This window comes from Bradyrhizobium sp. B039, assembly GCF_038965675.1.
GTDB classification, from domain to species: Bacteria; Pseudomonadota; Alphaproteobacteria; order Rhizobiales; family Xanthobacteraceae; genus Bradyrhizobium; species Bradyrhizobium diazoefficiens.
In genome coordinates this window covers 6538377-6596047 of sequence record NZ_CP152416.1, presented here as the reverse complement: position 1 = coordinate 6596047, position 57671 = coordinate 6538377, and the positions used below count along the sequence as shown (strand labels likewise).

Below are 57671 nucleotides of genomic sequence, written 5' to 3'. Positions count from 1 at the left end.
GCTTGCGCTCCTGAATAACTGCACGGCCCCGCTATCCGCGCTGTGCGTCTGAGTGCTCGTGCCAAGCGATGAACCATCGACAAAGGCCTGCAACTGCGCCGTGGTATCATTCTGTTGAATGACCCAATGACCTACGGTCGAACCCCATAGGCTGGAGAATGATGCCGCTGTCGAAGTGTTGAGTGCAGCGGACAGGTTGGCAATCGCGGCGCCTGCACTGTTCGCTTGCAGCGCCATATAATGCTTTCCGCCAGTCGTCTGAAATGGCGAGATATTGTCGGTCGTACATTCGTTCAGCGTAAAGAATCCATACTCGGCGTCACCATCCTGCGCCTTGCTTGAGTTGACGTCGAACGTCGTGGAAAAATAGCCGGTCGAACCGTCGCTGGCCACGCAGGCATTGGCGCTGTAGGTCAGTTTGCCGTTGGCGGTCAGGCGTCCGCTCGTCATGTTGACCCAGTTGTAGGTGCAGGCGGTCGAGCTGGGCGCGGCCAAACAATAGAAGAGGTCCAGTGTCTGCCAGACCCCGGCAGTCTTCAGCGAGGAAATCAGGGTATCCGCGGCCGTCAGCCACGACGCGCTCGGGACCGGCGTCATGGTTGCCAGCGCATTGGTCTCATCATTGATGGGGGGCATCGACAGACCAGCGGTCGGAAGGGCGCTCGACGTTGTCGTGGCCAACAATCCGGTAAGAAGATCACGCCGTCGCATGTACCGCCCCCTCAAGGATCAAGCCTGTGTAACACGAAGGTAACCTAGCACTTTCTCAGCGCGAGCAGTAGAGTGACGGACCGCCCTTCCGGCTATTGGCGAAGGTGACGAGATGGGTGCCGCTCGCTGAGCGGCGGTGATCAGGCTGAGAGCGCGCATTGCATCGCCAGAAATGCTCCCGGATGCTGGGCTGCCGCCTGACGTAGATCGCTCCCCAATGCATGACAAGGGAGCGACGCGCAAGGAAGTCTGTTCTGGCCCGGCGCTACATGTCGAACCGCGTCGAAAAGGGCCGCATTTCTGGACGAGTTCGTAGCGATCGCGGGCTTCGGAAGCATCCAGCCCATTTTGATGTGCCAGTTATCTACGACACCCCGTCTCACGATTTAGGTAATCCTGATTGGTAAGCCCGCACCAGGGGTTTTGCTATTAATGTAGCGTTACGGTCAATTTTCGTCCCTCGGTATCTCGTGCCGACTTGTTGGAGGGAGAATTGATAGCGCGCGCTTTCTGCTGGCGCTTATCAAGCATGGCCTTGGTGGCTTTGCGGATGGATCGGCAGCTCGCGCGGCGTTGTACCAGTGCTGGAGTGAGATTGTGTCCAACGAGGTCCTTGTCGCATCGGGAGGGCGCAGAATTCAACTGCGCCGGCTCCAATCCGTCTTCGATGGATTGGATGTCGCCCACGTAACTGTTCGTTCGGCGTGGACGCCTGGACACGAATCATGACGCACGGCCGAAAAATAGCGGTGATTGGGCTCGGTTACGTGGGGTTGCCCGTGGCTGTGTCGTTCGCGCGTTCCGGAGTTCCGGTTGTTGGATTCGACGTGGATCGGCGACGTGTCGCAGAACTCAGAGAGGGAATGGACCGGACCCGTGAGGTTGATAGCAGTGCTTTGAGCCAGGAAACGCTACGTTTTACCGCGGACCCGGCCGGAATGGTGAAGGCCGATTTCTTCATCGTCACAGTGCCAACTCCGATCGACGAGGCTCGGAATCCGGACTTGCGCGCGATGATAGCGGCGTCGCGATCGGTCGCCGGGGTGCTCAAGAGGGGCGATATCGTCGTTTATGAATCAACCGTGTATCCGGGCGCCGTGGAGGACGACTGCGTGCCGGTTCTTGAGCAAAACTCTCACCTGAAGGCTGGAGTAGATTTTACCGTCGCCTATTCGCCCGAGCGGATCAATCCCGGCGACAAGCAGCACCGCTTCGAAACGATTACCAAGGTGGTCTCGGCACAAGATGCCAGAACGCTTGAGATCGTGGCGGATGTCTATGGATCTGTGGTCAGCGCCGGCATTCACCGTGCTCCCTCGATCCGCGTAGCAGAAGCTGCAAAAGTCATCGAGAATACACAGCGCGATCTGAATATCGCCTTCATGAACGAGCTGTCGTTGATCTTCCACGCGCTTAATATCGATACTGACGACGTCCTCGCTGCGGCGCGGACCAAATGGAATTTCATGCCGTTCCAGCCGGGACTTGTCGGCGGCCACTGTATCGGTGTCGATCCCTATTACCTAACCTATCGCGCCGAAAAGGCCGGCTATCATCCCGAGGTCATTCTTGCCGGGCGGCGCATCAACGATGGCATGGGTCAGCGCGTGGCGCGCGAATGTGTTCGTGGGCTATTACGCCGCAAGGCCCAGAATGGGATCGTGACCATCCTCGGGCTGACCTTCAAGGAAGACGTTCCTGACACGCGCAACTCCCGCGTCGTCGACATCGTTCGCGAGCTTCAGTCTTTCGGGCTCACGGTGCAGATCCATGATCCGCTGGCGAACGCTGCCGATGCCCGCCATGAGTATGGCGTGACATTGACCGAACTGCACGCGCTGAAACCGGCAGACGCCCTTGTTTTCGCCGTCGCCCATCAGTCCTATGTCGACGGTGGTTGGCCGTTCGTTCAGGGCCTGCTGCGCGACGGCTCGGGCCTCGTGCTCGACGTCAAGGCAAAGCTCGATCGTGCCGCAAAGCCCGCCGTTATCGACCTGTGGCGGCTCTGACCCGGAGATAAGATGCACAACGACAAAGTACTGGTGACCGGGGCTGCGGGCTTCATTGGCTTTCATGTTGCTCGACAGCTCTTGGCTGATGGTCGCGAGGTGGTCGGTGTTGACAGTGTCAATGCCTACTACGATCCCAAGCTGAAGGAAGCGCGGATCGAGCTTCTCAAGCGCCATCCGAAGTTCAGTTTCGTGAAGCATGATCTGGCCGATCGTGCGGCATCATCAGCACTTTTCGAACAGCATCGATTCCCAATCGTGATTCATCTCGCTGCTCAAGCCGGCGTCCGCTATTCACTGCAGAATCCGCACGCCTACGTCGATGCGAATCTCGATGGGTTCATCAACGTGCTGGAGGGCTGTCGTCACAATAGGTGCCGGCATCTCGTTTTCGCGTCCTCATCGTCAGTGTACGGCGCGAATACGAAGCTACCCTTTTCGGTACGGGACAATGTCGACCATCCGATTAGTCTCTATGCCGCCTCGAAGAAAGCCAACGAGCTGATGGCGCATGCCTACAGCCATCTCTATCGTATTCCAGCGACCGGCCTGCGGTTCTTCACTGTCTATGGTCCCTGGGGGCGCCCGGACATGGCAATGTTCATTTTTGCCAAGGCAATCCTTGCCGGCGAACCGATCAAGTTGTTTAATCATGGAAAAATGCGGCGCGACTTCACCTACGTCGATGACGTGAGCCAGGCCGTCATACGCCTGATTGACCGTCCGCCCCAGGGCGGGCCGGCCGCGCCTGCGGATCCCGCAAGCAGCAGCGCCCCCTGGAAAATCTACAACGTCGGCAACAACCGTCCCGAAGATCTGATGCATGTGGTCTCGCTGCTGGAGAAGGAGTTCGGCAGGGCGGCGATCAAGGAGATGCTTTCGATGCAGCCGGGGGATGTCGAAGCAACCTACGCGGATACTGCCGAGCTCGAACGCGACATCGGCTTTCGCCCGTCGACGTCAATCGACGAGGGTGTTGCACGGTTCGCGAAATGGTATCGTCAGTATCACAGGCTCTAACGTAGCGCGCGGTGAGCAAAAATCGTTCCACTGATCATGTCGGGCGCCGGCACGCGATTGTGGCTGTCTCGCCTTCATCGCGGCGGCCGGCAGGGAGCGGCTGTGGCGCAGGGCGTATCGTGACCTTTGGCGTAAAGCAGCGTGCCGCGAGATGTGTGGTCAGCGACGCGTCGCGATGAGCTGGACATCGAGGATATGGCGTAGGATCGGCAGGTTCGAAGCGCGCCATCCAAGGCTCCGCGGCAACCACCCGACGACGGTTTCGAGCGCGGTCACGACGCCGAGCGGCAGCCTCGTTTGGAACTCGCGGATGCGCACGAAAGCCTGCACGCGCGCGAAGCCCACTGAGCGCAATAGGCTCGCTAGTTCGCGGTTCGTGTACTCGCGCAGGTGAAAACCGCGCGCCACTTCATCGATGCCGCGCGAGACGTCGTGCGGACCGCTCATACGGTTCGGCGTGATACAGAAGTATTTGCCGCCGGGCTCCAGCGCGGCGAACACGTTCGCGAGCTGGTCGCGCGCGTCATCCGGATGGAGGTGCTCCATCAGCTGGTTCGAGAAGATCAACGTCGCCTTTAACGGAATGCTGACGCCGTCGGAGAGCACGACTTCGAGATTCGGCGCGTTTGCGCCGTGCGTCACCGTCGCGGAGACGTCGATCGCGTAGGCCTTCCGCACGTGCGGCGCAACGAGCATCGTGAGCGCGCAGTCGCCAGCTCCGATCTCCGCATATACTGTGTCGGGATTGAGGAATGGGCGGAGCGTCGCGAGCAGCCCCTGCAACTCGGCCCGATTCACAGACTCCTGGCTCTTAAACACAAGTTGCGGGTGGTACGGCACCTCGCGAAGCAACTCTTCGTACACCGCGCGGTAAACATGCTTTCGCTCAGCTCGGGAGGAATTACGCAACCGCTCTGCGAGCCCAACTTCTACCTTGTAGTGGTGTGCCCGCATCGGATCCATCTGAGAGACCATCATCATGGCATTCCTATTTTCGCTTGTTTCTTGCCACTAACGCTATCGGCGTATTTTCGATCTTTCCATTATTCCGTGTTTTTGGATCGTCCGTGATGCCATCCAGATGGCGCAGCCGCGCCAAGTTGATCATCATGGCAATGATCGGAAAAGCATACATGTTTTGAATTGTTGGTAGGATGTCGCTCTGAGTCGCCATGCTAATTCCACAACCAAATAGACAGACGAACAGGGCCCAATATAGGTCACTATTCAACCATCGCCCAACTCGCCAAGCGGTAGCTGCTCCAAGGAGGAGGAAAATTAGAAGCGCGCCGGTTAGAATCACCCCGCAGTCAAGAAAGAAGTTGATGATTGCGTTGTGCGCTTGGTTGGCCTGATACAGGGTTCCTGTGTCCCACAGTTGGCTCGTCCCGATTCCGTAGCGACCGGCGCCAAACAGGAGCAGGCCGATATTGCTGGTCCATTCATTCAGCAGCGGCGCCCAAACGTAATCAACGCGGCCCGTCAGCAAGCCATCGGCCGAGACGCCGGAGTCGCTATCAAGCCCGACCGAAAGAAGTGCTTGAACGGTTGGTCCGATCCACACGAGCGATGTGACGCCAGCCGCCGCGGCGCCAACCAATAAAATGGCAAACCTGCGCCGCAGGATCAGAAACAGGCACAACGAAGCTGCTACGGTGACAAGCGCGCCGCGAGACTCGAGGAGAAGAACCGCAAGGAGCGATAGACACAGGGGGGCGATCCAGAGAGCATTGCGCATAAGAGCTCGATAGAGCAACAAGGGCGCAGCGCAAATGTATATCGTTCCGATCGTATTGTAGTGGACCCCAAAATAGGTTTCGCAGAATTCGGTCATCTTGTCCCGGCTAGCCGGAACCAGCTCGGACACACCGCTAACGGATGGATTCGTCAGGACGAGCGTGACGAAAACGATTGATAGCAAGAACATCGAAAAGCAGATCACCGTCGTGATCTTTTCGAGCTCCTGAAAGGACCGCATACGCTTGAGGACAAACAGGAAGGATAGAGTATAAAAGATCGGCACAATGCAGTTCGATAGTACAAAGTCGAAATAGGAATCCGGAAATGAATCAGGGAAGCGACTATGCAGAAGGGGAGCGTTTGGAACTGAACGAATGAGGGCGATGGTAAGAATTACGAAGTACAGGAGAAATATTCTGATGGATGTTCGTTCGATCTTGTCGGTCGCGTGTAGCGGCGCAGTGTCGAAAACCAGATAAGCCAGGACTATGGCTGATAACAAGTTGAAGGGTTTGAGCCCTTGGACGCCGAACAAATTGTCTGTTAGAAATGGTACGCGCTGGAATGGCCATATGAAAACGAATGACAGAAAGAAAAAGGTGCCAGCTTGCGCGATTGAACCTGGCAGCGCGGGATGATAAGGCGCTCGGGCGCTATTGCTCAGAGATGTACTCATCTCGACCTATCGGAATTGTGCCCTACTCTAACCGTCCACTAGCAGCAGCAGTCTTGGGCGCGGGTGGCGGATACAGTCCTCGTAGCCGATGGGGGCGCGCCCCGGAGCGCAGAACGCCATGATAGTTTCACTTGAGCGGGACCAGTTCAACGTCGTTGCCCTGGGTATTTCGACTTATCTAAGAGGGGCTTCAAAGCCGCAATTAACTCGCGAGCTTTTGCCGTCGGCGAGTGATTGGCCTTAACATAGATCTGACATCGCATCGCGACGGCGTTGTATTCGTCTGCGGTCATGTCCCAGATTGCGCTCACGGATTTGGAAAGCGCCAACTCGTTTTCAGCCGATGCGCCAAGAGCATGGCGCAGAACGATCAGATCTGGGTCGACAGATCGCCGGGCGACAACAGGGGTGCCGGTAGCCAAAGCCTCCAGGAACGTGTTCGAAAAGCCCTCGACATCCGATGTGCTGAGAAGCATCGTCGCTTCTGCCAGAAAGTTTTGAACGTCTGCCCGCCGGACACAGCCAACCAGTTCCACGTTTGGCAGATGGCGCAGGCTATTCACGGCGTTTAGCGTCGATTGATCAGTATCTCTCTCCGGCATCCCTGCCACGCGGAATTTGACCTCTGGATGGTCCTGGGCGATTCGAAGCAGCAATGGCAGGTTCTTTCCATGACGGAAGACACCAAGCCAGGCGACATATCTGCGTTCCGTGCGCGGCAGAGGAGTGGCCGCGTCCTCCGCTACGGCAATTGCATTATGAATAACGTGAATGGGTTTGCCCGGAAAAAGCTCTGCCAATTTTTCGCGTTGATAGTCATTTTGACAGAGGAACGCGGCTGTTCGATGCCGAGCCCAAGAATAGGATAACCATTCATAGTGTCGAAGCCCGGTTTTGTATCGTTCATCGACGTCTCCGTCGCTGACAACGCGGTGAACGAACGGAACCCTTAGTTGGTCCGCGACGAAAGCCATGATGGCGGTGCCCGCCCCACGTGCGCCCTGGATGATGATATCGGGACGATACGCGCGGGCGGCTGCCAACACCTTGGGAATGTATGAGTAGAACCACTTCGCAACCCGCACTCCACGGGCGGGATCATAGGTTTCGATAAGTTTGATTTGCTGGCCCGAACCTACATGGGCCAAAGCACCTTTCCAGGTGAGGAGAGCGGCTTCGTGACCGGCGCTTTCAAGCGCGCGAAGCCATAGTGAAAGTTGGACTGCCCAGCCACCGATCGGATAGTCATCATCTTTCAATAGATAAGGAATGGAGAAATCTATCGAGAGAATTCGCACCTGACACCCCGAGGTTGATGGGACCGCAAGATGAATAGCAGTTCGGCGACTTTCGAGTAGATGTGCCCGTATGTCCTAGGATGTGCATTTGAGATTGTCAGGATACGCATCGGCGGTTCTCCACCAAAGGCACAGTGGCTCGACCAGACGTCGTCGTCTGGCCCGTGGTGACTCAGGCTTTGCGTCCTTGCGGATGTGCGCCTTTCCACGTCTTGCAGACTGCAACCACTACGCTCCCGAATACCAGAAATTACGAACATCCTTGGAAAGAGCTCCCTGTTGAGAGACGTCTACGCATGGGCGGCCAAGCTCACACGCTGGCAGCATAGTCTCTTGAACCGCTCCGCGGCTTGACCCTTTGGGATTACCTATTCTCGATCACGGGAGGGGACGAGACCAGCCGGTCGGGAAATGGTATAGACGCCCATAGCGTGATTTCATGCCCCAAATGCCACCGTGATTTCGTGCGCCACGAGCTGGCCTCTCATTTGAGGATAGATATTGTTCACTCTTGGAGCTCATCGTGCTCGCCGCGCTAGGCTCGTTTTGGAGGGCAGGGGATGCTCAAACACGGCATTTGCACGCTCGAAGAACTAGATCGCTCCGGACTAGGACGCGTGGCGCAGACGCGACGCTTTTTTCACCGGCTTTGCGACATTGCGCTTTACGAAGCATTGGCGCGCCGTGGCCGCTCGGGTGATGAGGCTCTGCAGGCGGCAGTGCTGAATTTGTTTCCTATTACCAATGGCGCTTACAAGCGCACGAGCCGCCAGCGTTTTGGGGCATTCGACCGCGAGGTGCTAAGCATATTGGAGCGGCGTTTCCCCTCAGATGCACGGCTCAGCGTCCACGATGTTGCCGTGTCCGATGGGCGGACGGCCTGTGATTTCTATCGGGTCCTGTCGGCGCATTTCGGCGGGCTTGATTTCCTGGCGAGCGATCTCTGCCTGCGTGTCACCAGACTATCGTTTCCGGAGGCGCGGCTAAGTGTCGTGGTCGACGAGAACGACGTCCCACTGCAGCTAGTGCGGCCGCCATTTGTGCTGAATTTGGCACGTACAGAAAGTTGGCTTTATCCTGTCAATCACTTGTTGCGTTCGTTTTGGCGGGCTCGGGCCATGTCTGTGCTCGATGCGGCGCGCGCAGGTGATGAGGCCTTGGTTCGGGACCATATCCTGCTCCTGTGCAGCGAGGCGCGAAAATATCTCGATAGCTGCGCCAACTTTCAGATCAAGAACTATGATATTTTTTCGCCGCCGGTCGACCGCTATCACGTGGTGCGGGCCATGAATGTTCTCAATCCAAGCTACTTCTCTCCGGCTCAGTTGACTCATGCAATAGCCAATTTGCGGGACGCGTTGCATGAAGGCGGCGTGCTGGTGCTCGGCTCCAACGGCGAAGCGGGCTCGACGGTGCATGGCGGCGCTTACCAACGGCGCGATAATCAGCTGGTGGAGATATGGAGCTGTGGCTGCGGTCCACCCTTCGCTGCGATGCTCTCTCGCGATCGGCGACCTAGCGCTGATCAAAGCCACCTTGCGGATATTATTGTTCGGTAACGGCGTCTTCGCGAACAGACGCCCCCCGCTGCCGTTTCGGCAAGAACGACAAAGGTGTCATCGCCATATCTTCAATCCAAAAGCGATGCTAGGCGTCGTGTTTCGGTGTCCGCCACCGAAGCATCGCCCCACCGACGATGCCACGCCTGAAACATCAGAATATTCCAAATGAGGAAATCTCGCTCAGTATCTCCGTTCAAGAATTCGGCCCAGAGCGAGCGGATGGCCTCGACGTGAAAAATCTCACCAGCGCTCAGGCAAGCTTCGTCCATCAGGTCCTCGGCCCAATTCCGTAACGGACCGCGCAACCAATCTGCGAGCGGGATCCCGAACCCCATTTTCGGGCGCTCGACCAAATGATCAGGCACGTGGCGGGCAAGAACACGCCGGAGCAAGTGCTTGGGGCGCCGGGCACGCGCGTTGTGAAATGACGGCAGCTTCCAGACCCATTCAACCAAACGATGGTCGAGGAACGGAACACGCACCTCAAGAGCGACGGCCATGGAGGCTCGATCAACCTTAGTCAGGATGTCATCAGGTAGATACGTGCACATGTCCAGGTAGCGCATACGGTCCACTGGCTCTGGCAAGAGGATCTCGAGGTTCCGACCCCAGCAGGCGGTCCGCACCTCTTGTGATCCCTTTACAAGATTGTCTTGGTTCTGCGAGAGAACTTGATAGTAGACGGAATTGATCGATGACATCGAGAGGATTTGCGCCAACCGATGGGCTTTTTGGCCAACACGTGGCACGCGTCGAAAGTGTGGTACATAGCGGGCTATGCTGTTGTAAGTGCTAGGCGGCACAGCGCAAATGCTTGAAGACACGAGGCGGCGGAGCGCAAGCGGAATCTTCGCGCGCGGTCGCCAAAAGTTCGCCGTCGATTGATACCGTCCGTACCCGGAAAACAATTCGTCTCCACCATCTCCTGACAGAGCCACCGTGACATGTTTTCGCGTCAATGCGGAAACAATATGGGTCGGAATCTGGGAGGAGTCGGCGAATGGCTCGTCATACATCTCGGCCAATTTCGGCACCACATCGAGAGCGTCAGCCCCACTAACGGGAAATGTCGTATGGTCGGTCCCAAGATGTCGCGCGACAGCCTCAGCGTGTTTCGACTCATCGAATGTCGGGTTCTCAAAGCTGATGGTAAACGTTTTGACCGGTCTCAGAGAAGCGTTCTGCATCAACGCAGCGACGGTCGATGAGTCATAGCCGCCCGACAAAAAAGCGCCAAGCGGAACATCCGCTATCATGCGGCGCGATACTGCATCATGCAGCAACGCCTCGAGTTCATCGACCAGTCCCTCTTCGTCGGCTTGAAGCGGATTGCTTTGCCCCTGCGAAACAACACCGGCCAAGTCCCAGTACGCGCCCACTTCGGGGCCGCCGGCGCTCGCAATTTTGACGAACCCGGCGGGCGGCAGTTTGTAGACATCTTCATAGATCGTGAATGGACTCGGCACGTAACTATGCTGAAGAAAGGCGGCGATCGCTCCACGATTGAGACTTGGTTTCCAACCGGGATGAGCGCGCAGCGCCTTCAATTCTGATCCAAACAAAACTAGTCCATCGAAAATCGTCCAATAGAGCGGCTTTTCGCCCATTCGATCACGAGCCAGGAATAGTTGACGTTCTCCGGCGTCCCACGCTGCAATTGCGAACATCCCATTCAGGCGGGCGATGGTCGATTTGACTCCCCATTGGGCGAATCCTTCGACAATAACTTCTGTGTCTGAATTCCCACGAAACCGAACTCCGCATCGCTCCAGTTCGGCCCGCAGTTCTCGAAAATTATATATTTCACCGTTGAACGTAATGGCATATTGGCCGCTGGCCGAGACCATTGGTTGATGTCCCATTGGGGACAAATCGATAATTGCCAGGCGACGCTGCCCGAAGGCAATGCTGGCTTGCTCGCTTAACCAAACGCCGCTGTCGTCCGGTCCGCGGTGGCTCAGGGTTTGCGTCATTGCAGACGCCCGCCTTTTCAGATCTTGCAGGCGGCAACCATTACGCTCCCAGATACCGGAAATTCCGCACATGCTTGAAAAGAGCTCCCTAATGAGGACGTCAACGCATGGCATTCAAACTCAGACCCTAGCAGCATAGTATTTTGGATCGGTCCGCGGCTCGACCTTTCGGGTTACCCATTCTCGATCACAGGAGAAGCTCAGACCAACAGATCGCTGAATCATTTGCGGCAAACTGCTGAAGGGTGACTTGTGTCACCGCCTTTGCGAGTCCAAGCTACATCGCGGCCCTCACCGGCCCTCCCGGAGGGTTACGGGAAGTCGGCCTACCGAAGATGATCCGGGTCGGCTAGGCGACTGAGTCCGTGTGCTGCGTTAGTATTGTCATGCGCTCCTGAAGGCGCTTCTTCACTCGCGCCGCGAACGAGAGCTATCACGGTGTGATGGACCTTCGTGAGCACGAACCCAAGCAGCACAGTCGTCATAAAAGCCGAAGACTTCGCCACAAGCCGCAGAAAAACGGATGTGTCTAGCTCGGAGGAGACGATGTGAGTGACCAGCACACCGACCGCAACCACAAAGGCGATTTTCAAAGTCTGATCCAACGGTATCAATTTAGCGATGCTGGTTCCGAGCGCCTTGGCGACCTTGATCAACGCCCACCACTCCCAAACAACGAGACCGGCGATGGTTCCTGCTACCGCACCGGCGAGGCCGAATAACTGGACACCAAGGATGCTCAAGGCAACTGAGAGCAAAAGCGATATCGCGCCGATCGTCGCGGCCAGTCGGCCGAATCCAAACGCCCAAAGCAGCCAGCTGGCTCCGAATACAGTTACGATCTGTCCCAACGAATAAATCTGCATGAGCGGCACTGCCCCGATATACTCGCGTGTATAGATTAGTTCCACAAGGTCGTCCGCGGTCGCTATCACCAACCCGAAGGCTGGCAGCACCATGCATCCCAGCAGCAGATTCGCTCTCAATATCAGCTTGCGGGCGCCGTCAAAGTTACCCTCGGCCACCAGGGAACTGATATTGGGCAGAAGCGCATAACACAGAGGCCCGCGGGTCAACGTACCGACCGCCATGACCACCGATGCAATCGAGATGAGTGCAAAGGCGGAGCTCGGAAAATTCGCTGCTACGACCCATTGACCGGCCTGCGCGCGCAAGGCGAAAAAGCCGCTGGCCATCGCAAAGGGCAGCGAATACTCCAATTGCATGCGGGCCAACTGGCGGTCGAATCCGAGACCCCGTTCCTGCGCAGCAAACAGGGCATACGACACGGCTAACCCGACTTTCAGCAAGGCCAGGCCGCACAACACCACCAGAAGCCACCCGACATCGCCAAATGCGACTGCCGCACCTCCCAATGCCGCTGTCCGGGCTAACGCAAACCCGATCGTTGCTAAGGCTCCCCACTCCGCCTTTCCGTCTGCCGTCGGCAGGTGATCAAGAATCGACGCCAATATCCAGGTGCCGACGCAAATCTGAACGAGGGGGGAGTGACGCTGGAGGCCTGCGATCGAACTCGGCAAGACCGGCATCAGCGCTAAGAGCAACAGAGTCGCGAGCCCCCCAAGAGCGAAGAGACTAGCGAACGTGTTGCCCACCAGCTTTGGGCGGGTTCCGGGAGCGGCGCGCGACAGGAAATAGAATAGAGACTGCGGCAGGAACAGGGGAAAGAGGATCAACCCTGTTTCGACGACGAGCCACGCCAGGCGGTAGTCGCCGAACTGCTGCGTGGTCAGGTGGCGGACCAGGATGATAGGCACCCCCAGCTGCAGAGCATAGTCGAACAGCCCCGCAGCCGCGAGAAATCCTGCCTTGCGGCGAATCCCCGATCTCATGCCGCGTGCGCGCCTCCTGAGTGCGGCGTGCTCCAGCAGGCTTTCGTACTTCCTGCGTAGTGGAGCAAAGGAAAAGTGCTCACGGAGGCGCTGACGATCGCATCTTCCGAGATCGTGCCTGATACCGCGGGATTCCCACATGGTTCGCCTGGCCTTGCTGACGTAATCGATCCGGTCGCTGTCGCCTAAGCAGAGGGCAATACGGACCTTCTGGAGATTTCATTTCCTCACGGCGATACGGTGATTGCGGCCGAGTCCTTCACGAGCGTGCGGACGAACTTGCCGATTCCCTCAGTAAAACGCGGGGCTCCACCGCTCGGAGCATGCCGATTGTCGGTGAAGGTCGCCTTCACCCCGAACCCGTGAGGCGCACTGACGTTGCCTTTACCGATGCTTCAAATTGATGATCTGGTCGAAGCTCGTCCGGAAGAGATCGCTCGATCCTGCCATCCTCTGCGCCCGGACGAGCTTTCTGCTCGCTGGTTCGAATGCGATCATACAGATCGCGCAGGAGTCCCATCGCGATTCCAAGAAGCAGCCCTCCAACGATCGCTATCACAACCACGCCTCTAGGTCTTGGCGAACTGGCCCTCAAAGGAGGCGATGCGCCGGTGACGAGACTCGCGTCAAAGCCCGGTGAGGATTGTTGTTGCGTGGCCTCCATCTTACGCACCATGTGGCGAAAATTATCATAGGCGTTTTTGGATGATTCTGCAGCGGCTGCCAATTTATCGATGGTGGCAGTGGAATCCGCTGGCTCTTTCCTATTCTTACTATCCTCCAATGCCTTTTGGGCAGCCAATGCTTGAGTGCTCAATTCGTTCGATCGCTTCTTAACCCATGTCTCGTCTAGGAAAGCGGCGTCCATTTGGCGGGAAATATACTTTTCAGCAACAGCGTTTAGGATCTGCGCCGCTCGATTAGGATCTCTGGAGTCGAAGGCGATCTCGATAAGAAACGTAGGGCCAAGACGCTTGGCCGAAAACTTGCGTTCGAACGATTCCAAGGCATAGCGCGCGCCACCAACTTTGGTCTCCCCTCTAGCCCAGCCGAGCAGCCGGGATACCATGCCTTGGCTGGTCGCAAATTCCGGGTCTTGAGCAAGGCCGAGCTTCTCGATGACGGCGTTAGCGATGCCCTCAGACTTGATGATTCCGATCTGAGTTTCCACGACCGTTGACACCGCCGCAGCGTCCACCCCTTTCGAGTTTACGATGAGTTGCGCCTTGGCGGTGAATGTCGGCACCACGATGACGAGGTAAAGTATAGCAACGCCAAGCGCCGCAGAACATGCCAGCAATGTGATCAATAGATGTCGTTGTATGAAGGCCAGCACGGCCAGCACTTCTGCCAGCGACACGACCGGACCTGGACGAAATTCAGGCGCCGGATTGTCGCGATTTATCCAATTGTCGGTGCTATTGGTCTGCAGCATTTTTGTACCAGCGCTGGTAGTTGAGGCTCCGCGACGGTGCTCAAATTGATGTGTGTCGCGATTTACTGATGAGAAGGTCGGTTGGCGGACGAGGCAGCAGACCGAGTCGCGCGTCGATAGGCATTGCAACTACCCCTTCTGGAATGAGGTGCTTGGCCGGAGCCGCGCAAAGCAGCATCAAGCCACAATGGACGATGGCTGCAAAAAAAGAAGCCGCCATGGGTAACTGACGAGCGGTAACTGGCGAGCCGACTAACCGGCCCCTAGCGACGATTGCTGCGGCCACCTTACCGCCGCCGACCAAATCTGCGGGAAGCTTGGTGGACGCCGGCAAGTCGGTGAAAAACGCGTAACCCATTGCACTCTACGACCCGCTCGCTCATCTCCGGCTGAATCAGTACGCTCCGGGTCACTGGATGGGAATTGGCAATAAATGGGTAGTGACGATGGTCATTAATTCGCCAGGACAGTCGATCGAGCGATCGGCATGATTTTGGGCCGTCGGAGTAACGCGGATTGCCCTCGGCGCCCGGCAGCGAGTCAAAATTGGCCGCATGGGTGTTCACCACCCGAGCGTAAGGCGCGAACTTCATGCGCACCCGTGATCCGGCTCGCCAGCGAGCGCGAGTCGGTGCGCGTGGCCGCAGATCGGTGGGGAATGCTGATCACCGTGCGCACCACCGCGTCGACCGTCGTCGAGATCTTGAGGAAAGGCGAGGCCGACCTGCCCGGTGCCTTTGCGCGCGCAAAAGAGATAGTCCACCTCACCAATTCAGGACCAACCGATTGGCACGGTCTTGGCAGCAAGATCGCGGGACGGCTGCGCTCCGCGGGGTGTCGCTGAAAGCGGCCGAGGTCAAGCTTGTCAAGCTCGGCCCCGGCTTGGCCGGTGACGGTCGAGATCAAGACCGGCGCGCGCCGCATCATCAGCTACCTTCTCTCGCCGCTGGCGAGATACAGGAAGGAATCGCTGCGGGAGCGATAAGAGCCGGCTCCCGCAGGCATATGCCTACGTGTCGTCCTCTCGAGGAGAGCGTCCACGCAATCTCGGGTGGACACTCATGCAAGGGCAGCAGAAAACGGGCTGCCGGTCGCCTGGAGGTCGCGGAGTCGACGAAAGCGTTGCAGCTATTACTCCGCGATCTGACCGTTCGAGCGACGGCAGCCGTTTGAATCCCAGCGTCTACTTGTAGAGCCGTACCGCGGCACGAGTCCCGCGGTCCACGGCCTTGTGGAGTAGGCCGTCGATAGGGGGTATCGCGACGTGACTAGAGTGGGGAACCAACGGAGCCGGCTCGTTGAGCTGCTCCATTTCGGAGATCACCTCGAGAGGCTTGGCAATCCCTCTGCCTGCATCGACGGCTGAGGGGGCGCGACCGGTTGCTGCCCGTACCAGCGACCCATGGTTCATTCCCCAGATCGCCGCCTGTGTCCGGTTCTGGACCCGGATCTTGCGCAGGATCGCCTTGACGTGAACCTTCACGGTGGCCTCGGCGATATTGATTTTCCTGGCAACGCACTTGTTGGAATCGCCTTCGATCAGGCAGGATAGGATTGCTTTTTCTCGTGGAGAGAGCTGCGGCAAGATTGCTTCGTCTGCAGCAGCGAGGATGGTTTGTCTGCATTCGCCGGGTTCTGCCGTTTCTGGCTCGCGATCGCGACCGGCATCAAGGGCGAATGACAGGAATGCAGGCGGGAAGACGGTCTCGCCCATCGTCACGAGCTCGACGGATTTGATGAACGCGTCGCACGAATTGACGTTCACGAAGTATCCGTTGGCCCCTGCTCGAAATGCTGAGGCAAGATCGACTGGCCGATAATTGTCGGACACGATCGCGATGCGCGCGTCCGGGTACCGATCTTTCACAAATCCGATTTGTTCTATCGCGACATTGAAGCCATCGCCGGTATGGACGATGAGGAACATCAATTTCTCTGCTTGAAGTGAGTTCGGCAATTCCTCGGGGCTCGATACCGAGGCCGGGATGTGAAAATTTGCCGCGTGCAGGATTTTAGCAATACCTTCTCTAATCAAAACGTTCTTTCCAATAAGAACGGTCTCGCAAGACTGCCGCCTCCTCATTTTACCCTCCAGCCTACTACGCAATGACACAACAGCGATGGGCGGTTGAACTGATATGACTTGTGGTTTTTTGGTATATTGAGCTACCTCGATCGTGTTCCTCCGTTCTGGTCTGGCGTTCTTTGCCTCGTCTCGTTGGTGGATTTCGAGCCATCCATCGTGCTTAAGCTTTTATGAATGTTAGATGCGAATTTGCGATCGCCCTATATACCGTTGGTTATAGACGCGGGACTGCGTATGCCCGTGTAATTGCGGGACAAAAAACCGCCTTCTGGCGCAGCCTCTGCGTGAATTAGGTGACGATGTTCATTCGACATTGAAAGATTTATTGGTTGTATTTAATCGTCGATGCAGCGTCTGAGCGATCGCATTCTGCGAGCGAGTTAACGGCGAGGTATATATTGAACGTTGCGGAAATATCGAAGGTCTGCAACGTTGAGGATTACGCCGTTAGGCGGACTGGATAGGCACGGGTGCTTGCTCGGCCCCGTCAGATCACCGGAGTCTTACGGGCATTCGCGTTGCATTGCTGCGTGAAGATCCGGGAAGCGAACAGATCTGGGCGTGGATTAACCTAAGTATTGTGCTGCGATTCCAACATTGCGTGTATGCTATATGGTGTGGGTGAAACAGAAGAAGGTGCGCGGAGTTTATGTTGGGGGGGACTGGCTGAGGAGCGCCCAATGCGACGTATCAGTGTAGTCATTGCAGACCGGCATCCGGTGGTCTTGGAGGGGCTGAGCAAGGTGCTCGGTGCCGTAGCCGATTTCAATATCGTTGCATCCTGTAACGACGCCGCCAGCTGCATCGAAGCGATCCGGCGCCTGGCGCCCGATATGGCGATTGTCGATCCCGCAATGCCCGAGCTCGCCGCCGCGAAAATTCTTTCGACGGTCAATTCAGAAAATCGTTCGACGCATTTGGTGTTCTTCGTCGCGAGCGAAGATTGCGAGTTGGTGTTCTCGGCCACGCCCGTGACCTGTAGCATCATCCTGAGAGATACCGATTCGGAGGCTCTGGTGGAGTCGTTGCGGCACATCGCCAATGGTCACAACGTGCTGCCATCGACCCCATCCGAGTCGATCGCGTCGCGCGAGCAGGGCACGAATTCGGAGAACGGGCTGACAGCTCTGACGGAACGCGAGCGTCAGATCATGCGCCTGGTCTCCGAAGGATTGTCGAACAAGGAAATCGGGCGGCGCTTGAACACCACCGACGGCACGATCAAGGTGCACCTTCACAACATCTTCCAAAAACTTGAAATCAGCAATCGGACAGTGCTCGCGGCCCTCGCCATCTCGCAACATGATCGCGCGACCGCCCCGCGGGAGAAGACGCCGCATCCCGGATCGACGGGTGGGGAGCGCTGAGAGGCTCGTCACGCACCACCATTCCCGGTCGACGCTCCACTGCAATAGGCCGGCGGCCTCCATTGGATGCAGCGACCCGGCCGGAAAGACCGTCGTGAGCCCGCCCGACGCCGGCTTTCTTGCCGGGAGGCCTTGGTTCAGTCGCGCGTGCGGCGGGCCTTCCGCAACATCGACGGCCGCTGAGCCGGTCCCAGGCCGCGATCGATAGCGACCACCCGGCCGACTATCCATCTCTTTGCCATCTCCTTGGCGGCCGGTGATGAAAGGGCGTCTGTCATGGCGGCGCCCCCGGCAACGCAACCAATCGGCTGGAACAAGCAACTTTAAGGGCTGAAGACTGATTTCAAGCGCCGCTTGATTGGCAAGGTCGATGTCCGGGAAGCCTAATGGGGTAGTCCCTCAGGCCTGGCGCCTGATCCAGAATTGCAGTCAAGGCATCTGGCGGGACGTGTATTTTACTGGCCATCTGCGGCTCTGGGTCGATCGCAGTTTGTCCGCTGTCAGGTAAAACGTAGTCGCGGGCTCTAACGAACGGATCCAGACACGATCGCAGAGATGTGCCGGTTGGATCTCGGCACATCCGGAGCGACGGCCCTGGCCCTCCTTCCTGCCCCCCCAGTGGCCAGGGTCGTTCCCTCCTGACGGCCTGCCGTCAGGACCGGAGCTCTGTGGTTGAGCCGAAAGCGAGTGCGCGGACGCATCTTGATGTCCCTTCTGTTTCACCGTGCCGTCGAGGACATGGAAATCTGGAGTGCGACCGGCGACGGCTTTTCCTTTGTCATCACGTATGAGACCCCTGCCGGAGCCGGCTTTCACGGTCGTGCCGGCTATGTGGCGTCGTGGCGGCCGCTCTATCGGGGTAATGGCGCGATCAAGATTGGCGGTTCGGCGTTTTCAACCTTCGCGGAGGCGGAGAAGGCCTGCAACACGATGCTCGAGTATCTGAACGGGCTATCGCCGGAATGAAGTGTGCTGCTGTCAGGCTAGGCCGACTTCGAGTGCTTCTGAGCCGAGAGGGGAGGTCGCCTTCGACGGCGGATGCCCGATTCCCAGCGCTCAGGCAGTGGTGCCGGCGTCGATCGTCACCACGGTGCCGGTGATGTTCCGGCCGCCTTCGCTGAGAAGATATTCGACCATGGAAGCGACGTCGTCGGCTTCAGGCAGGTGACGCAACGCGCTGCGGCGAGCGATGCGCCGACGGCCTTCGTCGTCCAAAGACCGGGTCAATTCCGTGTCGATGAAGCCGGGCGCGATAGCGTTCACTGTGATGCCGACCCTGCCAACTTCTCGGGCCAGCGAGCGGGTGAAGCCGACAACGGCGGCCTTGGACGCGGCATACACGGACAAGCCGCTGTGGCCGGCCGAGGCGACGATAGAGGAAATGTTGACGATCCGCCCCGTGCCGTCGGCCATCATATGGCGCGCCACGTATTTGGTCAGGATCATGGGCGACAATACGTTCAAGCGGATCAAGGCCTCGATATCGGAATTGTGCATGGTCGCCAGCAGCCCGTCGGGACCGACCCCGGCATTGTTGACGAGGCCGTAGATCGCACCGAATTCGTCGCGCATCGATTTTGCGAAGACCGGGATCGCATTGGTCACCGCAAGGTCGCAGGCACGGAAATGCAGGCGTCGTTGGGCTTCAAGGACCGCAGCCGCAAGCTCCTCGCTCTCGCGGCGCGCGACGGCGATCACGTTATACTCGCCGGACGCGGCGAGCCTGCGCGCAATGGCGAGGCCGATACCGCGACTGCCGCCGGTGACGATGACGTTACGCATCGGTGCGTGCCAGTTTTCCCGCTGCCGTGACGTCGAGCCGCTCGACGAAGCGGATCACCGCGGGCACCTTCCATACCGCCAGGCAGTCCTTGCACTGGCTGAGAATCTCCGCGCGGATTGTCTCATGGTGCTCCCCATCAGTGCCGTTGGTGAGGATGACGTCGGCGACCACAATGGCGCCGGTGATCGGGCTCCTGCGCGACCGCGCGCGCGACATCTGGACTGACGCGTGCCGGTTGATCACGGCTTCCACCTCCTCCGGATGCACCTTCAGCCCGCCGATGTTGATGATGCCGCCTCGACGGCCCACGAAGTGGTATCGCTCGCCGCGCAGCTCGACCATATCGCCGGTATCGACGAAGCCCTCGATGTCGGCGAGCGGCGGCGCATCGGCGCCGACATAGGCGCGCGCAGTACGCCGGGAACGGATCCGCAGTGAGCCGTCGACCACCTTCATCTCGACGCCGGCATGATTTTGCCCGACCAGGTCGGCAGGAAAACCCTCGCGTCCGTCGTCCACGCTGAAACCGACGCCTGCCTCGGTCGAGGCATAGGCATGCCCGATTGACGCGTGCGGAAATGCTCTGGCCAGGCCGTCCAGCACTGCCTGGTCAGCGATTTCGCCCGACAGGCGGACATAGTGCGGCGAGAAATTGGCGGACGCGCCGCTCATCAGGAGCTTGCGCCAGTGCGACGGCGTCCCGGAGATATGGGTGACGCCGCCCGCGCGCAGCCGCGCCACATGGGCGGCAATGGCTTCCCCGGGCTCCGAAAGCACCATCGATCCGCCGCCGATCACGGCCCGCAGGAAGATTTGCAGGCCGCCATAACGGCGAATGTCGTAGAACGTTGCCCAGGTTGCGTTCCGGTAGCGCGCGGGCCCGTCGGCGATAATCGCGCCGGCGAGTCCATCGAGCGTGTGTCGGACGATCTTCGGCAGCCCCGATGTCCCCGAAGTCAGCATCAACCATTCGGTCGCATGGTCGACCTTCCGTTCCACGGCCCTCCGTTCGGGCAGGTCGACGCCGATAACAATGCGCTTGCCAGCACTGCCTCGGTGTGGCGGCTGATCGGTGACGATGGTGTCGATCCCGGCCTGCTCGAGCAGGTCCCGCAGGCGATCCCAATCGAGGTCGGGCGGGCATAGAAGGATGCGGCGGGCGACGCCGTCGAGCTCGATCATTGCAAGCGCGGACAGCAGCTGTCTCGACGTCGCAAGCATCACCGAGCGGCCGGATAACTCGAAGGGCCCGCCGGTCAGGCCGCTGTGCTCGATCATGTCGGTCAGCGATACACTGTGCCGGGCATCGGAAATCGTGCGGTCCTTCGGCCCCGCGCCGAGATATTGGCGCAACGCAATGATGTCAGGCGGGGACATTCTCGTAGGCCCTGACAAACTCACCGAGGGTAGACGGGAAGGCTGCGTCCTCGGCGACAGTGAAGGGATCGATACCGAGCTCGTCCTCCAGCCGCGCAACCAGGATGGCTAATGCCAGCGAATCGAACCCGGTTTCGTTCAGTGACAGATCGTCCTCAAGCGGCGGAAGCGTGACCTTCTGTTCTTCGGCGATCTGCTTCATCGCGGAGAAAATCTTCGATTTGACCGACATGGTACACCTCACATTTCGGCTTTCCGAGCCGATGCTAGAGCCTGATTTCACCCTCAACGATGCTCGCGTAGGCGGCCTCGTCGATCGAACGATAGCCGCCGGTCGCCGGATCACGCAGGAACAGCGGATCGTCCACCACCGAAGGATCGAATCCCTCGCGGATCAGCCGCTGCTTTTGCTGCTTGAAGGTGTCGGTCGTCTCGAGCGCCCGGCACAGCCTGACGAAGGCTGGAACTGCGTAAGGCGGCAGCCGATGCGAAAGGTGTTCTCTGAATATCCCGAAATCGAAATCTCGGTCCACCATCAAGGCCGCCATGCCGGCGCGGCCATCAGCCCCGAACACCGCAACTCCATAGGTCGAGGCGTCGAGAACGCCGGGGCAGTCCCTGATTGCGTCGTTCACTTCGCTGGTCGCGACGTTCTCGCCCTTCCAGCGGAAGGTGTCGCCGACGCGGTCGATGAAGTGCAGGTACCCCTGCGCATCGCGCAACATCAGATCACCGGTGCGGAACCAGGCATCGCCCACAGCGAAGACGTCGTGCAGAATCTTCTTCTTGGTCTCCTCGGGATCCGTGTAGCCCTCGAATGGCCGGCCGTCGCGATCGCCGCCACCGATACGTCCGACAGCCTCGCCGATCTCGCCAGGTGCGCAGGCGATGCAGAGCCCTGCGGCGCTCCGGACCGGGTTGCCGCTGTCGGCATCGATCTTGACGATCGAGGCGGGAAAGCGATGCGCCAGAACCGGCGGGATTCGGCCGATCGCGCCCGGCTTTCCATCGACATTAAACAGCGACAAATTGCCTTCGGTTGCGGCATAGAATTCGAGGATCTGCGGAATCGCGAACCGGTTGGCGAACGTCTCCCAGATGTCGCCGCGCAATCCGTTGCCGACAGCCAGCCGCAGCCGGTGTCGCACCTCTTGTTCAGACGCTGGCGCCTTCAGCAAATAGCGGCAAAGCTCACCGATATACTGGAAGACGGTGCAGTCGAAACGCACGATGTCGTCCCAGAAGCTGCCAGCGGAAAACTTCTCCGCAATCGCGACCGAACCACCCGCGCAGAGCATGCTGCAGGGAGCCGCGACGCCGCCCACGGAGTGATAAAGCGGCAGGCAATCGTAGAGACGATCGTCGATGGACGCGTCCGTCAGCCCGGAAAACCATCCGCCCCAGGCGAGAATGCGGCGATGACTGACGTTCGCCGCCTTCGGTAGGCCCGTGGTGCCCGAGGTGTAGATGAGGAGCGCGCGTCCGTCGATGGTGACGTCGCCACGTTCGGCCGAGGACAGCGGACGTGGCTCGAAGGCGGCGAGCGCCGCATCCAGATCGTTGCTTGGATCGCCGGTGCCGAGGCTCCAACATTGCGGCACGCGGTGCAGGTGCGGACGTGAGCTCTCGAACGCATCCACGCAATCGGCAGCGAGGATGAGGTGATCGGCATGAGCGACGTCGATACAGTGGGCGAGCGACTGGCCGACCAGCCTGGTGTTGATCAGCGCCACCGTCCCGCCGACGCTGCTGATGCCGAGCCAGCAGGCGAGGTAGTCCGGCCGGTTCGGCATCAGCACGCAGACGGTGCGGCCGGCTTGGAGGCCGACGTCCCGCGCCCAGCGCGCATACCGGTTGATCCGGGCGGCGAGTTCGCCATAGGTGAAGGATTGGCCATCCGAGAGCAAGGCGGGGCGCCCGGGCTGACGCTGTGCCCAATCCTCCACGATGTCGGCGAACAACCGATGCGGCTGGGCTTCGAGCCGTGCGGTGAGTGCGATGGCTTGCAGCCAGGTCTTGGCGGCGGACCGCCTGCGCCCTGGAGCGTCGCGTCGGGTCGCCTGCGGCTGAGCTGGCTCGGCGTGCGCGCCCACCCGTTCGATGCGGCTCGCCTGGTCGTCGAAGCAGAACCTCTGTTCAGCTGGCTTCATCCCGACCCGGATCCCAGCTGGTTGAGGATCATCCGCTCCATTGCCTTTACCGATCGAAAGTTTTCGGGCGTGATCTCGAACTGGGGAAGGATGAGATCGAACTCGGCTTCGACCTTGAGCATCAACTCGACCATGCCCATCGAGCTGAGTCCGATATCCACGAGTCGCGACTCCGGATGAACATCGGCGACAATCGCGTTCTGCTGAAGGACGCTCCTGACGACCGATAGAACACGGTTCTGAACGTTGATGGCAATGTTGTGCATTTCAGCCGGTCTCCCGCCGTGGCCAGGCGTGATCACATTCGGGGCCACGATAGCCAACTGTTCCTTCGGTCAATAGCTCTGCTTCGGAGGTACCTCGCCCGGGAGTGGAAGCTCCTTGACACCCTCTTCTGCGCCAACGACGCGGCGGGGGAAGTGGGCTAGTTGTCGGCTTTGAGGGGAATTCATCTCGATCTGGCTCGCATCGCCCAATCATGACAACCCTGAAACGGAAGGCTCTGGCCCATGACTGTGCAGGAAGTTCAGTTCCGTAACATCGCCGCGGAAATTGGCCGAGTAGCATTCTCTCCCGACGGCTCCTCGTTCCAGCAGCGAACGGCAAATGTCGCGCAGGTCGCTGCGGCGGAGGCAGAGGCGGTCGATCGCGAGGCGCGCTTCCCGCGGAAGGCGATCGACGCGGCGCGCAAGGAGAGGCTTCTGGGCGCTCAGATTCCGATCGAGTTCGGCGGAGACGGGGCGTCTATCTCCGAGGTGGCCGACATGTGTTACGCGCTCGGCCGCGCCTGCGCTTCGGTCGGGATGATCTTCGCGATGCACCAGACCAAGGTCGCGTGCCTGGTTCGCCACGGCGTGGGCAGTGGCTGGCATGAAAGTCTCATGCGCCGGGTGGCCGCCGAGCAGCTGCTGCTGGCATCGTCGACCACGGAAGGCCAGAACGGCGGAAACATACGCTTCAGCTCGGCCGCAGTGGAGAGCGCGGGCACCGAGATTTCGCTGGTGCGCGACGCAACGGTGATTTCGTACGGCGCCGAGGCGGACGGCATCATCACCGTCGCCCGCCGCTCGGACTCGGCCGCCGGATCCGATCAGGTGTTACTGGCCATCACCCGTGACGACTATACGCTGGAGCCCACTCTCGGGTGGGAGACGCTCGGCATGCGCGGGACCTGCAGCGCCGGCTTCAAGCTGAATTTCAGGGGCGCTGCGGACCAGATATTCCCGGTGGCCTACGAAAAGATCCATGCGCAGACGATGACGCCCGTCGCCCACCTGTGCTGGTCCTCGGTCTGGGCGGGGATCGCGGCTGCGGCGGTGGACCGGGGACAGCTGTTCATCCGCAAGGCCGCCCGCGGATCGGGCGGCAATATGCCCCCCGGCGCGGCGCACTTCACCGCCGCCAGAATGACCCTGACGAAATTACGCGCCGTCATCGCCGCGAATCTCCAGCTCTATGGAGCGCGCGAACTTGACGTGCGCGCGTTGTCGTCCGTCGACTTCCAGTCCTCGATCAATCTTCTCAAGGTGGAGGCCTCGGAGCTTGCCGTTGCGACCGTCATGCACGCGCTGCGCGCCTGCGGCCTGTCCGGATACCGCAACGATACCGACGTAAGTATCGGCCGCCACCTGCGTGACGTGCTTTCCGCTCCGATCATGATCAACAACGATCGCATCCTCTCCAGCATGGGTACCGCCACGCTGATGAGCACCGTTCCGGACTCTTTGTGCGATTGACCTTCTTCTGAAAAGGAAACGGCCTGATGAACCTGGCCATTGTTGAAGCACCGGCGGACTCCACTCCGCCTTCGGCCGATCCGCTGGACAATCTTGCGGATGCGCTGTTCCACGAGATGGGCTCTCCCGGTGTCTATGGCCGCACCGCACTCTACGAAGACGTTGTGGAGCGGATTGCAGCGGTGATCTCACGGAATCGCGAGCCGAGCACCGAGGTAATGCGCTTCCCGCCCGTCATGAATCGCGCCCAGCTCGAGAGGTCGGGTTATCTGAAGAGCTTTCCCAATCTTCTCGGCTGCGTCTGTGGCTTGCACGGCATAGAAAGCGAGATCGACGCGGCGATCAGCCGCATCGATGCCGGCGGCGACTGGACCGAAGCGCTATCACCAGCCGACCTCGTGCTGTCGCCGGCCGCCTGCTATCCGCTCTATCCGATCGCGGCGAGCCGAGGGCCCGTGCCGGCAGCCGGTTGGAGCTTCGACGTGGCCGCCGACTGTTTCCGTCGCGAACCTTCGCGCCATCTCGACCGGCTGCAGTCCTTCAGGATGCGTGAATTCGTCTGCATCGGGAGCGCCGATCACGTCTCGGCGTTCCGGGAGCGCTGGATCATACGCGCACAGAAGATCGCCCGGGATCTCGGGCTGACCTTCAGGATCGATCATGCCAACGACCCGTTCTTCGGCCGGGTCGGGCAGATGATGGCGGTGAGCCAAAAGCAGCTGTCGCTGAAGTTCGAACTGCTGGTGCCTCTGCGCTCCGAGGAGCGACCGACCGCCTGCATGAGCTTCAACTACCACCGCGATCATTTCGGCACCACCTGGGGCATCGTCGATGCGGCCGGCGAGCCGGCCCACACTGCCTGCGTAGCCTTCGGAATGGACCGTCTCGCCGTCGCCATGTTCCATACCCACGGCAAAGACGTCGCGCTGTGGCCGATCGCAGTGCGGGACCTGCTTGGCCTGGCGCAGACCGACCGCGGGGCACCGTCAGCATTCGAGGAGTACCGATGCGCCAGGGAAGCCGGGAGCTAGCCCGGGATCGGAGAGCGGAAGGGAGCGCCTCCATGAGGAGAGAGACTCTCGCCGTTCACGGCGGCTTCGAAAGCGATCCGGCAACGAAAGCCGTTGCCGTGCCGATCTACCAGACGGCCTCGTATGCATTCGACAGTGCCGATCATGGAGCCGCGCTCTTCAACCTTGAAGTGGACGGCTTCCGCTACACCCGGATCGGCAATCCGACCAACGCCGTGCTGGAGAAGCGCGTCGCCGCCCTGGAAGGAGGCATCGAGGCACTTAGCGTGGCCTGCGGTCAGGCCGCGGTGAACTATGCGGTCGTGAACCTCGCGGAGATGGGCTCCAACGTCGTCTCGGTTCCGCAGCTCTATGGCACCACGCATACGCTGTTCGCGCACATCCTGCCGAGGCAGGGCATTGCGGTCCGTTTTTCGGACGACGACCGGCCGGAAAGCGTCGAAAGGCTGATCGACGACGGTACACGGGCGGTGTTCTGCGAGAGCGTCGGGAATCCGGCCGGAAATGTCTGCGACATCCAGGCGATGGCCGATGCCGCGCACAGGCACGGCGTCCCGCTCATCGTCGACAACACGGTGCCGACACCGATCCTGCTCAGGCCGATCGAATACGGCGCAGACATCGTCGTGGAGTCGCTGACGAAATTCATGGGCGGGCATGGCACGACGCTTGGTGGAATTATCGTCGACGGCGGCAGGTTCCCGTGGGCGGAGCATCGCCGGCGCTTCCCGATGATGAACGAGCCGGAGAAATCCTACCACGGGCTGGTCTTTACCGAGCGCTACGGCGCCGCCGCCTACATTGCGCGTTGCCGCGCCGTCTCCCAGAGGACCACCGGCGCCGTCCTGGCGCCGATGAACGCTTTCCTGCTGCTCCAGGGCATCGAGACCGTCGCGCTCCGGATCGAGCGGCACGTCGAGAATGGCGCAAAGGTCGCGCAGTTCTTGCGCAATAACCGCCGTGTCGAGTGGGTGAACTATGCCGGCTTTCACGACAGCCCCTATTTCGTGCTGACGCAGAAGTATCTGGGTGGCCGGGCGTGTTCACTGCTGACTTTTGGCGTGGCTGGAGGCTTCGAGGCGGGCAAGCGGTTCTACGACGCGCTGAAGCTTTGCAAGCGGCTGGTCAATATTGGCGACGCGAAAACGCTCGCCTGCCACCCCGCATCGACAACGCACCGGCAAATGTCGGCCGAAGAACAGGACAAAGCCGGCGTACGGCCCGAGATGATCAGGCTGAGCGTCGGAATTGAGCACATCGACGACATCGTCGCGGATCTCGATCAGGCCCTCTGCGCCGCGAATTGACGTTCGTCAACCATGAAGGCACTCGCATGACTGTCTTGATCGACGTAGACTCGGACGAGCACCACCTCTTATCGAGAGCGCCCGGCAACGGCGCCCGCGCGATGGCGTCACCGGGAAACCGGGCGGAGTGCCTCGACATCGGGCTCATCAACAACATGTCGGATGCGGCCTTGATGTCGACCGAGCGCCAGCTGTTCGACTTGCTGGCTGCGGCTGCCGGACGACTTTGCGTCAGGCTGCATTTCTATACGATGGAGGCGACCCCCCGTTCGGAATGGGGGCGCGATTACGTTCGTCGATACTACCGTGGCATCGACGATCTGCTGAACAGACGCCTGGACGGAGTGATCGTGACCGGCGCCGAACCCAGAGCCGCCAGTCTGACGGACGAGCCGTACTGGACCACCTTCGCCAAGATCGCGGACTGGGCCCGGGAGAATACGGTGTCGTCGGTGTTTTCCTGTCTGGCCGTCCATGGGGCCGTCCTGCACCTGGACGGCGTTACCCGCCACAAGCTGCCTACCAAATGCTTCGGTGTCTTCGCTCAAACAAAGATGAGACATCATCCCTTGATGCAAGATGTGCCGAGGACCTTCCGAATTCCGCACGCCCGGTGGAACGAGGTGCAGGAGGAGGATCTCTCGGACTGCGGATATTCGGTTCTCACCTGGTCGGCGGAGGCTGGCGTCGATTGCTTCGTCAAGCAACAGAAGAACAGCCTTTTCGTCCATTTCCAGGGGCACCCGGAATACGAAACCCAGAGCCTGCTGGGTGAATATCGAAGGGATATGGGTCGCTTCCTCCGGGGAGAGAACGAGGTCTGTCCGACGATACCGAGGGGCTATCTGAACAAGGGCGCGGAAGAGATACTGATCGCTTTCCGACAGAAAGCCCTTTCCGACAGACAACCAGAGCTTTTTGCCGACTTTCCAGCGGATCAGCTGACGAGGGACCTGAGCAACGTCTGGCATCTGCCGGCCCAGCACATATACCGCAACTGGTTGCAGTACATGGTGTCGCAGCCAGCCGGACGCTCAAAGCCGTTGGGATCCCGAGAAGCGGCTCCGTCTGCCGCCGGAATTCCGGCACATCGCCACGGACGCAAGTTGGTTGCTGCTCGATCCGCTCGTCTGGCGCGTTCGCCAAATCCGGCGACCAAGAGGCGGCTCGGCTACTACGAGTGAGAGTTCGGACCATGATCCGATGTCGTGAGATAGGAATAGCCGATCTCGACGCCATCGCCGATCTTCTGACACGCGGCTTTCCGACCCGTTCGCGGGACTACTGGATCGATGGACTCCGGCGCCTGTCCGTGCGCGAGACGCCCGACAGCTTCCCGCGCTTCGGCTACATGCTTGAGCATGACCGGGCGCCCGTCGGTGCTTTGCAGTTGATCCACACCGCAAGGAACGATGGTGGAAGCATTTCCATCCGCTGCAATCTCTCCAGCTGGTATGTGGAACCTGCCTTTCGCAGCTACGCACCGATGCTGACCAAGGTAGCGCAGCGCCACAAGGACGTGACCTACGTCAATATCAGTCCGGCGGAATGGACTTGGCAAGTCATCGAAGCGCAGGGATTTCGCCGCTATTGCGGTGGCCTGTTCTTCTCCTTTCCGGCGCTGTCGCGTCCGGCCAAGGCGATGCGTGTTGAGGTCGTCCGGCAGGACGCGCAGGCGATCGACGGCTTGTCCGAGGCTGACGTCGTGTTGCTGGCACGTCATGCAGCCTACGGCTGCCTCTGCCTGATATGCCGCGCCTCCGATGGCCGCGCCTTTCCATTCGTCCTGCAGCCGATGCGCGTCCGTAGGATCAGGCTCCTGGCGATGCAAATGATTTATTGCCCCGATGTGGCCGACTATGTCGTGTGTGCCGGCGCCATCGGCCGCTTCTTGCTGCGGCGCGGCCGGATATCGATTGCGCTCGACGCCAATGGCCCTGTGCCTGGCCTCGTCGGCATCTACAGGGAGCCGATCGGCCGCAAATACTTCAAGGGCCCGCATTGCCCCCGGCTTGCCGATCTGTCGGATTCCGAGCTGGTGATCTACGGACCATAACTTAGTCGACCCGGAACGGAGGTTCGTCATGGTTCCCGATACCAAGTCCATCAGCCATTCGAGGACATGGACATTCTTCCGAGGCCAGTGGCACGAGGGCAATGTGCCGATCATGGGGCCGCGTACCCATGGGCTCTGGCTCGCCTCGACCATCTTCGATGGTGCGCGCGCTTTCGAAGGCGTCATGCCCGACCTCGATCGTCATTGCGCCCGCGTCAATCAATCTGCGGTCAACTTCGGGCTCAAACCGGTCGTCGATCTCGACACGTGGCTCGGACTGGTGCGCGAAGGTATCGCCCGTTTCCCGGTCAATGCCGAACTCTACATCCGCCCGATGTACTGGCCGCAGAACGGCATCGGCGGCGGTGTGCTGTTCGATCCGGAAACGACGGACTGGTGCCTTTGCATCTACGAATCGCCGATCCCGGAGCCCGTCGGCAGCGCGATTACCCTGTCGCCGTTCCGCAGACCGACCGCCGAATGCGCGCCGGCCGATGTCAAGGCCTCATGTCTTTATCCGAACAGTTCGCGTGCGCTCAGGGAGGCCGCCTCGCGCGGCTTCCAGAATTGCCTGATGCTGGACATGCTCGGTAACGTCGCGGAGTTCGGCAATTCGAACGTGTTCATGGCGAAAGACGGCGTTGTCTTTACGCCTGCGCCGAATGGCACGTTCCTGAACGGAATCACGCGGCAGCGCGTGATCGAACTTTTGCGCGGTGACGGCATCACGGTGTTGGAGGCAACGCTGCGCTACTCCGATTTCGTCAGTGCGGACGAGATCTTTTCGACCGGCAATTTCGCAAAAGTCGCGCCCGTGATCCGGATCGACGACCGGCAACTCAGGCCAGGGCGCTTTTATGCGCGGGCACGAAAGCTGTATTGGGATTTTGCCCACGGAATGAAGCTTGCTGCGTGAGAGGGCATCACTGGGCAACATTGCGAGAGGATAGGGCGCGACTCTATATCAGCTTTCGCGGTCGCTCTGGTGAGCCAAGAAGCATCGCGAAATGTGAGAGGATGCGCGTGACGGCGAGCAGGAGGACCGTCCTTGCTGGCACCTATTCAGCGGCGACCCGGCTTGTGCGGCGGGGGCGTTCCTCGTCGGATGTGACGAAGAGGTGGCCTGCGTGCTTGATCACGTTGTCGGTCGTCTCGCGGATATGGCGCTCGATCAGCTCCTCGGCCTTCGCGGCATCGCGCGCGACGACCGAATCCATGATCATCTTGTGCTCGACATCCTTGGCGCGCCATTTGGTCCGGAATTGCGAGGACATGCGGCGGTAGCGGTGCGCGCGTTCGAACAGCTTCTGGCGGATCTCCAGGAGGTTGGGCGAGCCGCACGCGGCAACAAGCGAAAAATGAAAATCGCCGTGGAGCTTGCCCCATTCTTCCGAGAGATAATAATTGGAGCCGAGCCGGTTCTGCAGGCGATCCATCCGGTGGAATGCGCCGATGATGTCCGCCTCCCAGGCGTCGTCGCCGTTCTTGATCGCGAGCGCTACGCATTCGCGCTCGATGAGCACGCGGACATAGGTGAGGTCGTTGAGATCGTCGATCGAAACCGGCGCGACGACGAAGCCGCGCTGATCCTCCGCGATGACGAGCCCTTCGGCCACGAGGCGCGACAGCGCCTCCCTCAGCGTCGAAAAGCTCACCGCGTACATGTCTCGTAGCGCCTCGAACCGCAGCTTGGCGCCCGGCTTGAGCGTGCAACTGATGATGTCTGCGCGCATCCGGTGGAGCACGTCAGCCGCGCGTGTTTCACCTGCTGGCTTGACCCTCTCACGCATCCGACGCCGTCCTGCCATCCCTCTGCTGCCAGTCAGTATCATCGATTTTCGAAAGAATATCAAACAGTTCGGGCTGCCGTTGCCCGGTTGGCACGGCGATATCCACGGTGTTGAACGGATCGAAGCCTGCAGCAAGCGACGGGATTGCTGCGAACTCTCCGAACAGCTTCGGGTCCCATCGTCGGCGAGCAGGATCGGACGAAGTTGCGTAATTTCGAAATAATACCATTTCATCGAAAATATGTTTGTGCGCATCGCCCTGATGCGGTATCAGGACATCAAACATCGTCGAGCCCTGGGAGGGGAGCAATGCCGCCTATTGTTCATGCGGTCGGGCACGTGAAAATCAACACCACGGCGATCGAGGCCGTGGTCCGGGACGCGACCGAAATCCTCGGCTTGCAGATCACCTACACGGACGAGGGGCAGACCTGGTTGAGCTCCAACGGGCGTGCGGCGGAACTGGTGCTGCTCAGGTCGCACGAGAATGCGACCCATACGATCGGATTGGAGGCGCTCACCGTCGATGCCGTCCGCGAGGCGGAGTCGCGCGTCGAGAGCGCCGGATGTCGCGTCATCTCGCGTAAACCCAGCCTCGATTGCATGGCCGCGGGCGTCACCTTCGCCACGCCGGAAGGGCTGCGCTTCGAGGTGCATACGCCGACGCGCGACCAGATCTACGGTCGGCGCTATCCGACCCACGGCGTCGGACCGAACCGCATGGATCATCTCAATCTGACGTCGCCCGATCCGATTGCAACGCGCCAGCAGCTCGAGAGGATCTGCGGCCTCCGCATATCCGAACGCATGGTCGACGACAGCCTGAGCTGGATGTACGGCGGCAATCGCCAACATCACATCGTCGGCGTCGTCCGCGGCAAGGTGGGGCTGCACCACTACTCCTTCGAGTTCAGGGAGTTCAACGACTACCTGAAGCTCGGTGACCTGCTTGACCGCTTCGACAGGCAGATGCTGTGGGGGCCGGGCCGGCATCGGCCGGGCGACAACACCTACGCCTATTACACCGATTCCAGCGGCGCGATGATCGAGTGCTCCGGATCGATGGCTCTCATCGCTGACGACGACGGCTTCGTGCCGAATGTCATCACCAATCTCGAGCGCCCGGGCAATGTGCGCTGCATGAATGTCTGGGGCACGCCCGCGCCGCTCGAATGGCGTCAGTTTCACTTTCCCTTCACCGCCATCACCTGACGGGAAGTCGGGCAGCCTTGCCCGTGTGCGCACTGCGTGAGCGCGCCGCCCCTGTCGCAGCCTACGAGAGAGATTCCAATGCAAGAGAAGCACACCTTCCGGTCTGACGGGCTCAAGCTATCGGCCGTACTGCACGTGCCGGACGCGAGAAAGCCGGGCCAGCGGCTGCCTGCCTTCATCGTCCTGCACGGCTTTGTCGGATCGAAGGACGAATCCCACGCCGAAATCCAGGCGCGCATGCTCGAGCAGATGGGATATGTGGCGCTTCGCTTCGATTTCCGCTGCTGCGGGGAGAGCGAAGGTGAACGTGCGCAGGTGCGCTGCTTCGACCAGGTCGCGGACGCCAAGAACGCGCTGACGTTCCTTGCGGAGAGGGAAGAGGTCGATCCCGGGCGGATCGGCGTGGTCGGCCATAGCTTCGGTGCGGCCGTCTCCGTCTACGCGGCCGGCGTCGACGATCGCTTCGCCTGCGTGATCTCGTCCTGCGGCTGGGGTGACGGGGAGCGGAAATTCCGCGGCCAGCATCCGACGCCCGAAGCCTGGGCAAAATTCACCTCGCTTCTGGAGAAAGGACGCAAGCAGAAGCAGGAAACCGGCCAGAGCATGTGGATCTCCCGCTTCGATGCCGTCCCGATCCCGGAGCATCTGCGCAAGAATCTCTCGCCAAAGGCGATCATGGAGATTCCCGTCGAGACCGCGTGGAGCATGTACAATTTTCGAGCGGACGAGGTCGTCGGCAACATCGCGCCTCGTCCGATCCTGTTCCTGCACACCGCCAACGACACGATCACGCCGACGGAGCAGTCGATCCGCATGTTCGAGAAGGCCGGCCAGCCGGCCGAGCTCGTGCTGATCACCGGCACGTCGCATTTCCCGCTCGCCGAAGGCGATGCGCCGCGCACCAAGGCGATCATCAAAGGCTGGCTCGACAAGTTCTTTCCGTCTCCGCTCGGTGCCTGAGCATGACGGGCGCTTCAGACACGGTCGCGATCGGCGCCGATGCGCTCCGGCCGTTCGCGGCGGATCTTCTCAGGGCGGGCGGCTTCACGGCCGACCAGGCGGATCAGACGGCGGCCATGCTCGTCTGGGCCAATCTGCGCGGCGCCGATTCGCACGGCGTGTTGCGGATCCCGCGCTACGTCGAGATGGTCGAGCTTGGTCTGATCAATCCCGCCGCCGAACCGCGCCAGGTTTCGGGCAAGGGCGCGGTGGCGGTGATCGACGCACAACGCGCGCCCGGCGCCGTCGGAATGAGCCTTGCTGCGCGAAAAGCAAGCGAGCTTGCGGACACCCACGGGATCGGCTGGTGCGCGGTTCGCTCCATCAGCCACGCCGGCGCGATCGGATACTACGCGCATCAGGTCGCTCAGGCGGGACGGATCGGCATTGTTATGACGGCTTCGAAACCGCTGATGATCTATCACGGATCCAGCGCAGAGGGCGTCTCAACGAACCCGATCGCGATTGCCGCGCCGACCGGCAATCCCGATCGTCCCTTGCTCCTCGACATGTCGACGGCATCGGTGGCGCTCGGAAAGATCATGGCTGCGAGGGATGCCGGTCAGCCGATTCCGGTTGGCTGGGCTGTCGATGGGAATGGCCAGGCGACAACGGATCCGCGCGAAGCAAAAGCGGTCCTTCCGATGGCCGGTCCCAAGGGTTCGGGCCTCTCTCTGATGATAGAGGTTCTCGCCAGCGTCCTGACGGCCAACCCACTCATCGCCGTGGCGCTCGTCCACGGCGGCGATCCAGGCGGCAACGGTCTGGTGGCTGTGCTCGACCCGTCGGCCTTCGGCGACAACTTCACCCTTGAAGTCGATCGGCTCGGCGCGGCGATCAAGAGCCTGCCGCCCGCGGCCGGGGCGGACAGCGTATACCTGCCCGGCGAGCGCGGCTTTGAGGAAATGGAAAGACGGTCGCGCGCGGGGATTCCGCTCGCGCGGGGAACTGTTTCGCGATTGCTGGCGCTCGCCTCGAAACTGAATGTGGCGGTGCCCGAAGGCGTTGCCTAGTCGAGGACCCTCGGGCGCACCCCGGGCCGGCCTGTTCGCCCTTATCGGCGTGAAATCGCGTGTTTTGGCGATCCGTCGCCGACCGTTCCGTCACGCATCCCCACCTGCCTGCGTTGCGCGCGGGAGCCCAGCGTTTCCGTCAACCCTGATCTCGACGACATCGGGACGTGGATCGGTATACTGCCACCATGTACCGGAACAAGGATCAGATGATGGACGATACGATTGGCTTCCCCGACCCCGGCCTCGACCTGTCCGACGGTTTCAAGCCGCACACCTCGCATTGGGGCGTGTTCTCGGCGCGCAACGGCGCAGCCGGCCTTGAGGTTAGGGCCTATGCGGGCGATCCTGATCCGAACGGCATCATCGACAATTTCCCGGGCGCGCTGCGACATCAGGCGCGCATCGCCCAGCCGGCGATCCGCCGCGGTTGGCTCGAGCGCGGGCCCGGTCCCGACGATCGCCGCGGCCGCGACGAATTCGTCTCCGTCAGCTGGGAGAAGGCGCTCGATCTCCTCGGCGACGAGCTCGGCCGCATCCGCGACACCCGCGGGCCCGGCGCGGTGTTCGGCGGCTCCTATGGCTGGTCGAGCGCGGGCCGCTTCCATCACGCCCAGAGCCAGGTGCATCGCTTCCTCAACATCGCGATGGGCGGCTATGTGCGTTCGGTGAACTCCTATTCCTCGGGCGCCTCCTCGGTGCTGCTGCCGCAGATTCTCGCGGGCTACGAAGACATCACCAAGCGCAACGTCACCTGGGAGCAGATCGCGACTGAGACGGACATCGTGCTGGCATTCGGCGGCATGGCGCTGAAGAATTCCATGGTGGCCGGCGGCTCGATCAGCAAGCATGTCGAGCGCGGCGCCATGGCGGCGGCGCACCGGCGCGGCTGCGAGTTCATCCTGGTCAGCCCGCTGCGTGAAGACCTGCCGGTCGAGGCCGGTGCCGAATGGATGACGTGCGTGCCCAGCACCGACACCGCGCTGATGCTCGGCATCGTCCACACGCTGGTCAGCGAGAACCTGCACGATCAGGCGTTCCTCGATCGCTACACCGAAGGGTGGCCCGTCTTCCTGCGTTATCTCACCGGGGAGAGCGATGGCCAGCCGAAGAGCGCCGAGTGGGCCGCCGCGATCTCAGGCGTTGACGCGGACACGATCCGCACGCTCGCCCGTCGCCTTGCCGGAAAGCGCGCGCTCATCACCGTCTCGCATTCGCTCCAGCGCGCCGAGCATGGCGAGCAGCCGGTGTGGATGGGCATGGTGCTGGCGGCAGCACTCGGCCAGATCGGCTTGCCCGGCTGCGGCTACGCCTATTCGCTCGGGGCGATCGGCTATTACGGCCGCCGCGTCAACGACGTGCCGGGGCCGACGCTCGGGCAGGGCCGCAACGGCGTCCGTGATTTCATCCCGGTCGCGCGCATCGCCGACATGCTGCTCAATCCCGGAACCACCTATCGCTACAATGGCGAGACGCGCACTTATCCGGATATCCGCCTCGTCTACTGGGCCGGCGGCAATCCCTTCCATCACCACCAGGACATCAACCGCCTGCGCAAGGCTTTTGCGCAGCTCGATACCTTCGTCGTGCACGAGCTCGCCTGGACTGCGACGGCGCGCCACGCCGACATCGTGCTGCCGTCGACCATGACGCTGGAACGCGAGGACATCGGCTATTCCAGCAACGATCCCCTCATGGTCGCGATGCACCGGATCGCCGAGCCGTTTGGCCTCGCGCGCGACGACTACGAGATCTTTGCCGATCTTGCCGAGCGTCTCGGGGCGCGCGAACCCTTTACCGAAGGACGCACGTCGCGGGAGTGGCTAAAACATCTCTACGAGCCGACCCGCGCCTCGCTCGCCAAGCGCGGCCTCGAAGCGCCGAGCTTCGACGAATTCTGGCAGCGCGGCAGCCTGGTCGTGCCGCAGCAGCCCGACGACGGCGGCCGGCTGCGCCGCTTCCGCGAGGACCCGGTCGCTCACGCCCTGCCGACGCCGAGCGGCCGCATCGAGATTTTCTCGACGAAGATCGCCGGCCATGGCGATGCGGATTGTCCGGGCCATCCGGTCTGGCTCGACAAGACCGACATGCCCAAGCCCGGTGCGCCATGCTTCCTCGTCGCCAACCAGCCGGTGACGCGCCTGCATAGCCAGCTCGATTTCGGCGGACATTCGCTTGGCGCCAAGCATCGCGGCCGCGAGGTCGCGCGCATGAACCCGGTTGATGCCGACGCGCGCGGCATCAAGGACGGCGACATCATCCGCCTGTTCAACGAGCGCGGCGCCTGCCTCGCCGCGGTCCATGTCACCGACGGCATCGCGCCCGGCGTGGTCCAGCTCCCGACCGGCGCCTGGTACGACCCGATGGACCCCGAGGACGACGCGCCGCTCTGCGTCCACGGCAATCCGAACGTGCTCACCCGCGACGTCGGCACCTCGTCCTTCGCGCAGGGCTGCACGGGGCAGCTGACGACGGTGGAGGTGGAGAAATTCACCGGCAATCTGCCGCCGATACGGGCGTTCGATCCGGTGTAGCGGAGCGTTCGCCTCTTGCTCCGTCATTGCGACCGCAGCGAAGCAATCCAGAGTCTTTCCGCGGTGGCAGTCTGGATTGCTTCTGCGCTTGCAATGACGATGTGGAGGCTGTGAGCGCAACTTCATCCCCGTCAACAGACAAAGAAAAGGGGTCGTCCTGTGTGGGAGCAGGGACGGCCCCGAGTGGCTCGTAGGCCCGGGAGGACGAGGGCGCGAGCCGGCGCAAGTGGCAGGGCACTTACGTTCGAAAAATTGCAGACCAAACCAGACGCGTATTCCGCAACGCCATGTCGCCTGTCGTGTCGAAAGGACGAGCTACGCGGCCGCGCTGGCCATCCAGTCCCTGTCTGCAGCAGGACGGCGCCGCGGCAGCGCTTCCGCTGCGAGAGGCTCGGCCTTGCTGGCGAGGCGCCAGCGTGCCGGAGACTGGCCGCTGATGCGCTTGAAGACGGTCGAAAAATGCGCCTGGGTGCTGAACCCGACGGCAAGCGCGATTTCGGCCAGCGGCCGCCCGGTCGTCGCGAGCAGCGTCTTCGCATTCTCGATCCGGTGATTGAGCAGATATTCGCGCGGACGGTAGCCGGTCGCGGCGCGGAATTGTGCTGCAAAGTGCATTCTGGACAGGCCGGCGACATTGGCGAGTTCGGACAGGCTGATGCAGCGGTCGAAATTGTCCGCGATATATTGCTCAACGCGCCGCAGCCGCCATTTCGGCAAGGCGTTGACCCTGGCACGCGGCGGCTCCAGCCGGGCCAGATGCATCGCAAGGGTCTGGCCGACGCAGCGTGTGAACTCCCGGTCCGCGGCATCGCCATGCTCGGTCAGCGCCCTGGCGAGCTCGGCCGCGAGCGGGTCGCGCAGCAGGACGAGGTCGCCAAGTCCTTCCGCGGCAGGCGATTGCGCCGGGAAATGATCGGCGGAGATATGGAAGTGCAGGAAAGCGCAAGGCGCCTGGAATTGTGCGGCGAGAGGCTTCGACGGTGCGCTGACATAAAGCGTCCCTGCGGGCATGGTGCCGTCGAAAATGACCTGGCGGTCACGGGTCAATTTCGCACGCGTGGCCTTCAGGGCAATGCCGACGAAGTAGCGATCCTCCGGCGTCGTCGCGTCGTGCGAAGAGCTGTCTCTGAAATCCTCCCATCGCGAAATCGTGATGTCCTCGATCGCCGCCTCCGGGCCGCGGTCGATCCGGCGCCACCCGCGTTCCCTCGGGATCGCCTGTGCTGCCTGGCGGAGCTGGTGATCGCGCGGCTCGGCCTGAAGATCAATCGAGGCAGGCGCCGCCTGCAAGTCGGTAAACATCGCTCGTCCTCTCTTGGCATCGCGGCCGCTGGCGGCGACCGGCAAACCCCCAAGCCCAAAGCTTTCGACAAGGCTTTCGAGAAGGTTTTCCATGCTCAGAGGATAGGCGTGAGCCGGACAAGAAGCCCGTTAGTGATGATTAGGATGTGTTAGATTTTGTGTGCGCGAACATGGTGTGACAGCCCGTCGCAGAGAGGTCGACTTTCTCAAATGTTTCAAGTCTTTGCGCCGATTGGCGTGGCGCGAGGATGGCGCCGGACCTGATGTGGCGATCGACCCACCGGTGTGAGCTTCGCGCTCGGCGTTCACTGGAGATCGCCTCGGCGCTGGATATGGCGCGCCGCGCGTCTCGACGCGGTGGAGGTGGTCGTCAGGATGAGCGAGAAGTGAATGAGCTTTCGGCAGGACATGGCCCCCGCAGCAGTGGATCATGACGTCGAGAGCCGCGCCGGCGGAAGCCGTCGGCGCCTCCTGCTTTCGTCTTCAGCCCTTGTGTCCGTCCAGTCGCGCTAGGAAGTCGCGGACGAACGACGCGATCTCGTCGGTCGCCTCGTCCAGCGCGAAGTGACCGGCTTCGAGGATGTGAACCTCCGCCTCCGGAACATCGTCGCGATAGGCCGTGGCGCCGGCGACGGCGAAGGATGGATCGTATTTGCCCCAGACCACCAGCGTCGGTGGCCGCGTCTTGCGCAGCCAGTCCTGCCATTTGGGATAGGACGCGACGTTGGTCCGGTAATCCAGGAACAGCGTGGTCTGGATCTCGGCCTGGCCCGGGCGCGTCAGAAACGCGTATTCGTCGGTCCATGTATCCGGATCATAGCGTTCCGGGCGCGGGCTGGAACCGAGGTGCCGCTGGCGTGTCGCCTCCAGAGAGGTGAAGTTGGCCTTGAGCGCCTCGAGTTCGTGCGCCGGATCCGCCCAGTATCTGCGACGCGCTTCCCAGAGCGGGCTCAGCCCCTGCTCATGCGAAACGGCGTTCTGGATGATGATGGCGCTGGTACGTTCGGGATGCGCCAGCGCCATGCGGAAGCCGACGGGGCCGCCGTAATCCTGCATGAACAGCACGTAGCGGCTCAGGCCGAGCTTCGCCGTGAGCTCGCCGATCACGCCGGCGATATTGTCGAACGTGTAGGCGAAGCCGGACGGCGGCGGCGCGCTGCTGTTGCCGAAGCCGGGATAGTCCGGTGCGATCAGGTGATATTTGTCGGCCAGCAGCGGCAGCAGGGGCTCCCACATCCGCGAGGAGGAGGGGAATCCGTGCAACAGCAGCACGGTCGGCGCGTCGGCCGGCCCGGCCTCGCGGTAGAAGATCTTGAGGCCCTAGATCTCGACGGTGTGGTAGCTGATCGAGCGCCGGCTCGACCGCAGCTCCTGCGCCGAGGCCTGCACGATCGCGCAGGCAAGGGCAGCAGAGAGGGCGAGGGTGGCTGGAATGCTCATGTCGTCGCTCCGATGTCAGGCCGCCGCGCGATCGCCCGCTCCGGCGCTCGCGCGCGCGGCAGCTTCGGCCCGCCGCGCGACGTCCGTGAGCTCGGGCGTAAAGCTTTCCTCGCCGTCCTCGATATGTCCCGTCAGCCGCGCCGTGATCTCCTGGAACACCCAGCCGTTGCCATCGGGATCGCTGAACGAGGCGTAGGAGGCGTAGCTCTTGCGCTGCGGGTTCGGGCCGGCGGCAAGGTCCTGGACGCTGGCATGATGGAATATGCCGCCGGGGTCGTGGAACGGCTCGCCGACGGTGATGCCGCGACGGCGCAGGTCGTCGCATGCGGCCTCGATGTCGGACACGATGAGATGGAGCCCCTTCACGGAGCCGGGAGCAGCAATGGTCAGGTTGCTGCCGAAAATGACTGAGCAGCCCGAGCCGGGAGGCGTGAACTGGATCACGCGATAATTGCTTGGGCCCTGATAGTCGATGTCGAGCCGCCAGCCGAGGTCGGCATAGAAGCGCTTGGCGCGCTCGACGTCCGAGACCGGGAGGACGACGACCTCGATCTTCATATCGACCGTATCGGTGGCCGCGGGTTCGCGAAGCCCCGCCTCGAGGATGTCGACGTCCTGCTCGACGGTCCCGCCGCTGATGCCGACGCCGGCGACGAGCTGTCCGTCGATGTGCAGCGGCGCGCCGCCGCCCATCGAGCAGAAGCGTCCGCCCGCAACTCCCATCAGGGGAAACAGCGCCTGTCCGGGCTGGACCATCGGAGAAAGCTCCGCCGTTCGCAGCCCCACCAGCGCGGACGTATAGGCCTTCCGCTCCGACAGCTCGAGCGAGAAGGTCGGCGCGCCGCTCATACGGTGCTTGAGAATGATGTTGCCGTGAATGTCGATGATGCAAACCGCCATCGGAACTGTGGCGCGGGCAGCCTCCGCTTCGATGCGCTCTGCGATCGTCTTCGCATAGGAAAGCAGGTCCATGATCGTGTCCTCCCCGAGGAATATCGCGGCGTCGGGAGGCGCCGTCGCGGGCGCCTCCCGAGATGCGACCGCATCCAGAATTTTACGAAGCCTTCGCCATCGGCTTGCCCTTGAGGGCGGCGAGCAGCGTCTGCGCGGCGGGGCCCGACGAATGCGGATTCTGTCCCGTGATCAACTGGCCGGCGCTGACGACGTGCACGCCCCAGTTTGCCGTTTTCGAGAAGACGGCACCGAGCTTCAACATCTCGTCCTCGACCAGGAAGGGAACCACCTTGGTCAGGCCCACGTCCTCTTCCTCGCCGTTGGTGAAGCCGGTCACTTCCTTGCCCTGGACCAGCGGCTTGCCATCGGGCGTCGTGACGTGGCGCAGCGCTCCGGTCGAATGACACACGACGGCGATGGTCTTGCCGGCGGCGAGGAAGGACTCGATCAGCTTGACCGAGTTCTTGTCTTCGGCGAGGTCCCACATCGGGCCATGGCCGCCCGGATAGAACAGCGTGTCGAAGTCTTCCTGCCGGACGCTGTCGAGGCGGACGGTCTCGTCGAGCTGGGCTTCCGCCGCCGCATCGTTCTCGAAACGCACCGTCAGGTCGGTGCGGAACTCGGGCTCGTTGCTCTTGGGGTCGAGCGGCGGACGGCCGCCCTTGGGCGAGGCGAGCGTGATCTCCGCGCCGGAATCCTTGAAGACGTAGTAGGGGGCTGCAAGCTCTTCGAGCCAGAAGCCGGTCCTGCGTCCGGTGTTGCCGAGCTGGTCGTGGGAGGTGATGACCATCAATACTTTCATGACACGGATTCCCTTGATTGCGTTTGCTAAATGACGCGCTCCCTCCTGGTGGAGCGCATCGGTGCAAGTCTTCGTCGAGCTGCTGCGTTCGTTCGCCGCTCGCAAGCGTAATCTGCACCCAAGTTGGGCCGTTGGCTCGTTATGTGGTGTTAGACGTTGCGAGGGCGGCGTGTCGCCGCGGCTACTCGAACACGGCGTCGAAGATCTCGACGTCCATCAGCACGGGCCTGGCAATCACGGTTCCATCAGCCTGCAGCGTCTGCACACGCCGAAGCGTCGGCACCACGATGCCGGCGAAATTGTCATGGGCCCAGGAATAATGCGCGACCTTCATCCCGAAGAGATCGTGATCCGTCCGCCGTTGCAACGCGCTCTGGTCGAAATAGAAGGTCTGCTCGGGCGCGAGGGTGATCAGGTGCGCGGGGAATTGCGCCCGCAGCCGCCGCCAGGTCTCAGTGCCTTCAGACCAGGGTGGCAGCTCCTCCAACACGACATCGGGATGAGCGAGCAGGAATGGAATCGTCAGATAGTTCCAGATCGCGACGCCGCAGAAGAAGACGAGATGCAGTTCGTCCGCAAGCGCGGGGGCACTGGCCTCGGGAAATGCAAGGCTCGGATTGCGCCAGGTCTGCAGCACCTCGCCATCCAGGCTTTCGATCGTGATCGCGTCCGGTTGAAAGGAGCCTGAGTGTTCTCCCCCGGTGATGCCGGTGAAGCGGACGGATTGCGTCCGGGTCGAGCCTTCCGCGGTCACATCCTTGAATTCTCTGGCATGTCCGGCACTGGAGAACAGCATTCCGCCGACGGAAAGGTGGAGCGTGAAACGGCTCAAGCTGTTCCAGCGGTCCAAACCGCCGCTGGCATCGATTACATCGTGAAGGAGAGCCATGTCCCGCCATATCCACCGTGAAACGTCACCACCATGGCGGGGCGGATGCGGCTTGGCGTGTTAGAAGTTGTTAGGAGTTGCGAGCAGGCAGTATGGCGGTATCTCGTTGAAGATACTCTCAATTCAGCGCGCCCAGGAGCTCCCTGGCGGCGACGAGATCACGGGTCTGGAGGCCCTCCTGGTACCGCGCGAGGAGCGGCGCGAGCAGATCGCGTGCGTCGCCGGCCTTTCCGGCATGACGCCAGACGCGGCCGAGGCTGATCGCCCCCCGCAGCTCCCAGCCGAGCGCGCATTGCCGGCGTGATAGATCGAGCGATTTCCGGAAGTAATTCTCGGCCCCCGCGGCATTTCCCGACCCGGCCAGGATGTCGCCCTTGACCCTGAGCATCTCCGGCATGTCGAAGGATTCGCCGTGCTCGGGGATCTGGGCGATGGCCTCATCGATCGTGCGCAAGGCCTCATCGGGCTGGTTCTGCGCCACGAGACCCTCGGCAAGCGCGGTCGCAAACACCGTCGTCATGATCCGGTGCCGTGTGGCGTATAGCGTAGCCTGGCTGCGGCGAAGATGCTCGATCCCGCCGGCGACGTCGCCGCGGCGCAGCAGCAGCTCGCCCTTCTGGCCGATGCCGACCGCGTGGTAGGGGCCGAGGAAGTGCCGCGCCGAATGGTCGATCAGCCGCTCGATCAGGCTTTCGGCACTGGCCCAGTCGCCCACCCAGAGGAACACGTAGATGGTCCAGATCAGGGAAATGCCGAGGGTGAGCGGCTGTTCGAGCAGCTCGGCCTCGCGCACCGTGTATCTGGCCGCCTCGATGGCCCGATCGGGCCGGCCGGTGAGCCAGAGCCCGCGCGCCAGCGCCACCAGTGCAACGATGCGGTCGTCATAACCGAGATGGCCGATGTTCAGCCGCTGCGAGCCGGGATTGTGCACCATCGCGCTCTCGCAGAACTGCACGGCCTTGTCCTGGTTGCCGATCAGATGGTGGGCGACGCCGAGCATCCATTCCACGTTCAGTGTGGCGGCTGGATCATTCAGCTTCCGCGCGACGCCTTCGCCCTGCTCGCCGGTTCCGAGCGCGCCGTGAAAATCTCCGACCCTGGTCAGGTAGATGTGCAAGCCGCGCAGCAGCCAGAGCTGCCAGTGCAGGTCCTCGAGCTCTCTGGCAAGCTGGAGGCTGCGCGTGAAGGCGGAGCGGACCGCCTCCGTATTGCCCTGCGTGAACATCACGGAGACGCCGAGCGCGGCCTGCAACGTCATCTCCTGGCGGCTGTCGATCGCGCCCTTATCGAGAGATACAAGCGCCTGTTGTGTCCAGCGGTAGCATTCCGTCAGCAATGTCAGCTCGAGGAAGAACTGGGCCGCTGAGGCCGCCAGATCCACGCCGATCGTCCGGTCGCCGACATCCGAGAAGCTCCAGGTCAGCGCGGCCCTCACATTGGGCAGGTGGTCGGCATAGGGAAGGAAGCCGCCCGCGCTCTGCATGCCCGTGGATTTGAGCGCGATGTCGTGCAGGAAATCGCGGAAATATTCGGCGTGGGCACGCGCGACGCGGGCCGCTTCGCCGCTCTCGACCAGCTTGCCGGCGACGAAGGTGCGGGTGGTGTCGAGCAGGCGATAGCGCAGCCGCCGCTCCGCGGGCGAGGTCGCGATCAGGGACTTGGAGAGCAGGTTCGAGATGGCTTCGACGGCCTCGGATTCGCCGATACCCTGGCAGGACGCGACGGCAAGCGCGGCTTCCAGGGTGAAGGGCCCGACGAATACCGATAATCCGCGCAGCGTTGCGCTTTCGGCTGCCGGCAGCAAATCGTAGCTCCAGGCGAGCGCGGCGCTCAGGGTCTGGTGCCGCGGGATTGCGCTGCGCCGTCCCCGCCACAGCAGCGAGAAGCGGCTGTCCAGCAGCGAGGCGGTCCCGGCAATGCCGTAGGCGTTCACACGTCCGGCCGCGAGCTCGATCGCCAGCGCAATGCCGTCCAGCCGCCGGCAGATCTCGGCGACGAGCGGCGCATCCTCCTCGCTGAGCTCGAATTCGCTCAGGCTCTCGGCAATGCGTTCCACGAAGAGTTGGCTTGCGGGATAGGCAAGGATGTCGGCGATGCCGAGCCCGTCGCGCTCTGGTGGGCAATCCAGCGGAAACAGCCGATGGACGCGCTCACCTTCGCTGCGAAAGGATTCGCGGCTGGTGGCGAGAATATGCAGCTCCGGCGCCTCCTGGACGAGCCGCTCGGCCACCGGTGCGAGCTCGTCGAGGATGTGCTCGCAACTGTCGAAGACCAGCAGCGTCCGCCGGCTGCGCAGGAACGCCAGCAGGCCCGGCATCGGGTCGTCGGAATTGACGGTCAGGCCCAGGGTTGCCGCAATCGTTCCGGGAACGAGCCGGGCATCCGTCAGCGCTCCGAAATCGACGAAGCTCACCTGGCCGTCGAAGGCCGTGAGCTCGCCATGCGCGACGGCAAGTGCGACCGAGGTCTTGCCGATCCCGCCGGGGCCGACGATTGTGATGAAGCGATGCAGGGCAAGCTCGGCCGAAATCTTCTCGACGGCCTCGTCTCGCCCGATCATCCTCGCAAGCGGTGAGGGCAGCGCGTGGGGCGACGCGACAGGCGGGCTGCTCCGGCTCTCCGAAGGAGCCGGGTGAAGCAGCGGGGCGGTGAAACAATAGCCGCGTCCGGGGACGTTGACGACGTAGCGGGCACCTTCGCCGGCATCGCCCAGCGCCTTGCGCAGCGTCGTGATGTGGAAGCGCAGGCTGCCTTCGTCGACCGTCACGCCGGACCAGACGCGCTTGATCAACTCGCGCTTGTCAACGACCTCGCCGGCGCGCTCGGCGAGAAAAATCAGAATGTCGAGTGCGCGGCCGCCAAGGTGAAGCGGGGCGCCGTCCTTCTCCAGCAGCCGCGACTTTGCAAGCAGCCGGAATGGACCGAAGGCAATCGTCGAATCCTGGTCGTTAGTGTCCGGCACGGGCCAATGATTCCAGTGAAAGGGCTGGCGTATGCGCTTTGACCTACCTGAGCGAGGTTATCAGTAAACGGACCGAAAGTGGCGAAATCGCGTGGGGATCGGCCGAATGCAGGCGGGATACCCGTCGCGAATTTTGCTTAAACGCGAGCGGTTTATGACGCGACTGCGACAAATCGTCAGCAGGCTTGACCGTCGCGACGACAGCCTCCGCTGCCGGTTTGTGATGCGCCGATCATAACAGAATCTTGCAACGTCTAACGGGCAAAACGCGCGCGATGCATCCAGTATGGCTTCCGAGTTAGGTCCTATTCCAATGGGAGGCTATCATGTCCGTTATCGGCTCCATGTCGGACGGCAGTGCCGTTCGATCTCAATTTGTCGCCAGCCTTGACGATCAGTCGCGTGATTGGGAACTCGTGCTGCGGGAGTCCCATCACCGCATGAAGAACACGCTGACGCTGCTGGGTGCGTCAGTCCGTCGCGACTTCACGCGGGCCGGCACCAGGGACGTGTCGCTTGCGGTGGATCGGTTCGAGCGGCGCGTCGTTGCTTTCGGCAGGCTCTATCAGCTCCTGTCCGACAACGACGATGACTCGGCCGTCCCCGTCGGGGCTTTTTTCGAAAATCTCTGCGGAGCGCTCTCCGAAGCGGTGCTGGAGCCGGCGGGCGTCTGCTGCGAGGCCGCGATCGAGAGCGGCGTGCTGCCGGCATCGCAATGTCATCGGCTCGCGCTGATGTTGACGGAGCTGGTCACGAACGCGGCAAAGCATGCCTTCCCGAACAAGAATGGGGCACTGATCCGCATCGACATGGACAACCGCGACGGCGCCTGGGTCTGCACGGTGGCCGACAACGGGATCGGCGCCACCGGGCCGCTTCAGGGCACCGGCATCCGCATTCTCGAAGGGCTCGCACGCAGCATCCACGCGCGGTTGCATGGCGAGGCGGGGGAGGGCGGCACGCGGGTGACCATCGTGATGCCGGCTGCTTGAAGTTCGACTGTGTCCGGAACCGCTAACGAGCCCAAGCATTCAAGCAGGCATTCGAGAACGAGCGACATTCGCCGTTCTGCGCAAAGTTGAGCCTGCAAAGCAAAGTTGAGCCTGCAAGAATGGGTTCGGTTGAGAGCCCGCGCCTCACATCAGGGAGTTCGACATGGCTACACTCGAAATCGATCGCGAAGCCGGGACCAGACCCTCGCCGTCGCGCAGCGTTGATCTGAAGCTCGAGGTCGTCGTGATCCCGGTGTCCGACGTCGACCGCGCCAAGGCGTTCTACATGCGCCTCGGCTGGCGACTGGACGCCGATTTTTCCTCTGGCGACGACTGGCGCGTGATCCAGTTCACGCCGCCGGGCTCGGCCTGCTCGGTGATCTTCGGCAGGAACGTCACGGCGGCAGCGCCCGGCTCGGTGCGCGGCCTGTATCTGATCGTCTCCGATCTGGAGGCGGCACGACAAGATCTGCTTGGCCGCGGCATCGCGGTCAGCGAGCCGTTCCACGGCGGCGGCGACGTTCATGCCGGGCCGGACGAACCATACCTGTTCGGCAGTATCCGGGTCAGCGGTGTTGACCCGAAGCGCGGCAGCTACAGCTCCTTCGCCTCGTTCAGCGATCCCGACGGCAATGGCTGGCTGTTCCAGGAGATCACCACACGACTGCCCGGACGCATCGCCGCAGACGGCACGAATTTCCCCTCGCAGACCGATCTGGCGGCGGCACTGCGCCGCGCGGCGGTGGCGCATGGCGAGCATGAGAAGCGAACCGGCGGACACGACGACAACTGGGCGGACTGGTACGCCGACTACATCGTGCGCGAGCAGGCCGGTCAGCCGCTGCCGTCCTGAAGTTGCTGCATCCTCCATTCACGGCGTGCGATGACTTGGTCATCGCACGCCGTGTTGCGTTGTATCGCGCCCATCGCAGGATCGTCGATCGCTAGCCTCTAGCGCGCAGGCTCGCAACGGCTAACGCGGTCTAACAATCCATAACGAGCAAATCGGAAGTGCCTGCGCCAATCTCCTTGCACGACGAGCCGACGTCTCGATTTCGAATTCGGTCAACGCTGCCGACCAAAGCAAGGGAGATCCAACATGACCACGCAAGCACGCGCCGACATCCTCAACCCCGACCGCCGTCAATTGCTGGGCCAGGCCGCGATGACAGCGGTCGCCGCCAGCGTTGCGAGCCTGTTGCCGCTCCGTCCCGCAAAGGCGGCGGCGAGCGGCGCGATCCGCCCCTTCCACGTCAAGGTGCCCGAAGAGGATCTGCTCGATTTGCGCCGGCGCCTCGCGGCAACGCGCTGGCCCGATCGCGAGATCGTCGCCGACCAGTCGCAGGGCGTGCAGCTGACCACGGTCCAGCAGCTCGTGCGCTACTGGCAGAACGACTATGACTGGCGCAAGGTGGAAGCGCGGCTCAACGCGCTGCCGCAATTCGTCACCGAGATCGACGGCGTCGACATCCACTTCATCCACGTCCGCTCCAGGCACGAGAATGCGCTGCCGATGATCGTCACGCATGGCTGGCCGGGTTCGATCATAGAGCAGATGAAGATCGTCGGCCCGCTGACCGATCCGACCGCGCATGGAGCGAAGGCGGCGGACGCGTTCGATCTCGTGATCCCTTCGCTGCCCGGCCATGGCTTCTCCGGCAAGCCGACGACGCTCGGCTGGGATCCGCAGCGCATCGCGCGTGCCTGGATCGTGCTGATGAAGCGGCTTGGCTACAATCGCTACGTCGCGCAAGGCGGTGATTGGGGCAATGCGGTGACGGAGCAGATGGCGGTGATCGCGCCGCCGGAATTGCTCGGCATTCACACCAACATGCCCGCCACGGTTCCTGATGACATCGCCAAGGCGCTGCAGCCCGGCGGAACGCGCCCGTCAAACCTCTCGGCCGAAGAGCGCATTGCCTACGACCAGCTCGACGATTTCTACAAGCACGGTCTCGGCTACGCGATCGAGATGTCGAACCGGCCGCAGACGCTCTATGGCCTCGTGGATTCGCCGGCGGGCCTTGCGTCCTGGATGCTCGATCACGATGCGCGCAGCGCCGCGATGATCGCGCGGGTGTTCGACGGCAAGGCGGAAGGGCTGTCGCGCGACGATGTGATCGACAACATCACGCTGTACTGGCTCACCAACACCGCGGTCTCGTCGGCCCGACTGTACTGGGAGAACAAGCTGGTGTTCTTCGAACCCAAGCACATCAAGATCCCGGTCGCCGTCAGCGTGTTTCCGGACGAGATCTATGCCGCCCCACGCAGCTGGACCGAAAAGGCCTACCCGAAGCTGATGCACTACAACCGGCTCGACAAGGGCGGCCACTTTGCCGCCTGGGAGCAGCCCGCGCTGTTCTCTGCGGAAATGCGCACCACCTTCCGCCCGCTGCGCCAGTCGATCTGAACCGCATGGGGGACGCGCGCACCCGGCGCGTGTCCCCGTCCTTGAACGACGCCATATCAGGAGTGCAAACAATGAACCGCCCCGAACGTACCTTCACGACCGAGGACATCCGCCTGGAGCGCCGCCTGCCGTCATATTGGCGCGTCACCTTCGACATGCCGCCGGTCAACATCTTCGGCCCGAAGCAGCTTCCGCTGCTGGGCGACATCGTCACCGCGATCGAGACCGATCCGGAAGTCAAGGTTGTCGTGTTCGACAGTGCCGTCGAAGGCTTCTTCATCACGCATTACGACTTCCTCGCGCCGCTGGAGGATTCGCTGGGCATCCCGCCCGGGCCGACCGGTCTCCAGGCGCTGCCCGACATGCTGGTGCGTCTCAGTCGTGCGCCGGTGGTTTCCATTACCTCGATCCGGGGCCGCGCCACCGGCGTCGGCAGCGAGCTCGCGCTCGCCAGCGACATGCGCTTTGCCAGCCGCGAGAAGGCGATCCTGTCGCAATGGGAAGTCGGTGCGGGCCTCGTGCCCGGTGGCGGACCGATGGCGCGGCTGCCGCGCCTGATGGGCCGCGGCCGTGCGCTCGAAGTGCTGCTCGGCGCCGACGACATCCACGGCGATCTCGCCGAACGCTACGGCTATGTGAACCGGTCGCTGCCGGATGCCGAGCTCGATGGCTTCGTCGAGGCGCTCGCCATGCGCATCGCGTCGTTCGACAAGGAGGCTATTGCCGAGACCAAGCGCCTGGTCGATGTCGCCAGTCTTCCGCCCGATGTCGAGATCAAGCCCGAGTGGGATGCGTTCCTGGCCGCGCTTGGCCGCCCGGCAAGCCAGGCCCGTATCAAGGCGCTGATGGCGCGCGGCTTCCATCGCGCCGGCGACGTCGAGAACCGGCTCGGCTTCCACGTCGGACAGATCGGAAATTAGAGCGTTTTCGAACGAAGTGGATACCGGTTCGCGTGAAGAAAACGCGTCAAAACAAGAATCCGGAGCGCCGTTCCGATTCCATCGGAACGGGGCTCCGACGGAACCGCTGCGGCGTTCGGCCGGTTGGAATGGTGACAGGCGGTCGTGCCAATGTCGCTTTCCTCCGGTACCGAGCGCCGGCGCTAAACCCAACAAGGAGAATTGAGATGATCCGCAAAGCAACAGCAGTCTGGAAGGGCACCGGCCGCGATGGCACAGGCCATCTGTCGAGCGAATCCGGCGTGCTCGCCGAGACGCCCTATTCGTTCAAGACACGCTTCGAGAACGAGAAGGGCACCAATCCCGAGGAGTTGATCGCTGCGGCCCATGCCGGCTGCTTCACCATGGCGCTGGCCTTCGGTCTTCAGCTTGCCGGTTTCACGCCGGACGAGCTCTCGACCGAGGCCGCGGTTACGCTCGAGCCCGAAGGCAAGGGCTTCAAGATCAGCAAGTCGGCGCTCACGTTGCGCGCCAAGGTGCCGAACCTTGACGACGCAGGTTTCGCCAAGATCGCCGGCGAGGCCGAGAAGAACTGCCCGGTGTCGAAGGTGCTCAATGCGGCGATCACGCTCGACGCCAAGCTGATCTGACCGAACAGAGGGAGCAGCACCATGCCTCGCCAACATCAGCCGGATGAAGACAGGTTCCGCGCGATCCTGCCGGAGGATATCGCGTGGCAGCCGTTCCCGGCGTTTCCATCCGGCGCGCGCCTCGCCGTCATGGTCGGCCATCCCGCCGAGCCCGGACCTTACGTGGTCCGGGTGAAGGTGCCCGGCGGCACCAGGCTGATGCCGCACAAGCATCCCGAGGACCGCATCTACACGGTCATGTCGGGTGTCTTCTATATCGGGCTCGGCGAGCGTTTTGATGGCGACAAGGTCAAGGCCTATCCGCCGGGCAGCGTCATCGTGCTGCCCGGCGAGACTTGGCATTATCACTGGGCGAAATCCGGCGAATACGTCACGCAGGTTTCCGCCATCGGTCCGCTGGGCCTCGAATATCACGATGACCATGATGATCCGCGCTTGCATGCGGCTGCGGACCAGCGCTGAATATCTCGACCGAACGAATGGAGCATCAAATGACGACGGAGCGCGCAGTGTTGGCCGGCGGCTGCTTCTGGGGCATGCAGGATTTGATCCGCAAGCAGCCCGGGGTGATTTCGACTCGCGTCGGCTACACCGGCGGAGATGTCAAGAACGCGACCTATCGCAATCACGAGGGGCACGCCGAGGCGATCGAGATCATCTTCGATCCCGCCAAGACGAGCTACCGGACGATGCTGGAGTTCTTCTTCCAGATCCACGACCCCACCACGCTCAACCGTCAGGGCAATGACTGGGGCACGAGCTATCGCTCCGCGATCTTCACGACGAGCGACGAGCAGAAGCGGATCGCGGAAGACACGATCGCCGACGTCGAGGCCTCGCATCTGTGGCCCGCCAAAGTGGTGACCGAGGTCACGCCCGCCGGCGATTTCTGGGAGGCCGAGCCGGAGCACCAGGATTATCTCGAGCGCTATCCGGACGGCTACACCTGTCACTTCATCCGGCCCGGCTGGAAGCTGCCGCGGCGCGCGGCGGCTGCGGGGGGCTAGACCGCGGCCTCGCGTATTTTCGGGGACAGGCCGAGCAGCGCTGCCTCAGTTCCGGAGCTGCGCGATCAGGCCTCGGGCCTCGCGCATGTCGGCGGTGCGGGATCCCTCGGTCAGCGGTCGGCAAACGGTTTCCAGAACCTCCAGCGCCTCTGCATCGCGGCCTTGTCCCAGTCTGAATCGCGCGAGGCCGATGGCGCATCTCAGCTCCCACGATCGTGCGCCCTGGTGCGTCGCGATGTCCATGGCCTCGCGAAAAGCCGCTTCGGCGGCGGGCAGGCCCTTGGTCTGCTTGAGCATCAATTCGGCCTTGATGCGCGTCAGCTCCGGCAGATACCAGCGCTCCTGGCGGTCGTTGCAACGCGCCAATATGTCCTCGATCATCTCCAGGCCGCGATCGGTCTGGTCGGCCTCGCCGAAACACGCGGCGAGTTCACCGAGCAGAGGAAGAAAGCGCGGCAGGAAGCGCGCATCGCCGGCGCGGTTGAGCTCTTCGCGCAGCAGCGGCAGGCCGGTCGCGACGTCGCCGCGCTTGGCAACGACTGCCGCGTTGAAGGCGCGTGCCCACAGGCCCCACAGCCGGATCGCGTGTCGCTCGGTGTGTTCGAGCAGCTCCGTGCCGTGCTGTTCCGCGGCGTCGAAATCGCCGGCCCAGAAGGCGATCGGGCAGGCCGCCTGTCCCAGCACGCTGCAGAAGGTCAGCGCGTGGCCGTTGGCGAGGCCCTCCTCGATGGTTCGCGCGGCCAGCGCCTGGGCCTGGTCGGCGAGGCCTTGCAGCCACAGGATGCGGGCCCGGAAATATTGCGTCGATATCCTGAGGTCGAGCGGGAATATCTTCGGCTTCTCCGCCAGCACATGCAGCGACGCGTTCACCCTATCGATGCACAGCCGCGCGTCGTTCTGGTCACCGAGATAATGCAGCGCGACGGCCATCAGCCGGTCGCCCAGCAGGACATCGGACTTGTCGGGAGAATTCGCCGCCGCGTTCGCAAAACGGTCGGCGAGTGCGCGGGCCTTGCCGAACTGTCCGTTGTTGAACTGGTCGATGCACAGGCCCCAGAGCGCGCGCAGGCGGAAATCCTTGTCGTCGAGCCTGTCGGCGATCTCGAGGGTAGTCTCGAGGATCGGGCGCGCCTCGCGCGCACGGCCCTCGCCATACATCAGCGACCAGCCGAGTGCCGACAGGAGCTGCATGCGGACGCGGCCGTCACCGCCGCTGTCTCCGAGCGCCGCCAGTGCCGTTCTGCAGCGCTCGCGGCATTCGGCGAACAGCGAAAGCCGCACCCACAGCGTGACCGCGGCCGCCGTCAGCGCGATTCCCAGCGCGGGATCGCCGTCGGGCCCGAAGGCCCAGTCCAGCGCGGAGCGCACATTGTCCAGCTCCGCACCATACACGTGCAGCCACTCGGGCAGCGGCGTCGACGTGTCGGCCTCGGCCCGCTCGAAGAAATCGCGAAAATGCTCCGCGTGGCGCCGCGCGAACTGCCTGGTTTCACCGAGCTCGTTGAGCTTTCCATGCGCGTAGGTGCGCGTGGTGTCGAGCAGGCGATAACGCAGCGTCCGCGAGCCCGACGGGGAGATCAGCGATTTGGTGACCAGGCTGTCGATCGCTTCGAGGGTTTCCGATGCGCTGACGCCGTCGCCGGCCGCGACCGTGGCGGCCGCCTCCGGCGCGAAGGGCCCGGCGAACACCGACAGTCGCCGCAAGGTGGCGCTCTCAGCCGCGGGCAACAGGTCGTAGCTCCAGTCGAGGGCCGCGGCGAGCGTCTGGTGCCGCGGTACGGCCGTGCGCCGTCCGCGCCATTGCAGCGAAAAACGGCTGTCGAGCAGGGAAGCCGTGCCTGCGATGCCATAGGCATTGACGCGGCCCGCCGCGAGCTCGATTGCCAGCGCAATGCCGTCGAGGCGCCGGCAGATGCTCGCGACGAGCGGGGCCTCTTCCGCGCTGAGCTGGAACGGACCCGAGCTCTGGGCGATGCGCTCGATGAAGAGTTGGGCCGCGGGGTAGGTGAGGACCTCGGCGACACCCAGGTCTTCCCGTTCCGGCGGACAATCCAGCGGGAACAGCCGGAAGATCCGCTCGCCTTCGCTCCGGAACGACTCGCGGCTGGTCGCGAGAACACGAAGCTGCGGCGCTTCGCGAACGATGCGCTCGACGAGCGGGACCAGATTGTCCAGCACGTGTTCGCAGCTGTCGAAGATCAGCAGGGCCGGGCCGGCCTTGAGAAATGTCAGCAGGGCCGGCGTCGGATCCTCCGCGCTGATGGTCAGCCCGAGCGCGGAGGCGATGGTGGTTGCAATGTGGCTGGCATCCCGCAGCGGGCCGAAGTCGACGAAGAAGACGCGGCCGCCGAAATCCTGGGAACGCCGATGCCCGACGGTGACGGCGACCGCGGTCTTGCCGATCCCGCCCGGGCCGACCACGGTCATGAAGCGATAGAGCGACAGTCCGTTCGAGATCTTTTCGATGACCTCCTCTCGTCCGACCATCTTCGCGAGCTGAACGGGCAGGGAGCGCGGAGGAACGATGTCGAGGGGGACCGGCGCGACCGGAGGGGTCGCTTGAGCGAGCGACGCGACGAAGCAATAGCCGCGGCCGGGCACATTGACGACATAACGGGCCGACTTGCCGGTATCGCCGAGCGCCTTGCGCAGCGCTGCGACATGGAAGCGCAGGCTGCCCTCGTCGACATTGACGTCGGCCCAGATGCGCTTGACCAGTTCTCTCTTGTCGACGACTTCACCGGGGCGCCCGGCCAGGAAGATGAGGATATCGAGCGCGCGGCCGCCGACATGAAGCGGCGAGCCCTCCTTCTCCAAGAGCCTGGACTTTGGAAACAGCCGAAATGGCCCAAATGAAATGGCCGAGTCTTCGTTATGCTCTGGCACGCGCCATTGCCCCCACGACGGGAGTCAAAAGGTATTACTTTTTGGTCTAGCAGAACGAGGCGTACAGTAAACTGTCCGAAAGCAGCATGGCTGGCAGATCTGCGCAGATCGCTTGGGTCGCCACCGGCTCGCCGGAATAAGACTGGAAAAGGAAAGGCTTAGGTCGCTAGCCGCGGGGGCGGCGCCGGGGGGCTGGTCCAGACGGAGCATTGACGGCGGTTGCAGATTGCTGCGATTGGGTCGTCCGGGAGCCGGTCCCGCCTCGACAGTGACTACCGCTTCCGGAATTGAGACATGCCCTCCTACTCGCGGCGACAGGTCGTTCATGCGTTATCGGGCGCGGCGGCGCTCGCCGCCATCCCGCGCAGCGGGCAAACCGCCGATTATCCGTCTCGTCCCATTCGCCTCGTGCTTCCGTATGGAGCCGGCGGAGCGGGCGATCAGATCGGGCGCCCCTGGGTGGACAAGATGTCGGCGCTGCTCGGGCCGACTTTCGTCGAGTACATCGGCGGCGCCGGTGGCGCGATCGGAACCGCAGCGGTCGCGCGCGAGGAGCCCGACGGCTATTCGCTGCTGCTCGGCAATGGCAGTACGCAGGTCATCATTCCCCTGACCTCGTCAAATCCCGGTTATTCCGTCGGCGATTTCCGGGCCATCTATCGCCTGATCAACAGTGCGCTGGTTTTCGCCGTCCATCCGTCGGTGCCTGCCGCAAATTTGCGCGAACTGATCGCCTACGCGAAGGCCAATCCGGGCAAGCTGTCCTACGGGACGCCCGGGATCGCCACCGGCAATCATCTCGTCGGGGAATCGTTCAAGCAGCAGGCGGGCGGACTGGACATTGTCCACGTTCCCTATCGGGGTATCGCGCAGGCGACCAACGACCTCGTCAGCGGCCAGATCTCGCTCGTCATCGGCGTCATGTCGGTTCAATTGCAGCAGCTGAGCCAGGCCAGAAAGATCCGGCTGCTTGCGGTCACGACCGAAAAGCGGCTGAGCGGCGCACCTGATATTCCGACCGCCGTCGAATCCGGCATGCCGGATCTCAGATATGAGGGCTGGTTCGGCATCTTTGCTCCCAAACTCACCGATGATGCGATCATCGATCGGATCGCGCAGACGACGCGCCTCGCCATGGCCGATCCGGCGCTTCAGGCGAGCTACCGTGCCCAGGGCATGGAGCCGGACAGCGATTCAAGTCCGGACAAATTCCAGCGCATTATCGATGCGACAACGGCAAGCCTGGCGCCCGTGATCAGATCGATTGGATTGAGCAAGTCATGAGCTCACGTGCCGGCAGGTGATACCTCGCGCTGCTCCGTCGTGACGATGCGCGCCGACAGCGTGACCAGTCCCATCAGCACAGCCAGCAGCCAGAACGCCGTCGGCAATCCGCCAAGTCGTGCGACGAAGCCGACGCCGGCGGGACCAACGAGGATGCCGGCGTAGCCCGCGGTCGTGATCGCCGCGACGGCGAGCCCCGTGGGCATCACCGTCTGCCGGGCTGCCCGGCGGAACAGCACCGGCACGAGGTTCGAGGCGCCGAGGCCGATGAGCAGGAAGCCGACTATGGCGACCGCCGCAACCGGAGCCGTGAGCAGCACCGCAAAGCCCGCGACCGCAATGATGCTCCCCCAGAACAGGGTGGTGCGATCCCCGATGCGCGCAACGACGGCGTCGCCGCCGAGTCGCCCCATCGTCATCGCGATCGAGAACACGATGTAGCCGATCCCGCCTTGCGCCTCGGAGACAAGGCCGGCGCCGATGACGAGCAGTGCGCCCCAATCGAGCATCGCGCCTTCGACCAGGAAGGTGATGGCGCCGAGCAGCGCGAGCAGAAGCACGGAGCCGTGCGGCAGCACGAACAGCGGTCCGTCCTGTACCTGCACTGAGCGAAGCAGGCGCGACCAGGTCACAAGCATCGCAATCAGCATCAGGACGGAGCAAATAAGCGTGCAGGCGAGCGCGCCGAGTTGCAGGGAGAGCAGCGCGGTCATCAGCGCTGATCCGGCGAAGCCGCCGATGCTGAACAGCGCGTGGAAGCCGGACATCAGCGGACGTTTCGCTGCGCGCTCCACCTCCACCGCATGGATGTTCATGGCGACGTCGATGGAGCCGAGCGCGGCGCCGAAGGCGAGCAGCGCCAGTGCCAGCGTCGCCGGCGAGCTTGCGATGGCCAGCAGAGGCAGGACCAGCGCCAGACCGAGCCCGCCGGCGATGATGATCGGCCTGCTGCCGTAACGCGCGCTCATGATTCCGGTCAGAAGCATTGCGACGACCGAGCCGATGCCGAGGCTGAGCAGCAGCAGTCCGAGAACGCCGTCGTCGACGCCGAGCCGTGCTTTCGCAAACGGCACCAGAGGCGCCCAGCACGCGATGCCGAAGCCCGCGACGAGGAAGGCAAGTCGCGTCGCAAGCCGTGTCGCCGGCCGGTCGGCAGAAAGCATGAGAACTCCGGAAGCAGAGGCAAGGAGGGCGCGGTCGACAAGCCCGACGATTACCGCGACTTTATGTCCTGATGTGCCCGATTTGTCGCAGCAGTTCCCAGATGTTGCGGAGCATCTCGGCGCCGGCGGATTGCCTGTCGGGCAAAACACCGGCCCTGTTTCGCTGCCCCGTCAATCCCTCGTCATGAAAATATTCCGATTTACAGAAATTCTGATTTGTCGTATGTGTCGCCCATCCCGGCTCATCCTTGAGGGGCGATCTTGTGTCGTCACGTTTCGCGAGCCGGGCTTGCGGTGGACGCGGCAGCGTCGGGCGCGAGAGTTAAGGGCAGGGCGGATTGCTCTCCGTGAGCCCAGGACTTCGTGCTGGATGAGCGACGCTGTCAGGTTCGTCTCGCCTGTAAGTTTCCGGCTCCGTCGACAGGGCTGGGAAAACTGCGGCGAAATGGCGGGCCGTGCGTACGGCAAAACCGTGTGGTCCTGGCCGTCGTTGCTACGGTCAAGCTCTTGCGGATGCGGCAGTCGCGTCAACCGGCGCGATGTCGGCGACTTTCGCAAGGACGAGGGAGGCCAGAACGAACTCGGCTCCCGGGAGAGCACGGCATAAGCCGTCCAACCACTGCGCAGGGAAGGCCGAGTGATTGGCTACTCCTGTATGCTGCTGTGCGGTTCTTCCTGCGTGTGCTTTTCGCGCAGCGGACCGCGGGTGCCAGATCAGCACCCGGCCTTCCCTGCGCCCTCTTGGCCTAAGAGGGTGAAGCGACGAAGCAAAGCTCGGGCGAATTACGCCGCGAGGATGCGAAGGCGTGTCTGCGACCACACGCTCGCTGTCCTCGCCCGCGAAGGCGGGCGATCCAGTATTCCAGAGGCGGTTGTGATGGAGCCGAGAAGCTGCGGCGTACTGGATTCCCCGCCTTCGCGGGGAATGACGACCGGCAAGTCTGATACCGCCGCTGACCAAGGGCAAATACGACAACGTCCAGGAGTTCAGGTTCGGCGGCGGAACCTCGTTCCAGCGCTGCGACACCCGCACGGGACGTCGCGGCATTTTGTCGTGCATTTGTGAAAACGCGTGATCAGCTTCCGGATGGAGAGGGAACGTCAAAACCGCATTGAAGTTGCTGCCAAATCGTCCTGTTGCGCCGATGTGCAAGTGTCGGGCGAGAGCTGTTCGCCTCGTGCGCGCGTGGACAGCCTGCGGCGGATGTCCGATAATACCTTCCGCAAATTGCGGGGCGCTGTGGCCTGCACTTGGACCCGCGGAAGGACTGACCCGATGACACAGGCAGGCGCCTACGGACAGAGGCTAG

48 protein-coding genes (2 of these 48 cut by a window edge) are annotated in these 57671 nt (G+C 62.3%); 25 read left to right on the top strand and 23 right to left on the bottom strand.

The genetic code is table 11. From position 1 onward, the window contains the following. Positions 1 to 711: the 5' end (the start) of a heparin lyase I family protein gene (locus AAFG50_RS31405; RefSeq protein ID WP_131234239.1), read on the bottom strand. 912 nt of this gene lie to the left of the window's left edge; 711 of the gene's 1623 nt are visible here — the first part of the coding sequence; the start codon lies at positions 709 to 711; its stop codon lies beyond the left edge, outside the window. A 725-nt stretch (positions 712 to 1436) separates the two neighbouring features. Here AAFG50_RS31405 and AAFG50_RS31400 point away from each other — a divergent pair. Together AAFG50_RS31400 and AAFG50_RS31395 are read left to right on the top strand one after the other, a co-directional pair. Further along, positions 1437 to 2720, top strand: coding sequence for a nucleotide sugar dehydrogenase (locus tag AAFG50_RS31400; RefSeq protein ID WP_028175730.1), 1284 nt, complete (start codon positions 1437 to 1439; stop codon positions 2718 to 2720). A gap of 12 nt (positions 2721 to 2732) precedes the next feature. Next, the gene (locus tag AAFG50_RS31395) at positions 2733 to 3740 is read left to right on the top strand and encodes an NAD-dependent epimerase (protein WP_028175729.1); all 1008 of its coding nucleotides are present in this window, start codon (positions 2733 to 2735) and stop codon (positions 3738 to 3740) included. 159 nt (positions 3741 to 3899) lie between these two features. On the opposite strand, the gene AAFG50_RS31390 is transcribed toward AAFG50_RS31395, so the two are convergent. From AAFG50_RS31390 to AAFG50_RS31380, 3 genes are all read right to left on the bottom strand, one after another. Continuing rightward, positions 3900 to 4721 carry a class I SAM-dependent methyltransferase gene (locus AAFG50_RS31390; protein ID WP_063623033.1) on the bottom strand — a complete coding sequence of 274 codons (822 nt, stop codon included), beginning with the start codon at positions 4719 to 4721 and terminating at the stop codon, positions 3900 to 3902. A gap of 7 nt (positions 4722 to 4728) precedes the next feature. Then, positions 4729 to 6156, bottom strand: a complete 1428-nt coding sequence (locus AAFG50_RS31385) for a hypothetical protein (RefSeq protein WP_342714024.1) — start codon at positions 6154 to 6156, stop codon at positions 4729 to 4731. Between the two features lie 146 nt (positions 6157 to 6302). After that, entirely contained in the window at positions 6303 to 7454 is a 1152-nt protein-coding gene (locus AAFG50_RS31380; RefSeq protein ID WP_080668270.1) for a glycosyltransferase family 4 protein, read from the bottom strand. Positions 7455 to 8014: 560 nt separating this feature from the next. Here AAFG50_RS31380 and AAFG50_RS31375 point away from each other — a divergent pair. Continuing rightward, the gene (locus AAFG50_RS31375) at positions 8015 to 9013 is read left to right on the top strand and encodes a hypothetical protein (RefSeq protein WP_074076710.1); all 999 of its coding nucleotides are present in this window, start codon (positions 8015 to 8017) and stop codon (positions 9011 to 9013) included. A gap of 71 nt (positions 9014 to 9084) precedes the next feature. Here the strand turns inward: AAFG50_RS31375 and asnB are convergent, their stop codons facing one another. The 3 genes from asnB to AAFG50_RS31360 form a co-directional block, all read right to left on the bottom strand. Further along, a complete protein-coding gene (gene asnB / locus AAFG50_RS31370) occupies positions 9085 to 11061 on the bottom strand; it encodes an asparagine synthase (glutamine-hydrolyzing) (RefSeq protein ID WP_049832593.1) in 1977 nt (658 codons plus the stop codon). Positions 11062 to 11315: 254 nt separating this feature from the next. Next, positions 11316 to 12842, bottom strand: a complete 1527-nt coding sequence (locus AAFG50_RS31365) for a lipopolysaccharide biosynthesis protein (RefSeq protein ID WP_131234237.1) — start codon at positions 12840 to 12842, stop codon at positions 11316 to 11318. A 349-nt stretch (positions 12843 to 13191) separates the two neighbouring features. Continuing rightward, positions 13192 to 14277 carry a Wzz/FepE/Etk N-terminal domain-containing protein gene (locus tag AAFG50_RS31360; RefSeq protein ID WP_080668269.1) on the bottom strand — a complete coding sequence of 362 codons (1086 nt, stop codon included), beginning with the start codon at positions 14275 to 14277 and terminating at the stop codon, positions 13192 to 13194. Positions 14278 to 14878: 601 nt separating this feature from the next. On the opposite strand from AAFG50_RS31360, the gene AAFG50_RS31355 reads away from it, so the two are divergent. Further along, the gene (locus AAFG50_RS31355) at positions 14879 to 15121 is read left to right on the top strand and encodes a sugar nucleotide-binding protein (protein ID WP_028175724.1); all 243 of its coding nucleotides are present in this window, start codon (positions 14879 to 14881) and stop codon (positions 15119 to 15121) included. Between the two features lie 339 nt (positions 15122 to 15460). Here the strand turns inward: AAFG50_RS31355 and AAFG50_RS31350 are convergent, their stop codons facing one another. Continuing rightward, complete coding sequence (locus AAFG50_RS31350) at positions 15461 to 16360, bottom strand: response regulator transcription factor (protein ID WP_039185734.1); 900 nt, start codon at positions 16358 to 16360, stop codon at positions 15461 to 15463. A 683-nt stretch (positions 16361 to 17043) separates the two neighbouring features. Here AAFG50_RS31350 and AAFG50_RS31345 point away from each other — a divergent pair. Beyond that, complete coding sequence (locus AAFG50_RS31345; protein ID WP_049832586.1) at positions 17044 to 17730, top strand: response regulator transcription factor; 687 nt, start codon at positions 17044 to 17046, stop codon at positions 17728 to 17730. A 705-nt stretch (positions 17731 to 18435) separates the two neighbouring features. Continuing rightward, positions 18436 to 18696, top strand: coding sequence for a hypothetical protein (locus AAFG50_RS31340; RefSeq protein ID WP_039185731.1), 261 nt, complete (start codon positions 18436 to 18438; stop codon positions 18694 to 18696). Positions 18697 to 18786: 90 nt separating this feature from the next. Here the strand turns inward: AAFG50_RS31340 and AAFG50_RS31335 are convergent, their stop codons facing one another. From AAFG50_RS31335 to AAFG50_RS31315, 5 genes are read right to left on the bottom strand one after another with little or no spacing between them, the layout of a single operon-like run. Continuing rightward, positions 18787 to 19512, bottom strand: coding sequence for an SDR family NAD(P)-dependent oxidoreductase (locus AAFG50_RS31335; RefSeq protein WP_028175720.1), 726 nt, complete (start codon positions 19510 to 19512; stop codon positions 18787 to 18789). Beyond that, positions 19505 to 20890: an AMP-binding protein gene (locus tag AAFG50_RS31330; protein ID WP_028175719.1), complete on the bottom strand. Its 1386-nt coding sequence runs from the start codon at positions 20888 to 20890 to the stop codon at positions 19505 to 19507. Before AAFG50_RS31330 ends, AAFG50_RS31335 begins: the two co-directional genes overlap by 8 nt. Continuing rightward, entirely contained in the window at positions 20877 to 21122 is a 246-nt protein-coding gene (locus AAFG50_RS31325; RefSeq protein WP_028175718.1) for an acyl carrier protein, read from the bottom strand. The genes AAFG50_RS31330 and AAFG50_RS31325 overlap by 14 nt, the downstream gene beginning before the upstream one ends. Before the next feature lie 34 nt (positions 21123 to 21156). Beyond that, the gene (locus AAFG50_RS31320) at positions 21157 to 23040 is read right to left on the bottom strand and encodes a long-chain-acyl-CoA synthetase (protein WP_028175717.1); all 1884 of its coding nucleotides are present in this window, start codon (positions 23038 to 23040) and stop codon (positions 21157 to 21159) included. Then, complete coding sequence (locus AAFG50_RS31315; protein WP_028175716.1) at positions 23037 to 23306, bottom strand: phosphopantetheine-binding protein; 270 nt, start codon at positions 23304 to 23306, stop codon at positions 23037 to 23039. The genes AAFG50_RS31320 and AAFG50_RS31315 overlap by 4 nt, the downstream gene beginning before the upstream one ends. 243 nt (positions 23307 to 23549) lie before the next feature. Between AAFG50_RS31315 and AAFG50_RS31310 the strand changes: the two genes are divergently transcribed. The 6 genes from AAFG50_RS31310 to AAFG50_RS31285 are packed head-to-tail and all read left to right on the top strand — an operon-like array spanning position 23550 to position 30086. Continuing rightward, complete coding sequence (locus tag AAFG50_RS31310; protein WP_028175715.1) at positions 23550 to 24776, top strand: acyl-CoA dehydrogenase family protein; 1227 nt, start codon at positions 23550 to 23552, stop codon at positions 24774 to 24776. Between the two features lie 26 nt (positions 24777 to 24802). After that, positions 24803 to 25807: an amino acid--[acyl-carrier-protein] ligase gene (locus tag AAFG50_RS31305; protein ID WP_028175714.1), complete on the top strand. Its 1005-nt coding sequence runs from the start codon at positions 24803 to 24805 to the stop codon at positions 25805 to 25807. A gap of 32 nt (positions 25808 to 25839) precedes the next feature. After that, positions 25840 to 27114, top strand: coding sequence for an aminotransferase class V-fold PLP-dependent enzyme (locus AAFG50_RS31300; RefSeq protein WP_028175713.1), 1275 nt, complete (start codon positions 25840 to 25842; stop codon positions 27112 to 27114). Between the two features lie 26 nt (positions 27115 to 27140). Beyond that, entirely contained in the window at positions 27141 to 28298 is a 1158-nt protein-coding gene (locus tag AAFG50_RS31295) for a homoserine O-succinyltransferase (RefSeq protein ID WP_028175712.1), read from the top strand. An 11-nt stretch (positions 28299 to 28309) separates the two neighbouring features. Further along, positions 28310 to 29170 carry a hypothetical protein gene (locus AAFG50_RS31290; RefSeq protein WP_039185726.1) on the top strand — a complete coding sequence of 287 codons (861 nt, stop codon included), beginning with the start codon at positions 28310 to 28312 and terminating at the stop codon, positions 29168 to 29170. A 28-nt stretch (positions 29171 to 29198) separates the two neighbouring features. Then, on the top strand, positions 29199 to 30086 hold the full coding sequence (locus AAFG50_RS31285) for a branched-chain amino acid aminotransferase (RefSeq protein WP_028175710.1): 888 nt from the start codon (positions 29199 to 29201) through the stop codon (positions 30084 to 30086). A 142-nt stretch (positions 30087 to 30228) separates the two neighbouring features. Here the strand turns inward: AAFG50_RS31285 and AAFG50_RS31280 are convergent, their stop codons facing one another. Next, complete coding sequence (locus tag AAFG50_RS31280) at positions 30229 to 30960, bottom strand: FCD domain-containing protein (RefSeq protein ID WP_028175709.1); 732 nt, start codon at positions 30958 to 30960, stop codon at positions 30229 to 30231. Continuing rightward, positions 30953 to 31246, bottom strand: coding sequence for a hypothetical protein (locus tag AAFG50_RS31275; RefSeq protein WP_028175708.1), 294 nt, complete (start codon positions 31244 to 31246; stop codon positions 30953 to 30955). Before AAFG50_RS31275 ends, AAFG50_RS31280 begins: the two co-directional genes overlap by 8 nt. A 23-nt stretch (positions 31247 to 31269) precedes the next feature. Here AAFG50_RS31275 and AAFG50_RS31270 point away from each other — a divergent pair, with 23 nt between their 5' ends. The 4 genes from AAFG50_RS31270 to AAFG50_RS31255 all read left to right on the top strand — a co-directional run bounded on the left by AAFG50_RS31270 (position 31270) and on the right by AAFG50_RS31255 (position 36718). Continuing rightward, the gene (locus AAFG50_RS31270) at positions 31270 to 32172 is read left to right on the top strand and encodes a VOC family protein (RefSeq protein WP_028175707.1); all 903 of its coding nucleotides are present in this window, start codon (positions 31270 to 31272) and stop codon (positions 32170 to 32172) included. A 78-nt stretch (positions 32173 to 32250) separates the two neighbouring features. Next, the gene (locus AAFG50_RS31265) at positions 32251 to 33132 is read left to right on the top strand and encodes an alpha/beta fold hydrolase (protein ID WP_028175706.1); all 882 of its coding nucleotides are present in this window, start codon (positions 32251 to 32253) and stop codon (positions 33130 to 33132) included. A 2-nt stretch (positions 33133 to 33134) separates the two neighbouring features. Further along, the gene (locus AAFG50_RS31260; protein WP_028175705.1) at positions 33135 to 34184 is read left to right on the top strand and encodes an Ldh family oxidoreductase; all 1050 of its coding nucleotides are present in this window, start codon (positions 33135 to 33137) and stop codon (positions 34182 to 34184) included. Positions 34185 to 34396: 212 nt separating this feature from the next. Next, positions 34397 to 36718 (top strand): molybdopterin guanine dinucleotide-containing S/N-oxide reductase, encoded by a 2322-nt coding sequence (locus AAFG50_RS31255; RefSeq protein WP_028175704.1) that lies wholly within the window; start codon positions 34397 to 34399, stop codon positions 36716 to 36718. 315 nt (positions 36719 to 37033) lie between these two features. Here AAFG50_RS31255 and AAFG50_RS31250 read toward each other — a convergent pair whose 3' ends face one another. From AAFG50_RS31250 to AAFG50_RS31225, 6 genes are all read right to left on the bottom strand, one after another. After that, complete coding sequence (locus AAFG50_RS31250) at positions 37034 to 38020, bottom strand: AraC family transcriptional regulator (protein WP_028175703.1); 987 nt, start codon at positions 38018 to 38020, stop codon at positions 37034 to 37036. A 483-nt stretch (positions 38021 to 38503) separates the two neighbouring features. Further along, positions 38504 to 39331 carry an alpha/beta hydrolase gene (locus AAFG50_RS31245; protein ID WP_231166745.1) on the bottom strand — a complete coding sequence of 276 codons (828 nt, stop codon included), beginning with the start codon at positions 39329 to 39331 and terminating at the stop codon, positions 38504 to 38506. Between the two features lie 144 nt (positions 39332 to 39475). Beyond that, positions 39476 to 40432: a heme-binding protein gene (locus tag AAFG50_RS31240; protein WP_080668267.1), complete on the bottom strand. Its 957-nt coding sequence runs from the start codon at positions 40430 to 40432 to the stop codon at positions 39476 to 39478. An 82-nt stretch (positions 40433 to 40514) separates the two neighbouring features. Further along, entirely contained in the window at positions 40515 to 41216 is a 702-nt protein-coding gene (locus tag AAFG50_RS31235) for a type 1 glutamine amidotransferase domain-containing protein (protein ID WP_028175702.1), read from the bottom strand. A gap of 181 nt (positions 41217 to 41397) precedes the next feature. Next, entirely contained in the window at positions 41398 to 42105 is a 708-nt protein-coding gene (locus AAFG50_RS31230; RefSeq protein ID WP_028175701.1) for a hypothetical protein, read from the bottom strand. 118 nt (positions 42106 to 42223) lie between these two features. After that, a complete protein-coding gene (locus AAFG50_RS31225; RefSeq protein WP_028175700.1) occupies positions 42224 to 45067 on the bottom strand; it encodes a winged helix-turn-helix domain-containing protein in 2844 nt (947 codons plus the stop codon). Between the two features lie 326 nt (positions 45068 to 45393). On the opposite strand from AAFG50_RS31225, the gene AAFG50_RS31220 reads away from it, so the two are divergent. The 7 genes from AAFG50_RS31220 (at position 45394) to msrA (ending at position 51028) form a co-directional block, all read left to right on the top strand. Further along, a complete protein-coding gene (locus tag AAFG50_RS31220) occupies positions 45394 to 46059 on the top strand; it encodes a sensor histidine kinase (RefSeq protein ID WP_028175699.1) in 666 nt (221 codons plus the stop codon). Between the two features lie 163 nt (positions 46060 to 46222). Beyond that, positions 46223 to 46912 carry a VOC family protein gene (locus AAFG50_RS31215; protein ID WP_028175698.1) on the top strand — a complete coding sequence of 230 codons (690 nt, stop codon included), beginning with the start codon at positions 46223 to 46225 and terminating at the stop codon, positions 46910 to 46912. Positions 46913 to 47158: 246 nt separating this feature from the next. Then, positions 47159 to 48472, top strand: coding sequence for an epoxide hydrolase family protein (locus AAFG50_RS31210; RefSeq protein ID WP_028175697.1), 1314 nt, complete (start codon positions 47159 to 47161; stop codon positions 48470 to 48472). A 71-nt stretch (positions 48473 to 48543) separates the two neighbouring features. Next, positions 48544 to 49392, top strand: a complete 849-nt coding sequence (locus AAFG50_RS31205) for an enoyl-CoA hydratase/isomerase family protein (protein ID WP_028175696.1) — start codon at positions 48544 to 48546, stop codon at positions 49390 to 49392. 206 nt (positions 49393 to 49598) lie between these two features. Further along, entirely contained in the window at positions 49599 to 50021 is a 423-nt protein-coding gene (locus AAFG50_RS31200; protein ID WP_011089002.1) for an OsmC family protein, read from the top strand. A gap of 21 nt (positions 50022 to 50042) precedes the next feature. Next, on the top strand, positions 50043 to 50483 hold the full coding sequence (locus AAFG50_RS31195) for a cupin domain-containing protein (protein ID WP_011089001.1): 441 nt from the start codon (positions 50043 to 50045) through the stop codon (positions 50481 to 50483). 29 nt (positions 50484 to 50512) lie between these two features. Then, positions 50513 to 51028, top strand: coding sequence for a peptide-methionine (S)-S-oxide reductase MsrA (gene msrA, locus AAFG50_RS31190; RefSeq protein WP_028175695.1), 516 nt, complete (start codon positions 50513 to 50515; stop codon positions 51026 to 51028). A 45-nt stretch (positions 51029 to 51073) separates the two neighbouring features. Here msrA and AAFG50_RS31185 read toward each other — a convergent pair whose 3' ends face one another. Continuing rightward, the gene (locus AAFG50_RS31185; protein ID WP_028175694.1) at positions 51074 to 53914 is read right to left on the bottom strand and encodes a winged helix-turn-helix domain-containing protein; all 2841 of its coding nucleotides are present in this window, start codon (positions 53912 to 53914) and stop codon (positions 51074 to 51076) included. A 294-nt stretch (positions 53915 to 54208) separates the two neighbouring features. Here AAFG50_RS31185 and AAFG50_RS31180 point away from each other — a divergent pair, with 294 nt between their 5' ends. Then, the gene (locus AAFG50_RS31180; RefSeq protein WP_028175693.1) at positions 54209 to 55198 is read left to right on the top strand and encodes a tripartite tricarboxylate transporter substrate binding protein; all 990 of its coding nucleotides are present in this window, start codon (positions 54209 to 54211) and stop codon (positions 55196 to 55198) included. A gap of 2 nt (positions 55199 to 55200) precedes the next feature. Here AAFG50_RS31180 and AAFG50_RS31175 read toward each other — a convergent pair whose 3' ends face one another. Beyond that, on the bottom strand, positions 55201 to 56361 hold the full coding sequence (locus tag AAFG50_RS31175; RefSeq protein ID WP_028175692.1) for an MFS transporter: 1161 nt from the start codon (positions 56359 to 56361) through the stop codon (positions 55201 to 55203). Positions 56362 to 57637: 1276 nt separating this feature from the next. Here AAFG50_RS31175 and AAFG50_RS31170 point away from each other — a divergent pair. Further along, positions 57638 to 57671 carry the start of an AraC family transcriptional regulator gene (locus tag AAFG50_RS31170; protein ID WP_028174327.1) on the top strand. Its footprint extends 899 nt past the window's final position, so 34 of the gene's 933 nt are visible here — the first part of the coding sequence; its start codon is at positions 57638 to 57640; its stop codon lies beyond the right edge, outside the window.

Bases quoted from the DNA above. Each gene is read 5' to 3' on its own strand.
- AAFG50_RS31400 (WP_028175730.1), top strand. From the start codon at position 1,437: ATGACGCACGGCCGAAAAATAGCGGTGATTGGGCTCGGTTACGTGGGG.
- AAFG50_RS31395 (WP_028175729.1), top strand. From the start codon at position 2,733: ATGCACAACGACAAAGTACTGGTGACCGGGGCTGCGGGCTTCATTGGC.
- AAFG50_RS31390 (WP_063623033.1), bottom strand. From the start codon at position 4,721: ATGATGATGGTCTCTCAGATGGATCCGATGCGGGCACACCACTACAAG.
- AAFG50_RS31385 (WP_342714024.1), bottom strand. From the start codon at position 6,156: ATGAGTACATCTCTGAGCAATAGCGCCCGAGCGCCTTATCATCCCGCG.
- AAFG50_RS31375 (WP_074076710.1), top strand. From the start codon at position 8,015: ATGCTCAAACACGGCATTTGCACGCTCGAAGAACTAGATCGCTCCGGA.
- asnB (WP_049832593.1), bottom strand. From the start codon at position 11,061: ATGTGCGGAATTTCCGGTATCTGGGAGCGTAATGGTTGCCGCCTGCAA.
- AAFG50_RS31365 (WP_131234237.1), bottom strand. From the start codon at position 12,842: ATGAGATCGGGGATTCGCCGCAAGGCAGGATTTCTCGCGGCTGCGGGG.
- AAFG50_RS31360 (WP_080668269.1), bottom strand. From the start codon at position 14,277: ATGCTGCAGACCAATAGCACCGACAATTGGATAAATCGCGACAATCCG.
- AAFG50_RS31350 (WP_039185734.1), bottom strand. From the start codon at position 16,360: ATGAGGAGGCGGCAGTCTTGCGAGACCGTTCTTATTGGAAAGAACGTT.
- AAFG50_RS31345 (WP_049832586.1), top strand. From the start codon at position 17,044: ATGCGACGTATCAGTGTAGTCATTGCAGACCGGCATCCGGTGGTCTTG.
- AAFG50_RS31340 (WP_039185731.1), top strand. From the start codon at position 18,436: ATGTCCCTTCTGTTTCACCGTGCCGTCGAGGACATGGAAATCTGGAGT.
- AAFG50_RS31335 (WP_028175720.1), bottom strand. From the start codon at position 19,512: ATGCGTAACGTCATCGTCACCGGCGGCAGTCGCGGTATCGGCCTCGCC.
- AAFG50_RS31330 (WP_028175719.1), bottom strand. From the start codon at position 20,890: ATGTCCCCGCCTGACATCATTGCGTTGCGCCAATATCTCGGCGCGGGG.
- AAFG50_RS31325 (WP_028175718.1), bottom strand. From the start codon at position 21,122: ATGTCGGTCAAATCGAAGATTTTCTCCGCGATGAAGCAGATCGCCGAA.
- AAFG50_RS31320 (WP_028175717.1), bottom strand. From the start codon at position 23,040: ATGAAGCCAGCTGAACAGAGGTTCTGCTTCGACGACCAGGCGAGCCGC.
- AAFG50_RS31315 (WP_028175716.1), bottom strand. From the start codon at position 23,306: ATGCACAACATTGCCATCAACGTTCAGAACCGTGTTCTATCGGTCGTC.
- AAFG50_RS31310 (WP_028175715.1), top strand. From the start codon at position 23,550: ATGACTGTGCAGGAAGTTCAGTTCCGTAACATCGCCGCGGAAATTGGC.
- AAFG50_RS31305 (WP_028175714.1), top strand. From the start codon at position 24,803: ATGAACCTGGCCATTGTTGAAGCACCGGCGGACTCCACTCCGCCTTCG.
- AAFG50_RS31300 (WP_028175713.1), top strand. From the start codon at position 25,840: ATGAGGAGAGAGACTCTCGCCGTTCACGGCGGCTTCGAAAGCGATCCG.
- AAFG50_RS31295 (WP_028175712.1), top strand. From the start codon at position 27,141: ATGACTGTCTTGATCGACGTAGACTCGGACGAGCACCACCTCTTATCG.
- AAFG50_RS31290 (WP_039185726.1), top strand. From the start codon at position 28,310: ATGATCCGATGTCGTGAGATAGGAATAGCCGATCTCGACGCCATCGCC.
- AAFG50_RS31285 (WP_028175710.1), top strand. From the start codon at position 29,199: ATGGTTCCCGATACCAAGTCCATCAGCCATTCGAGGACATGGACATTC.
- AAFG50_RS31280 (WP_028175709.1), bottom strand. From the start codon at position 30,960: ATGCGTGAGAGGGTCAAGCCAGCAGGTGAAACACGCGCGGCTGACGTG.
- AAFG50_RS31275 (WP_028175708.1), bottom strand. From the start codon at position 31,246: ATGTTTGATGTCCTGATACCGCATCAGGGCGATGCGCACAAACATATT.
- AAFG50_RS31270 (WP_028175707.1), top strand. From the start codon at position 31,270: ATGCCGCCTATTGTTCATGCGGTCGGGCACGTGAAAATCAACACCACG.
- AAFG50_RS31265 (WP_028175706.1), top strand. From the start codon at position 32,251: ATGCAAGAGAAGCACACCTTCCGGTCTGACGGGCTCAAGCTATCGGCC.
- AAFG50_RS31260 (WP_028175705.1), top strand. From the start codon at position 33,135: ATGACGGGCGCTTCAGACACGGTCGCGATCGGCGCCGATGCGCTCCGG.
- AAFG50_RS31255 (WP_028175704.1), top strand. From the start codon at position 34,397: ATGGACGATACGATTGGCTTCCCCGACCCCGGCCTCGACCTGTCCGAC.
- AAFG50_RS31250 (WP_028175703.1), bottom strand. From the start codon at position 38,020: ATGTTTACCGACTTGCAGGCGGCGCCTGCCTCGATTGATCTTCAGGCC.
- AAFG50_RS31240 (WP_080668267.1), bottom strand. From the start codon at position 40,432: ATGGACCTGCTTTCCTATGCGAAGACGATCGCAGAGCGCATCGAAGCG.
- AAFG50_RS31235 (WP_028175702.1), bottom strand. From the start codon at position 41,216: ATGAAAGTATTGATGGTCATCACCTCCCACGACCAGCTCGGCAACACC.
- AAFG50_RS31230 (WP_028175701.1), bottom strand. From the start codon at position 42,105: ATGGCTCTCCTTCACGATGTAATCGATGCCAGCGGCGGTTTGGACCGC.
- AAFG50_RS31220 (WP_028175699.1), top strand. From the start codon at position 45,394: ATGTCCGTTATCGGCTCCATGTCGGACGGCAGTGCCGTTCGATCTCAA.
- AAFG50_RS31215 (WP_028175698.1), top strand. From the start codon at position 46,223: ATGGCTACACTCGAAATCGATCGCGAAGCCGGGACCAGACCCTCGCCG.
- AAFG50_RS31210 (WP_028175697.1), top strand. From the start codon at position 47,159: ATGACCACGCAAGCACGCGCCGACATCCTCAACCCCGACCGCCGTCAA.
- AAFG50_RS31205 (WP_028175696.1), top strand. From the start codon at position 48,544: ATGAACCGCCCCGAACGTACCTTCACGACCGAGGACATCCGCCTGGAG.
- AAFG50_RS31200 (WP_011089002.1), top strand. From the start codon at position 49,599: ATGATCCGCAAAGCAACAGCAGTCTGGAAGGGCACCGGCCGCGATGGC.
- AAFG50_RS31195 (WP_011089001.1), top strand. From the start codon at position 50,043: ATGCCTCGCCAACATCAGCCGGATGAAGACAGGTTCCGCGCGATCCTG.
- msrA (WP_028175695.1), top strand. From the start codon at position 50,513: ATGACGACGGAGCGCGCAGTGTTGGCCGGCGGCTGCTTCTGGGGCATG.
- AAFG50_RS31180 (WP_028175693.1), top strand. From the start codon at position 54,209: ATGCCCTCCTACTCGCGGCGACAGGTCGTTCATGCGTTATCGGGCGCG.
- AAFG50_RS31175 (WP_028175692.1), bottom strand. From the start codon at position 56,361: ATGCTTTCTGCCGACCGGCCGGCGACACGGCTTGCGACGCGACTTGCC.